The organism is Bradyrhizobium sp. Ai1a-2 (genome assembly GCF_000426245.1).
Lineage (GTDB): Bacteria > Pseudomonadota > Alphaproteobacteria > Rhizobiales > Xanthobacteraceae > Bradyrhizobium.
Genome location: NZ_AUEZ01000008.1, coordinates 1 through 55,855 on the forward strand (window position 1 = coordinate 1; position 55,855 = coordinate 55,855).

57 protein-coding genes (1 of these 57 cut by a window edge) are annotated in these 55,855 nt (G+C 63.8%); 16 read left to right on the forward strand and 41 right to left on the reverse strand.

The genetic code is table 11. The features are described 5' to 3' along the window. Both K288_RS54480 and K288_RS0107970 read left to right on the forward strand, forming a co-directional pair. Positions 1-181, forward strand: a 181-nt coding sequence (locus K288_RS54480) for a hypothetical protein (RefSeq protein WP_210164428.1), incomplete at its 5' end; no start/stop codon positions are given. Then, a complete protein-coding gene (locus K288_RS0107970; RefSeq protein ID WP_027579051.1) occupies positions 135-473 on the forward strand; it encodes a hypothetical protein in 339 nt (112 codons plus the stop codon). The genes K288_RS54480 and K288_RS0107970, both read left to right, overlap by 47 nt. Positions 474-476: 3 nt before the next feature. On the opposite strand, the gene K288_RS0107975 is transcribed toward K288_RS0107970, so the two are convergent. From K288_RS0107975 to K288_RS0107995, 5 genes are all read right to left on the reverse strand, one after another. Further along, complete coding sequence (locus K288_RS0107975; protein WP_027579052.1) at positions 477-764, reverse strand: HigA family addiction module antitoxin; 288 nt, start codon at positions 762-764, stop codon at positions 477-479. A gap of 5 nt (positions 765-769) precedes the next feature. Next, a complete protein-coding gene (locus tag K288_RS0107980; protein ID WP_027579053.1) occupies positions 770-1,057 on the reverse strand; it encodes a type II toxin-antitoxin system RelE/ParE family toxin in 288 nt (95 codons plus the stop codon). A 985-nt stretch (positions 1,058-2,042) separates the two neighbouring features. Continuing rightward, positions 2,043-2,912 (reverse strand): DUF296 domain-containing protein, encoded by an 870-nt coding sequence (locus K288_RS0107985; protein ID WP_027579054.1) that lies wholly within the window; start codon positions 2,910-2,912, stop codon positions 2,043-2,045. Positions 2,913-2,914: 2 nt separating this feature from the next. Then, positions 2,915-4,555 (reverse strand): acyl-CoA synthetase, encoded by a 1,641-nt coding sequence (locus K288_RS0107990; RefSeq protein WP_051334431.1) that lies wholly within the window; start codon positions 4,553-4,555, stop codon positions 2,915-2,917. A gap of 129 nt (positions 4,556-4,684) precedes the next feature. Further along, on the reverse strand, positions 4,685-5,089 hold the full coding sequence (locus K288_RS0107995) for an SPW repeat protein (RefSeq protein WP_027579056.1): 405 nt from the start codon (positions 5,087-5,089) through the stop codon (positions 4,685-4,687). Positions 5,090-5,282: 193 nt separating this feature from the next. On the opposite strand from K288_RS0107995, the gene K288_RS0108000 reads away from it, so the two are divergent. Continuing rightward, a complete protein-coding gene (locus tag K288_RS0108000) occupies positions 5,283-5,573 on the forward strand; it encodes a GNAT family N-acetyltransferase (protein WP_027579057.1) in 291 nt (96 codons plus the stop codon). Between the two features lie 29 nt (positions 5,574-5,602). Continuing rightward, a complete protein-coding gene (locus tag K288_RS0108005) occupies positions 5,603-5,875 on the forward strand; it encodes a GNAT family N-acetyltransferase (protein ID WP_027579058.1) in 273 nt (90 codons plus the stop codon). A gap of 14 nt (positions 5,876-5,889) precedes the next feature. Here K288_RS0108005 and K288_RS0108010 read toward each other — a convergent pair whose 3' ends face one another. Both K288_RS0108010 and K288_RS0108015 read right to left on the reverse strand, forming a co-directional pair. Further along, on the reverse strand, positions 5,890-6,681 hold the full coding sequence (locus tag K288_RS0108010) for a fumarylacetoacetate hydrolase family protein (RefSeq protein WP_027579059.1): 792 nt from the start codon (positions 6,679-6,681) through the stop codon (positions 5,890-5,892). Positions 6,682-6,773: 92 nt separating this feature from the next. Next, positions 6,774-7,184 carry a DUF3597 domain-containing protein gene (locus K288_RS0108015; protein ID WP_027579060.1) on the reverse strand — a complete coding sequence of 137 codons (411 nt, stop codon included), beginning with the start codon at positions 7,182-7,184 and terminating at the stop codon, positions 6,774-6,776. Between the two features lie 297 nt (positions 7,185-7,481). Between K288_RS0108015 and K288_RS0108020 the strand changes: the two genes are divergently transcribed. Continuing rightward, positions 7,482-8,390, forward strand: a complete 909-nt coding sequence (locus K288_RS0108020) for a DUF2189 domain-containing protein (RefSeq protein WP_027579061.1) — start codon at positions 7,482-7,484, stop codon at positions 8,388-8,390. A 216-nt stretch (positions 8,391-8,606) separates the two neighbouring features. Next, the gene (locus K288_RS0108025; RefSeq protein ID WP_027579062.1) at positions 8,607-9,419 is read left to right on the forward strand and encodes a lytic murein transglycosylase; all 813 of its coding nucleotides are present in this window, start codon (positions 8,607-8,609) and stop codon (positions 9,417-9,419) included. A 142-nt stretch (positions 9,420-9,561) separates the two neighbouring features. Here K288_RS0108025 and K288_RS54645 read toward each other — a convergent pair whose 3' ends face one another. Next, entirely contained in the window at positions 9,562-9,981 is a 420-nt protein-coding gene (locus tag K288_RS54645) for a hypothetical protein (protein WP_244443102.1), read from the reverse strand. A 690-nt stretch (positions 9,982-10,671) separates the two neighbouring features. On the opposite strand from K288_RS54645, the gene K288_RS50420 reads away from it, so the two are divergent. From K288_RS50420 to K288_RS0108060, 4 genes are all read left to right on the forward strand, one after another. Continuing rightward, complete coding sequence (locus tag K288_RS50420) at positions 10,672-10,824, forward strand: DUF1127 domain-containing protein (protein ID WP_080663824.1); 153 nt, start codon at positions 10,672-10,674, stop codon at positions 10,822-10,824. A gap of 125 nt (positions 10,825-10,949) precedes the next feature. After that, positions 10,950-12,383, forward strand: a complete 1,434-nt coding sequence (gene trmFO / locus K288_RS0108045; protein WP_043159503.1) for a methylenetetrahydrofolate--tRNA-(uracil(54)-C(5))-methyltransferase (FADH(2)-oxidizing) TrmFO — start codon at positions 10,950-10,952, stop codon at positions 12,381-12,383. Positions 12,384-12,386: 3 nt separating this feature from the next. Further along, the gene (locus K288_RS0108050) at positions 12,387-13,490 is read left to right on the forward strand and encodes a serine/threonine protein kinase (protein WP_027579065.1); all 1,104 of its coding nucleotides are present in this window, start codon (positions 12,387-12,389) and stop codon (positions 13,488-13,490) included. A gap of 173 nt (positions 13,491-13,663) precedes the next feature. Continuing rightward, entirely contained in the window at positions 13,664-13,939 is a 276-nt protein-coding gene (locus K288_RS0108060) for a DUF1488 family protein (protein ID WP_027579066.1), read from the forward strand. A 9-nt stretch (positions 13,940-13,948) separates the two neighbouring features. Here the strand turns inward: K288_RS0108060 and K288_RS0108065 are convergent, their stop codons facing one another. Genes K288_RS0108065 through yajC form a run of 5 tightly spaced genes read right to left on the reverse strand, consistent with a single transcriptional unit; the run spans position 13,949 to position 18,236 of the window. Further along, the gene (locus tag K288_RS0108065; RefSeq protein WP_027579067.1) at positions 13,949-14,809 is read right to left on the reverse strand and encodes a phytoene/squalene synthase family protein; all 861 of its coding nucleotides are present in this window, start codon (positions 14,807-14,809) and stop codon (positions 13,949-13,951) included. Beyond that, a complete protein-coding gene (locus tag K288_RS0108070; RefSeq protein ID WP_027579068.1) occupies positions 14,806-15,189 on the reverse strand; it encodes an Mth938-like domain-containing protein in 384 nt (127 codons plus the stop codon). The genes K288_RS0108065 and K288_RS0108070 overlap by 4 nt, the downstream gene beginning before the upstream one ends. 5 nt (positions 15,190-15,194) lie before the next feature. Continuing rightward, positions 15,195-16,220: a protein translocase subunit SecF gene (gene secF / locus K288_RS0108075; RefSeq protein WP_027579069.1), complete on the reverse strand. Its 1,026-nt coding sequence runs from the start codon at positions 16,218-16,220 to the stop codon at positions 15,195-15,197. Positions 16,221-16,230: 10 nt separating this feature from the next. Continuing rightward, positions 16,231-17,835: a protein translocase subunit SecD gene (gene secD / locus K288_RS0108080; RefSeq protein ID WP_027579070.1), complete on the reverse strand. Its 1,605-nt coding sequence runs from the start codon at positions 17,833-17,835 to the stop codon at positions 16,231-16,233. Positions 17,836-17,873: 38 nt separating this feature from the next. Further along, a complete protein-coding gene (gene yajC / locus K288_RS0108085; RefSeq protein ID WP_027579071.1) occupies positions 17,874-18,236 on the reverse strand; it encodes a preprotein translocase subunit YajC in 363 nt (120 codons plus the stop codon). Positions 18,237-18,420: 184 nt separating this feature from the next. Here yajC and K288_RS0108090 point away from each other — a divergent pair, with 184 nt between their 5' ends. Further along, on the forward strand, positions 18,421-19,392 hold the full coding sequence (locus K288_RS0108090; protein ID WP_027579072.1) for an ATP-binding protein: 972 nt from the start codon (positions 18,421-18,423) through the stop codon (positions 19,390-19,392). A 113-nt stretch (positions 19,393-19,505) separates the two neighbouring features. Here K288_RS0108090 and K288_RS0108095 read toward each other — a convergent pair whose 3' ends face one another. Further along, positions 19,506-20,870, reverse strand: a complete 1,365-nt coding sequence (locus K288_RS0108095) for a peptidoglycan DD-metalloendopeptidase family protein (protein ID WP_027579073.1) — start codon at positions 20,868-20,870, stop codon at positions 19,506-19,508. A gap of 110 nt (positions 20,871-20,980) precedes the next feature. Beyond that, positions 20,981-21,598: a protein-L-isoaspartate(D-aspartate) O-methyltransferase gene (locus K288_RS0108100; RefSeq protein WP_051334438.1), complete on the reverse strand. Its 618-nt coding sequence runs from the start codon at positions 21,596-21,598 to the stop codon at positions 20,981-20,983. Between the two features lie 321 nt (positions 21,599-21,919). Here K288_RS0108100 and K288_RS0108105 point away from each other — a divergent pair, with 321 nt between their 5' ends. Further along, the gene (locus K288_RS0108105) at positions 21,920-22,297 is read left to right on the forward strand and encodes a response regulator (RefSeq protein WP_027579075.1); all 378 of its coding nucleotides are present in this window, start codon (positions 21,920-21,922) and stop codon (positions 22,295-22,297) included. Between the two features lie 9 nt (positions 22,298-22,306). On the opposite strand, the gene surE is transcribed toward K288_RS0108105, so the two are convergent. The 12 genes from surE to K288_RS0108165 all read right to left on the reverse strand — a co-directional run bounded on the left by surE (position 22,307) and on the right by K288_RS0108165 (position 34,405). Continuing rightward, the gene (surE, locus tag K288_RS0108110) at positions 22,307-23,074 is read right to left on the reverse strand and encodes a 5'/3'-nucleotidase SurE (RefSeq protein ID WP_027579076.1); all 768 of its coding nucleotides are present in this window, start codon (positions 23,072-23,074) and stop codon (positions 22,307-22,309) included. A gap of 190 nt (positions 23,075-23,264) precedes the next feature. Further along, complete coding sequence (locus tag K288_RS0108115; RefSeq protein ID WP_027579077.1) at positions 23,265-23,654, reverse strand: hypothetical protein; 390 nt, start codon at positions 23,652-23,654, stop codon at positions 23,265-23,267. Between the two features lie 14 nt (positions 23,655-23,668). Continuing rightward, a complete protein-coding gene (gene serS / locus K288_RS0108120) occupies positions 23,669-25,012 on the reverse strand; it encodes a serine--tRNA ligase (protein ID WP_027579078.1) in 1,344 nt (447 codons plus the stop codon). Between the two features lie 204 nt (positions 25,013-25,216). Next, positions 25,217-26,026 carry a twin-arginine translocase subunit TatC gene (tatC, locus tag K288_RS0108125; protein WP_027579079.1) on the reverse strand — a complete coding sequence of 270 codons (810 nt, stop codon included), beginning with the start codon at positions 26,024-26,026 and terminating at the stop codon, positions 25,217-25,219. Continuing rightward, entirely contained in the window at positions 26,023-26,562 is a 540-nt protein-coding gene (gene tatB / locus K288_RS0108130) for a Sec-independent protein translocase protein TatB (RefSeq protein WP_027579080.1), read from the reverse strand. Before tatB ends, tatC begins: the two co-directional genes overlap by 4 nt. 142 nt (positions 26,563-26,704) lie before the next feature. After that, positions 26,705-26,941 (reverse strand): twin-arginine translocase TatA/TatE family subunit, encoded by a 237-nt coding sequence (locus K288_RS0108135; protein ID WP_027579081.1) that lies wholly within the window; start codon positions 26,939-26,941, stop codon positions 26,705-26,707. A 159-nt stretch (positions 26,942-27,100) separates the two neighbouring features. After that, positions 27,101-27,835 carry an SMC-Scp complex subunit ScpB gene (gene scpB, locus K288_RS0108140; protein ID WP_027579082.1) on the reverse strand — a complete coding sequence of 245 codons (735 nt, stop codon included), beginning with the start codon at positions 27,833-27,835 and terminating at the stop codon, positions 27,101-27,103. Positions 27,836-27,856: 21 nt separating this feature from the next. Then, entirely contained in the window at positions 27,857-28,687 is an 831-nt protein-coding gene (locus K288_RS0108145; RefSeq protein WP_027579083.1) for a ScpA family protein, read from the reverse strand. Further along, positions 28,684-29,706 carry a beta-N-acetylhexosaminidase gene (nagZ, locus tag K288_RS0108150; RefSeq protein ID WP_027579084.1) on the reverse strand — a complete coding sequence of 341 codons (1,023 nt, stop codon included), beginning with the start codon at positions 29,704-29,706 and terminating at the stop codon, positions 28,684-28,686. The genes K288_RS0108145 and nagZ overlap by 4 nt, the downstream gene beginning before the upstream one ends. A 46-nt stretch (positions 29,707-29,752) precedes the next feature. Continuing rightward, positions 29,753-31,267 carry an SPOR domain-containing protein gene (locus K288_RS0108155; RefSeq protein WP_027579085.1) on the reverse strand — a complete coding sequence of 505 codons (1,515 nt, stop codon included), beginning with the start codon at positions 31,265-31,267 and terminating at the stop codon, positions 29,753-29,755. 120 nt (positions 31,268-31,387) lie between these two features. Continuing rightward, the gene (gene argS, locus K288_RS0108160; RefSeq protein ID WP_027579086.1) at positions 31,388-33,184 is read right to left on the reverse strand and encodes an arginine--tRNA ligase; all 1,797 of its coding nucleotides are present in this window, start codon (positions 33,182-33,184) and stop codon (positions 31,388-31,390) included. 9 nt (positions 33,185-33,193) lie between these two features. Continuing rightward, positions 33,194-34,405: a deoxyguanosinetriphosphate triphosphohydrolase gene (locus K288_RS0108165; protein WP_027579087.1), complete on the reverse strand. Its 1,212-nt coding sequence runs from the start codon at positions 34,403-34,405 to the stop codon at positions 33,194-33,196. A 190-nt stretch (positions 34,406-34,595) separates the two neighbouring features. Between K288_RS0108165 and erpA the strand changes: the two genes are divergently transcribed. Further along, positions 34,596-34,925 carry an iron-sulfur cluster insertion protein ErpA gene (erpA, locus tag K288_RS0108170; protein WP_027579088.1) on the forward strand — a complete coding sequence of 110 codons (330 nt, stop codon included), beginning with the start codon at positions 34,596-34,598 and terminating at the stop codon, positions 34,923-34,925. Between the two features lie 113 nt (positions 34,926-35,038). Here the strand turns inward: erpA and K288_RS0108175 are convergent, their stop codons facing one another. Genes K288_RS0108175 through K288_RS0108185 form a run of 3 tightly spaced genes read right to left on the reverse strand, consistent with a single transcriptional unit; the run spans position 35,039 to position 40,146 of the window. Next, positions 35,039-35,881 (reverse strand): amidohydrolase family protein, encoded by an 843-nt coding sequence (locus K288_RS0108175; RefSeq protein WP_244443103.1) that lies wholly within the window; start codon positions 35,879-35,881, stop codon positions 35,039-35,041. Positions 35,882-35,883: 2 nt separating this feature from the next. Beyond that, on the reverse strand, positions 35,884-39,006 hold the full coding sequence (locus K288_RS0108180; protein ID WP_027579090.1) for an efflux RND transporter permease subunit: 3,123 nt from the start codon (positions 39,004-39,006) through the stop codon (positions 35,884-35,886). A 6-nt stretch (positions 39,007-39,012) separates the two neighbouring features. Further along, entirely contained in the window at positions 39,013-40,146 is a 1,134-nt protein-coding gene (locus tag K288_RS0108185; RefSeq protein WP_027579091.1) for an efflux RND transporter periplasmic adaptor subunit, read from the reverse strand. 167 nt (positions 40,147-40,313) lie between these two features. On the opposite strand from K288_RS0108185, the gene xth reads away from it, so the two are divergent. Beyond that, the gene (xth, locus tag K288_RS0108190) at positions 40,314-41,105 is read left to right on the forward strand and encodes an exodeoxyribonuclease III (RefSeq protein ID WP_027579092.1); all 792 of its coding nucleotides are present in this window, start codon (positions 40,314-40,316) and stop codon (positions 41,103-41,105) included. Between the two features lie 201 nt (positions 41,106-41,306). On the opposite strand, the gene K288_RS0108195 is transcribed toward xth, so the two are convergent. Together K288_RS0108195 and ilvD are read right to left on the reverse strand one after the other, a co-directional pair. Continuing rightward, a complete protein-coding gene (locus K288_RS0108195; RefSeq protein ID WP_027579093.1) occupies positions 41,307-42,149 on the reverse strand; it encodes a tetratricopeptide repeat protein in 843 nt (280 codons plus the stop codon). Continuing rightward, a complete protein-coding gene (gene ilvD / locus K288_RS0108200; protein ID WP_027579094.1) occupies positions 42,136-43,860 on the reverse strand; it encodes a dihydroxy-acid dehydratase in 1,725 nt (574 codons plus the stop codon). The genes K288_RS0108195 and ilvD overlap by 14 nt, the downstream gene beginning before the upstream one ends. Positions 43,861-44,953: 1,093 nt before the next feature. On the opposite strand from ilvD, the gene K288_RS0108205 reads away from it, so the two are divergent. After that, the gene (locus tag K288_RS0108205) at positions 44,954-47,146 is read left to right on the forward strand and encodes a lytic transglycosylase domain-containing protein (RefSeq protein ID WP_027579095.1); all 2,193 of its coding nucleotides are present in this window, start codon (positions 44,954-44,956) and stop codon (positions 47,144-47,146) included. Positions 47,147-47,206: 60 nt separating this feature from the next. On the opposite strand, the gene K288_RS0108210 is transcribed toward K288_RS0108205, so the two are convergent. The 9 genes from K288_RS0108210 to pdhA all read right to left on the reverse strand — a co-directional run bounded on the left by K288_RS0108210 (position 47,207) and on the right by pdhA (position 55,767). Next, complete coding sequence (locus tag K288_RS0108210; protein WP_027579096.1) at positions 47,207-48,175, reverse strand: tripartite tricarboxylate transporter substrate binding protein BugD; 969 nt, start codon at positions 48,173-48,175, stop codon at positions 47,207-47,209. Between the two features lie 27 nt (positions 48,176-48,202). Continuing rightward, positions 48,203-49,444 (reverse strand): threonine synthase, encoded by a 1,242-nt coding sequence (locus K288_RS0108215; protein ID WP_027579097.1) that lies wholly within the window; start codon positions 49,442-49,444, stop codon positions 48,203-48,205. An 18-nt stretch (positions 49,445-49,462) separates the two neighbouring features. Next, entirely contained in the window at positions 49,463-50,884 is a 1,422-nt protein-coding gene (lpdA, locus tag K288_RS0108220) for a dihydrolipoyl dehydrogenase (protein WP_027579098.1), read from the reverse strand. After that, a complete protein-coding gene (locus K288_RS0108225; protein ID WP_027579099.1) occupies positions 50,884-51,066 on the reverse strand; it encodes a hypothetical protein in 183 nt (60 codons plus the stop codon). Before K288_RS0108225 ends, lpdA begins: the two co-directional genes overlap by 1 nt. 3 nt (positions 51,067-51,069) lie before the next feature. Next, positions 51,070-52,446, reverse strand: coding sequence for a pyruvate dehydrogenase complex dihydrolipoamide acetyltransferase (locus tag K288_RS0108230; RefSeq protein WP_027579100.1), 1,377 nt, complete (start codon positions 52,444-52,446; stop codon positions 51,070-51,072). A 96-nt stretch (positions 52,447-52,542) separates the two neighbouring features. Beyond that, positions 52,543-52,995 (reverse strand): nucleoside deaminase, encoded by a 453-nt coding sequence (locus K288_RS0108235; protein ID WP_027579101.1) that lies wholly within the window; start codon positions 52,993-52,995, stop codon positions 52,543-52,545. Positions 52,996-52,997: 2 nt separating this feature from the next. Then, complete coding sequence (locus K288_RS0108240; RefSeq protein ID WP_027579102.1) at positions 52,998-53,303, reverse strand: DUF5076 domain-containing protein; 306 nt, start codon at positions 53,301-53,303, stop codon at positions 52,998-53,000. Between the two features lie 3 nt (positions 53,304-53,306). Further along, positions 53,307-54,707, reverse strand: coding sequence for a pyruvate dehydrogenase complex E1 component subunit beta (locus K288_RS0108245; RefSeq protein WP_027579103.1), 1,401 nt, complete (start codon positions 54,705-54,707; stop codon positions 53,307-53,309). 37 nt (positions 54,708-54,744) lie between these two features. Next, positions 54,745-55,767, reverse strand: coding sequence for a pyruvate dehydrogenase (acetyl-transferring) E1 component subunit alpha (gene pdhA, locus K288_RS0108250; protein ID WP_027579104.1), 1,023 nt, complete (start codon positions 55,765-55,767; stop codon positions 54,745-54,747). Between pdhA and K288_RS53555 the strand changes: the two genes are divergently transcribed. Continuing rightward, positions 55,766-55,855, forward strand: partial view of a hypothetical protein gene (locus tag K288_RS53555; protein ID WP_160168950.1) — the 5' portion only. 72 nt of this gene lie beyond the right edge of the window; 90 of the gene's 162 nt are visible here — the first part of the coding sequence; it begins with the start codon at positions 55,766-55,768; the stop codon falls past the right edge of the window. The two genes, pdhA and K288_RS53555, sit on opposite strands and share 2 nt — an antisense overlap.

The window sequence follows — 55,855 nt, forward strand, 5'->3', positions numbered from 1 at the left end:
GGCTGGAGCTTTTGTTGCACCAAATCCTGGTCAGGCTCATCCTCCGATTTCAGCTCGTCCCAAGCTGAAATCAGACTTCTTCACGGGCGACTATCTGGCACAGTTCTCGGAACATAACAAGAACAGTCCTGCCCATGAGCGTCCGCCCCGCGCCGAGCGCCACCTACGCTCTCTTTCGTAATGCCATTCTCGGAGAGCAGCAGGTCGTCTGCACCTACGAGGGCCGGCCGCGCGAGCTTTGCCCGCACATCATCGGCACCAACAAGGCAGGCGAAGAAGTCGTGCTGGCCTGGCAGTTCGCCGGCGAGAGTTCAGGCAGGCTTCCACAATGGCGCTGCCTGCGGCTCGCCAATGTGCGTGATGCCCGCCTGCGCAAGGGCCCCTGGCACGAAGGCGGCTCGCACCGCACCGAGCAGACCTGCGTCAGCAACATCGACCTCGACATCAACATCCACGTCCGCAAGCGGCGGTGAGGTTCAGGCGACGGCGGCAGGCCTGACGCGCCTGGCGATCTCCGCGCCCTTCTCCCTCTCCACCACGCCGATGTCGTATTGCCCCTGGAGGTCCAGCCAGAACTGGGCACTATTGCCGAAATATCGGCCAAGCCGCACCGCCGTATCGGCCGTAATCCCACGGCGACCGTTAAGGATATCGGTAATGCGGCCGGAAGGAACGCCGATATCGAGTGCCAGACGGTTCGCGCTGAGCTTGCGGGCGGCCAATTCCCGCCTCAGCAGACGTCCCGGATGTACGATCGGAGCCATTCTGGTCATCCCTTGTGATAGTCTACGATTTCAACTTCGTACGCGTCGCCCTTGCGAAATTCGAAACAGATGCGCCAGCGATCGTTGACGGTCATCGCCCATTGTCCTTTCCGATCACCCTTCAGCTTATGCAAGCCCACGCTCTTCAGCGGGCTGAGATCGCCAAGTGCTTTCGCGACATTCAAGGCCAACAGCAGATCGATGGCAGCTTCGAAATCCAGTCCCCGAAACTGGTTGGGCCGCTCACCGTCCCAAACCTTGCGGGTTGCGGAATTCCGCCACGATTTGATCATGGCATAAACATACTACAGAAAACGGTGAACGGCAATCGTCCCAAAATCTGCAGTGCTACTCCCTCATGGTGAGGAGCCGAGAAACGGCGTCTCGAACCATGCAGGCCCCGATCTCGCCCGCGCCCATCCTTCGAGACGCCTGCTTCGCAGGCTCCTCAAGATGAGGGTGGAGCTACTGGCCTTCGCGCACGCATCGGATGTCGCCTGAACGAAAATTCTACCGCAACATCAACGTGATTTGCCTCGTCCAGTCGGCGCGCGAAAAACATTCCGCTTCATCCTGACCGCAAATCACCTTAGAAACCGCGCCGTCCCGCCTCCATTTGGAGGGGCGTATCGCGATCGTCACGGACGTTGGAAGCGGGATGCGATGGACGTGGCTGTGTCAGGCGCCAAGCGCCGGACGAATGGCGTGGCTGCGTACGGCGAAGTCGTGTGGTCCTGGCGCCCCGACGCTGGCGCTAAGCTTTTCGCGCGAACAAGTTCGCGCTTGAGGTGACGGTGGCAAGAAAGCCCGGTCACCGGGGAGAGCACGAAGTAAGCCGTAAAGCCGTCGTGCAGGGAAAGCCGGTGTGATCCCGGTTGAACCTGTGGTCCTACCCCCGTGCTTTTTGTTGCACGGGACCCACGGGTGCAATCGGCACCCGGCTTTCCCTGCGCCCTCTCTACGGTGAGGGTGGAAAGTGACGCAGAGCTCGGGCGCAAAGCGCCGCGAGAATGCGTACGCACATCCTCTCACCAAACGCCATCGTCATGCCCCGCGAAGGCAGGGCATCCAGTAACCCGCGGCTTCTAAACTTAAGCTCAGGCGCCTCTGGAATACTGGATCGTCCGGTCAAGCCGGACGATGACAGCGGAGAGTTGTTTGAAATTTGAATCGGAATCGTAGGGTGGGTAGAGCGAAGCGAAACCCACCACCTGGCCGCTTGCTACGAAGTCGATGGGTTTCGCTTCGCTCTACCCATCCTACGGCCCCGGCAGAACACTACCCCTCCTCGTCCAGCACCTCGAGCACGAGCTCCATCGTCATCAGCACCGGGTTGTCGCCGCGCACCAATTTCCCCTCGGCGATGCCCCCGAGATAGTCGACCAGCGCGATCTCGAGCTCGGCTTCGAGCTGGCCATCGGCATCGGGAGCAATCGTGCCCGCTCGGACCGCGAGCTCGGTCGCGAACGGCACCATTGTGCGGCCATCGGTGAAGCAGGCGCCAATGGTCGAGCCGACGCCGCCATGCAGGCGCGCGTGCAGGATGCCATGCTGGCGACAAAACTTCTCCAACGCGCAGGCAAAATCCTGGTTCGGGCGCAACCGCAGCGCAAAGGCGCGGCTGGTGGTCTCCGCATCCGTCGCCTCGCGCGGCACCGGACCGAACAGTTTGAAATTGGTCTCGGCATCGCCCTCGGCGACAAACATCGCGCCGTCGAGACCGAAAGCCTGCACCTCGAAGGGCTCGGCGACCACGGTCTCCTCCGGCAGCATATGCCCGCCGTTGAAGCGGCCGTCAGCCTCGGTCCACAATCCGTGGCAGTGGAAGAACGGCGCACCATCGCGCTCGCCCAGCGTCATGGTGGCGAACTTGAGCCGGATGATGCCGTCGGGACGGAAGGCCTCGCTGTAGAATGCGGCGTTGGCGCCGGTCTTCGACAGTGCCGGCATCACGTAGGCGAACGGGCCGAGCGCTCCGCCTTTCACGCTCAAGACGCCGCCTGAAAATCCTTCCGCCGCAAAGCCCCGGCGCGCGGCTTCGAGCAATGGAATGCCGGCCTGCAGCGTGAAGGAAAATGCCCGTCCGCGCGCTTCCACCCATTGAATGCGCTCGCGCGCAATGGGACCCGGTTGGGCGATGCTACGCATCGTCAGGTCTGCTTGGTGGAGATGTCGAGCAGCCCGCGCGCTTCCAGCTCATCGCGGATCAGCCGCTTGGGTATCTTGCCGTAGCCCGACTTCGGCAGCGCATCCCAGAAGAAGAAGCGCTTCGGCATCTTGTACCGCGGCACCTTTGGCGCAAGGTACGCGGCAAGCTCCGCCTCGCCGACCGCGCTGGCGCCCTCGCGCGCGACGCAGACGGCGACGCCGACCTCGCCCCAGAAAGGATCGGGCACGCCAAGCACTGCGACCTCGCCGACGGCAGGATGCGTCAGGATCTTCTCCTCGATCTCGCGCGGATAGATGTTGGAGCCGCCGGAGATGTACATGTCGGACGCGCGGCCGGTGATGTAGATGAAGCCCTCTTCGTCCATGTGGCCGAGATCGCCGGTGCGAAACCAGCCGTCGCGAAACGCCTTCGCATTGGCTTCCGGATTGTCGTAATAGCCCGCGAACACCGCGGGACCGATCACGCAGATCTCCCCGGTCTCGAACGGTTTCAGCTCGCGCCCATGATCGTCCTGGATCGAAACCTGCATGCCGACGCGCTCGAAGCCGCAGGTGCCGATCCGCGCATGCGGGCCGTCCTCGGGATCATGCAGCGCCGGCGGCAGTACGGTGATGTTGCCGGTGACCTCGCCGAGGCCGAAATACTGGACCAGCACGGCGCCGAGCTTGTTCAGCGCCAGCTTCTGGTCCTCGCGGTACATTGGCGCCCCCGCATAGATCACGTAGCGCAGCGAGGAATGATCGAACTGGTCGGCGGCGGGATGCTCGACCATCATCTTCAGGATCGTCGGCACCGTGAACAGGTTGCTGACGCGGTGCTGCTCGATCAGCCGGAATGTTTCGGCGATGTCGAACTTCTCCGAAGGCAGCAGGATGGTCGGCACGCCGCGCGCGGCCTGCATGAGCTGGTGGATGCCGGCGCCATGCGACAGCGGGGCGACCACGATCGAGGCATCCCGCTCGCTCACGCCCGGCGTCAGGTCGGCAAGATGATTGGTCACCACGAAGGCCATCTGGCCATGGGTCAGCACGGCGGCCTTGGAGCGCCCTGTGGTGCCGGAGGTGAAGAAGAACCAGCAGGGATCGTCATGCTCGACCGCGACATTATCGACCTTCGCGTCGGCGTGCGCCGCGATCGCGTCAGTGACGGTCCGCTCGCCAAAGCTCCCGTCCTCGCCGATCCGCCAGGTGAACTGCAGCGCGGGATTGGCGGCAGCCGCGGCATGCTCGGGAAAGTCGCCGTGGCAGAGAAAGCCCTTGGCGCCGGAGGCTGCGGCCAGATAGGCGACCTCGTCCGGCATCAGGCGAAAATTGGTCGGCACCCAGACCGCGCCGAGGCGGAAGGCGGCGAACATCGACCAGAACATCTCGTCGCAGTTCTTGGAGTGGACGAGTATGCGGTCGCCCTTGCCGATGCCCTGCGCCGCCAGCGCGGCGGCGAGTGCGGAGACGAGGCCATCGATCTCGCGCCAGGACCAGCTTCGGTCCTGCCAAATGAAGCCCGCGCGATCGCCATGCCGGCGCGCATTCTGGGTCACGATATGCGCCAGGTTCATCACCCGCCGCGACATTCGCAACTGCCCACCGCGCGGCACCGCCACGCTACCTGTCTCTCCGCTCATTTCCGTCCCATCGGGAGTTTCATCATGCGGGGCTTCTGGCCGCCCCTCTGCGGTTTATCGTCTCCGCACGGGGTTCGGCAAGGGCCCGGCGCCTCCGGCCGCCCAGCCACGGCTCCGCGATGCGGCCCATCACTGCGGATGGTTGGCGAGTTCCTGGTCGCTCCTGCCCCAGTCCTGCCAGAGCTGCAGCGCCCCCAGCAAGACTACCAGCGCGCCGAGGATGCCGTGCCAGACCTGCAACAGCGTGTCGCCGGAATAGCCGAACAGGAATGGCGAAGCGATCAGCCAGCAGCCGAGCACTATCGCGGCGACCTCCTCCCAGCGCTGCAGGGCGACATATTCGAGCTGCGCCAGGCCGAACACCAGCATGCCGATCACGAAGGTGTTGAGGATCATGATACTGCGGTCGGCATCGACGACGTCGCGGCCGGCCTGCATCGGAAACCACGGCGAGACCACGATCAGCACGCCAAGGAGCATGCCGAACCAGTCCTCCCAAGGTCTATGGGTGCTAAAGAAACGCTTATCCGACATGGTAGACCTCCCAGGAAAAGAGGCATACGTCAGCAGCCAGCGACATTGCAGTACCAAACGACCATCTGGCCGCTTCGGGGCGTATGTCTTGAAAAAAACGTAGACCGGCCATGAACGGCTTGCAAGGCCGGCCGGTCGCCAACTTGCGGACAACCGTAGGCGATGCGGCGATGCAAACAACGGGAATAAGATGATGGATGGAAGCACGAACAAGGCCGTAGTCAACAACCCCGCGCGCAAGCGCTACGAGCTCGCGGTCGATGGACATATTGCCGCGGCCTATTACGAGAAAGCAGATGGTGTAGTGACCTTTGAACACACCGAAGTGCCGCCGGAGCTTGGCGGCAAGGGAATCGGCTCGAAGCTGGTCCGTGGCGCGCTGGACCAGGTGCGTGCGGAGGGGCTGAAGGTGATCGCGCAATGCCCGTTCGTGAAGGGCTTCATCGAGAAGCACGCGGATTACCAGGATCTGCTGAAGGCTTGACGAACCACATCCAACATCGAAGATCAGGCATGACCAACGTCCGTAACAACACGGCCCGAAATCGCTTTGAACTCGACGTCGAAGGCGGCGTCGCCTTCGCAAACTACCGCGCGACGCCGTCGGCCATCATCATCACCCACACCGAAACGCCGCGCGCGCTGCGCGGCCGCGGCATCGCTTCCGAACTCGTCAAGGGCGCACTGGAATTGATCCGCGCCGACGGCCACAAGGTGATCGCCGGCTGCGGTTTTGTCGTCGACTATCTCAGCAAGCATCCCGAACACCGGGATCTCGTGGCGTAACGATCGGCATTCGGCTACACGATCCGGATCGACATGTCCGGCAGGCCCTCGAGCTTGCACAGCAGCACATCGCCCTTGACCACCGGGCCGACATTTTCCGGGGTGCCGGAATAGATGATGTCGCCGGCCTTCAGCTCGAAGGCATCCGACAGTTTTGCGATCTGCTCGGCGACGCTCCAGATCATGTTCCGCAGGTCCGAGTTCTGCCTGACGGTGTCGTTGACCGCGAGCGAAATCGCGCCCTTGGTGAAGTGTCCGGTCTTGGTAGCCGGATGGATCGGGCCGATCACGGCGGCATGATCAAAGCTCTTGCCGATCTCCCACGGCTTCTTTTCCGCTGCCATGCCGTTCTGCAAGTCGCGGCGCGTCATGTCGAGACCGAGCGCATAGCCATAGACGTGGTCGAGCGCCTTGTCGGCTGGAATATTGGTACCGCCGGATTTCAGCGCGGCGACCAGTTCAACCTCGTGATGATAGTTTTTCGTCAGCGATGGATAGGGATGATCGGCGACCGCCCCGATCGCAACGTTCTGGATCGCATCGGTCGGCTTCTGGAAGAAGAACGGTGGCTCGCGCGTCGGATCGGAGCCGCGCTCGATCGCATGCGCGGCATAGTTGCGGCCGATGCAATAGATGCGGCGGACCTGAAATACCTCGGTCTCGCCGACAATCGGGATCGTCGTCGCCGCCACGGGAAACATTGCCTTCGGCCCGACTTGCGCGTCGGCGGACGTGGCCTGCGCGGCCGTTCCCGCCAGCGCGAGCGCGCCGGTGGCGAGCATGGTCCTGCGATCGATCGTGGTCATGGGCGTTCTCCTTCGTTGTTATTGTCTGTTGCGGTCGACAAAAAAGGCCCGCGACGATCGCGGGCCTTGGAATGCTTGGTACCAGTGTCGCCTTAATGCTTGATTTCCGGCGGCAGCTTGCCGCCATTGGCCGCGAGCTTGGCCATCACCTGCTTGTGCAGCCAGATATTCATGCTCGCAGAATCACTGGTGTCGCCGGTGTAGCCGAGTTCCTTGGCAAGCTCCTTGCGCGCCGACAGGCTCGAATCGATGTCGAGCGCCTTCATCAGGTCGACGATCGATGTGCGCCACTCCAGCTTCTCCTTCTTCGCGGCCACGGCGTTGTCCAAAATCGGGGCGACGTCGACGGTCTGCGCGGGCGCCGCGGCAGGCGTGGCCGCGGTGGCAGATGGCGAACTGCTGGCGGGCGCGCTGCCCGGAGCAGCACCGCCAGCAGGAGCCGCAGTCGCTGCGGTTGTCGTGCTGCCGAAGATCGAGCTCATGATTTTTCCGAAAATGCTCATCGTTCACTCCCGAAGGACTTGAGATGGTATGAGGGGTCTCTTGGCGCTCTTTTTTGGCCGGCAGCACCTCGCCGGGTCGCCAAATGATTTTACCCGGACCAACCGAGGTTGCCAATGCGACATTCACCGAAGCGTGAGTGCGTCAGTCCCGGTTTGGGAGTAGCCTGACCTTTCAGTTCGCGACATGGCCGGTTGGGTGTCTTCGCGTCTGGCCTGTTTGCGATCGCTTAGGAGACGGCACGTTGTGCCCCTCGCTGGCGGGCGCAGGAATGTGGCCGCCGGAGGGAGACGACGACCATGCCCACCTATCATGACAATGTCACATCACTGACGCAGACCGGACAGGAAGTCGCGGCTGCGCCCGAGATTCGCACCATCGGTCTCGGCGATCTGCACCGCGCCCTGCAACTCGGCTGGGAGGATTTCAAGGCCGTACCAAGCCACGCCATCGTCCTGTGCGTGGTCTATCCGGTGCTTGGCCTCGTGCTTGCCCGCGTCGTGCATGGTTACTCCGTGCTGCCGTTGTTGTTCCCGCTGGCCGCGGGCTTCGCCATCCTCGGGCCATTTGCGGCGATCGGCCTCTATGAACTCAGCCGCCGCCGCGAGAATGGCGAGGAGCCTTCGGCATGGGACGCGATCGAGATCGTCCGCTCGCCGTCATTCGGCGCCATGCTCGGATTGGGCACGCTGCTATTTGCGCTGTTCGTGACCTGGATCGCCACGGCGCAGGCCGTCTATGTGGAAGCGTTCGGTTATGCGACGGCCGCAGGAATCCCCGATTTCCTCACGCACGTGCTGACGACAGCGCAAGGTTGGTGGCTGATCCTGGTCGGCTGCGGCGTCGGCTTCCTCTTCGCCCTGCTCGCGCTTTGCATCAGCGTGGTGTCGTTCCCGATGATGCTCGACCGTCACGCCACGACGGGTGAGGCCATGGTTACGTCGCTTCGCGCAGTCGCGCGTAATCCGGTCCCGATGGCCGCCTGGGGCCTGATCGTCGCGGTTTTGCTGGTGCTGGGAACGCTGCCATTCTTCCTCGGCCTTGCCATTGTCATTCCCCTGCTCGGCCATGCCACCTGGCATCTCTACCGGCAGGTGATCGTTCCCGATCCCAATGTGCAGCCGCTCCCGCCGCGTCCGCGCGAGCGAAAGCCTGCTGCCGACTTCCCCGCCAACCTGTTCCCATGGCGGCGGAAGAACAGCGCGTAAGCCTTCGGCAAATCTGTCCTATCGTCTCCGGCCTGGTGCGCGAGCACCAGGCCGGAGACGCTTATGGTCCGGCTGCGGATGTGTCAGCGCTCGGCATGGTAAATTGACTTGCTCATGCAACGGCGACAAGCCTTGTTTTGGCCGCTCTTGCCGCAAACATTTGGTAGCGTTTCGAGATTAGTGTCGATGATGCGTCGACATGGAGTGAATGATTTCATGGGCTTTCACTTTTCCCTGCGGACTGCATTGGGAGCCCTGCTCCTGACCTTGACCACGCCTTCGTTCGCTGCGACCTGCGGCAGCGGCTCGTTTGACGCTTGGCTGGACGACTTCAAGAAGGAAGCGGCATCGAAGGGGATTTCGCAGTCCGCAATCCAGGTCGGCCTGAACGGCGTCACGCTCGACAAGACCGTGCTGACGCGCGACCAGTCGCAGAAGGTGTTCAGTCAGACCTTCGAGGAATTCTCCGGACGCATGGTCCCGCCTCGCCTCACCCGCGGCGCCAACATGATGAAGCAGTATGGCTCGGTGCTGTCCCGCATCGAGGAACAGTATGGCGTGCCAGGCGAGGTGCTGGTGGCGATCTGGGGACTGGAGACCGATTTCGGCGTCAACATCGGCAAATTCCCAACCATGCGGGCGCTGGCGACGCTCGCCTATGATTGCCGCCGCTCCGATATGTTCAAGGCCGAGCTGTTGGATGCGCTCCGCATCATCGAGCGCGGCGATGTCCCGCCGCAGGAACTGCGGGGTGCGTGGGCCGGCGAAATCGGCCAGACCCAGTTCATGCCGTCGAACTACATCAAATTCGCAGTCGATTTCGACGGCAACGGCCGCCGCGATCTCCTGCACAGCGCGCCCGATGTGCTGGCCTCGACCGCAAATTTCTTCGCCAACCACGGCTGGCAACGCGGCAAGGATTGGGAGCCAGGCAGTCCGAACTTCGCGGTGATCCAGCAATGGAACAAGAGCGAGGTCTATTCGCGGACCGTCGCGTATTTTGCCACCCAGCTCACCCGCGTACCGTAAAGCGTTTTCGAGCGAAGCATGCCCTCGGACTTGATCCGAGGGTGGACACCGGCTCGCGAAGAAAAGGCGTCAAAAAGAACCAAGCGCTCCCCGGTTTTAGGGAGCCGATCGCCGTGGGACGATCGGCGCCCTTGAGAGAGTCTTACTTCACCTCGCCGGCGTGCATCGCCTTGTTCAGATGCGCCGCGCACACGCCCATCTTGCCACCGAGCAGAGCGTCCTGCGCTTGCGCCATCTCCTTTTGCGCCACGATTTTGCCTGGACCGTCCGCCATCGTCTCGACTGCGGATTCGGTCTTGGCGAGATTGTCGCCGCTGCAGCCGACCGTGACCTTGGCGGCGTGGGCGGGAACGGCGGCGTAAGCAATGAAAGCCATCGCGGTCGCTGCAATCAGTTTGTTGCGCATAGTATTTTCCCCATTTTCTGTTTTATTTGAACGGAAGCCGACGTGATTGCCGGAATCCGTGACAACGATTGTTCGCTCATCATCGAAAAGTTCAGAATGAATTCCGCGCGATAGAGATGTGATCGACGCTGCGAGCAAGGCACGCATGCGTTGCATCGATTTTTCATTACAGCCCGGTAAGGAAACGAGGGCCGCGCGGGATCATTGCCGAGGTGTTCGGTCCCTCTGCTCATGATCCGCCTGTCAGTGGACGGGGAGTTGAACGTTCAGCATCGTCGGGAACCATCCTTCGGGATGGCGGACATCGGCGGTCAGGCTGAGGCTCCGTAGTCCGCCCGGTCGAACGATGCTGGCTTGGCTCAGGTCGGCATGCGACATCCGATCCCGGAGGACATCCCCCTTGAAGGAGAGGAATATTCTTCCAAATTACTCCCCACCAAGAACTGATATTTTGTTCATTTCTACGGTGGCGCGGCATGCGAATCACGCATGTGCAGCTGGCTAGACCGAGTCGCGGTCGGCACGAAGGCGATAGGTTCCGAAGCGGAACATTTGATTTCAGGTCCATCAGCAACCATCTGTGACGGGTGCGACGGCAGTAACGCGCATATAGCAAACCCGTGATGTTACGGACTTTTCTGATCAACACGCCGCCGCCATTGGTCCGTTGGCGCCTCGTCAGGCAGCTATGCTGAAGGGGTTAAGCGGACCTTACCAGCGTCATGCATTTTCCACTTAGCTGCACCGCAACATAGGAACTACCGCGCTGCATCAACTCAACCTATGTTCATTTCATCGACGATGAAGCTTTCGATAAGGCTGAATCGCAATTTCTAGGAGACTACCATGTTACTCTCGCTCATCCGCATGATCCGGGCTTTCCGTGATTATCAGCGTAATGTTGCCGAGCTGTCGCAGCTTAGCGATCGCGAGCTGGCGGACATCGGCCTCGATCGCTCTGATATTCCGCGCGTGGCCTCTGGGCACTACAACGGCTGACCCTTCGTCAGCCCATCAATGAACGGACAACGCCCGCTGCTTTTGCGGGCGTTCTCGTATTCTCTCCCCAGTTTCTCTGCCCGGTTTCAGATGCGCTCGCGGGAAAAACGCGCTAACGCTGCGCGATGAGCGTGACCAAGCCTTCTCCAGATCCTGTCCACATCATCGGCGCCGGCTTGGCCGGTTCTGAAGCCGCCTGGCAGGTGGCGAGCGCCGGCGGGCGCGTGGTGTTGCACGAGATGCGCCCACAGCGGATGACCGAAGCCCATCGCACCGATGGCCTTGCCGAGCTCGTCTGCTCCAACTCCTTCCGCTCCGATGACGCCGCCAACAATGCCGTCGGCCTGCTGCATGCCGAAATGCGGCGGCTCGGCTCCCTGATCATGCGCGCCGCCGACGCCAACCAGGTACCCGCCGGCGGGGCGCTCGCGGTCGATCGCGAGGGGTTTTCCGCCGCCGTCACCAAGGCTCTCAACGACCACCCCTTGATCGAGATTCGCCGCGAGGAGATCGCCGGGCTTCCGCCCGCCGATTGGCGCAACGTGATCGTTGCGACGGGCCCCCTCACCTCGGCGCCGCTGGCAGACGCCATCCGCGAGCTCACCGACGAAAGCGCGCTCGCGTTCTTCGATGCGATCGCGCCGATCGTGCACAAAGACTCCATCGACATGAGCGTGGCGTGGTTCCAGTCGCGCTACGACAAGGTCGGGCCGGGCGGCACCGGAGCCGACTACATCAATTGCCCGATGACGAAGGAGCAGTACGACGCGTTCGTCGATGCGCTTCTGGCCGGCGAGAAGGTGGACTTCAAGGACTGGGAGACCAACACGCCGTACTTCGACGGCTGCCTGCCTGTCGAGGTCATGGCCGAACGCGGCCGCGAGACCCTGCGGCACGGTCCGATGAAGCCGGTCGGCCTCACCAATCCACACGATCCCACAACCAAGCCCTACGCGATCGTGCAGCTTCGCCAGGACAACAAGCTCGGCACGCTCTACAACATGGTCGGCTTCCAGACCAAGCTGAAGCATGGCGCGCAGCAGCGCGTGTTCCGGACCATTCCGGGCCTTGAGCAGGCTGAATTCGCCAGGCTCGGCGGACTTCACCGCAACACCTTCCTTAACTCGCCCAAGCTTCTCGATTCACAACTTCGCCTGCGCGCCGAGCCGCGATTGCGCTTCGCCGGCCAGATGACCGGCTGCGAAGGCTATGTGGAGTCCGCCAGCATCGGCCTTCTCACCGGTCTCTGTGCCGCGGCAGACACTCGCGGGCATTCGCTGGCTCCCCCGCCGCCCACCACGGCGCTGGGCGCATTGCTCGGCCACATCACCGGCGGCCATATCGAGACCATCGACACGGGACCGCGCTCATTCCAGCCGATGAACATCAATTTCGGCCTGTTCCCGCCGCTGTCCAGCGTGCCAACGAAGAAACCTGACGGCACGCGGCTCCGCCGCAACGAGAAGACGGTCGCGAAGAAGCAGGCGATGTCCGCCCGCGCGCTCGCCGACCTCGACCGCTGGATATCGGACCATCTGCACGTCGCGGCGGCGGCCTGAGCCATGAGCTTGCCGAAAGACGACGCCGCCACCCTGTCGGCGCGATGGCGCGAAGGTGTCCTGCTCAAGCGCGACGTGTTCTCTACTGTCGAGCGCGGCCGTTTTCGCAGCGAGACCGGCGAAATCGATGCGGTGCTGCGCCGGCTCGACCAGGTGCCGTTCTGGTCGTTTCCACTGGCGCTGCACCTGTTTTCGCGCGAGCGACGGGCGCTGTCGCTGGCCCGCGACCTCGACGTCGGACCGAAACTGCTCTGGGCTGGACAACGCGCGCTGGCGCGCGGCTTCATCGACGGCGTGGCGCTGCACCTGGCCAAGCCGCATGGCGATGTCGCCTATTTCCGTTCGGCCAAGGATGCGCTGCGCCGACTGCATCGCGCCGGCATCTGCCACAACGATCTCGCCAAGGAGCAGAACTGGTTGGTCGGCCGCGACGGCCGCGCCTATCTCACCGATTTCCAGCTCGCCGCCTGCTTCAAGCGCCGCAGCCGCCTGTTCCGCATCGCAGCCTATGAAGATCTGCGGCATCTCCTGAAGCACAAGCGCAGCTATGCGCCGGATGCGTTGACCCCGAAGGAACGCAAGATCCTCGCACGCAAGTCAGTCGTCGCCAGCATCTGGCTCAAGACCGGCAAGAAGGTCTACCAGGCGATCACCCGCGGCCTCTTCAATTTCACCGATCGCGAGGGCGGCGGCCGGCGGCTGGTCAATGATGCGCCGGTCCTGGTCGATCTGATCCGGAAGAACCCGGAGGTCCGCGACACCGCGATCGTTGCCTTCGCCGACCGACGGGTCGGCGTCGGCCTCTATGCCTTCGTGGAAGCCGACGAGGTCGCGCTGGAGAAGAAGCTGCGCAACACGCTTGCCTCTGCCAAAGGCGTCAAGCCGCCCGAGCACATCCAGATCGTCCATGCGCTACCGCGCGATGCTGCGGGCAAGCCACGCACGGAGATATTGCAGCTCGTGGCGATGAACCAGATCGACCTGATCGAGCCAATGATGCGGAACGAGGCCGACCGCGCCTTCCTCAAGGACATCCTTGAGCAACGCAAGAACCTTCGCGACCGATTCAATTTCGAGGTCGCCGAGATGGACCGGCAGACGCGGTAGAGCTTCGGTTCTGATGGAATCAGAACCAAAGCTTTAGATTCTTGTTTGACGCGTTTGCTTGACGCGAACCGGTGTCCACTTCGCTCGAAAACGCGCTGATCATTCTGCAATCGCCACCTCAACGCCATCGTTGCAAAGCAATCTTGGAATCGAATCCAAGGAGAGTGTTTTCGATGCCGCTAGCGCGGGGCAAGATTGGCGGACATGATTCCGAGCGGCTGGCGTTCACGTTCACGATGCTTAGCGAAGGCGAAACCGTGGAGTGTCAGATCAGCGACGCCGCGATGGACGAGCTTGCGGGGACGCGCGGCACGCCGAGCATGGCGCGGCAGGGACAGTTTGTGTCGCTGCGTGACGAAATCGAGAAGATCGCATCCGACCTGTTCGAGGCCGGCCCGGTCGTGAAGGGCCGCACGATCAGGATCTTTACCAAACACATCGGCAAGTAGCGCGCGGCGTCAGCCGCCGAATTCCCGTCGCCGCGACGCCCGCCACGTGGTCCACAGCACGCGCAGGCGTGATGTGACCTGCGGAACGAACGGGTCGCTGTTAGCCCGCGACATCCGCGCGAGATCACGCTCGACCAGCGCCAATGGCAGGAAGATCGGCCGCACCGCCGGCGGAACCGTCGGCAGCAGTGAGAGCGCGGTCTTGAGATGGCTCCTCGCCTCGCCGACGAGTTGGTCGATCGCCGCGCGTAGCTGCGGCGTCTGCTTGCCGGAGAATACGTCTTCGATTCCGCCGCCGTGCTGCTCAAGGAATTGCAGCGGCAGGAACAATTGCCGCCGCGAAGCGTCGCGCGGCAGTGCGGCGATCACTTGCGCGATACCTTGCGCGAGTCCAGCATGCTGCGCGAGGTGACCGATCTCGTCTGACGGCCGCGCGATCACGCGCGCAGCAAGCGAGAACAGCGCCGAGGCGGTCTCGTTGAGATAGCCCTCGAGCGCGGCCATCGACGGCATCGGATCGTTGTAGAGATCGAACTGGTGCTCCTCGACCAGCCGCGACAGCGGCTCGACGGGCAGCCGGAAATTCCTGATCGCGAGCAACAGCTCCGCTGCGACTGGATTGCCCTCGACGCTGCCATGGCCGCTGCCCGCGAGCATGTCGGTCCACCATTGCAGGCGTATCTCGCCGGGCAGAGGCTGGCTGACCAGTTCATGAACCCGGGAAATTTCGGCGTTGAAGGCATAGATCGCGAGCAGCGCCCGGCGCTCGCGCGCCGGCACGAACAGCGTAGAGGCATAGCGCGCGAAATCATGCGTGCGCACGAGATCGGCGCAGAACGCCGCGGCGTCCGTGCCGCCGGGCTCTGTCATGGCACCGCAATCAGCGCCGCCGCCACCCGCCGCCGCTCGCCCATCATGATGTTGTAGGTGCGGATCGCAGGTCCCGTCTGCATCGTGTCCAGCACCACATGCACCGCGCGCAAGGCGTCGCGCAGCGCCTTCGGCGCTATCCATGTTTCCGTGCCGGTGCCGACGATCAGCGTGTCGATGATGTTGGCCTTCGCGAACACACGCTCGAGCGAGTATCGGTCGATCTGCTGCGGCGTCGTCACCGGCCAGGCCCAGATCCCATCGGGCAGGCAGAGCAGCGAGCCGCGATGCGACATATCGGCAAACGCAAATCCGCCCTTGCCGTAGGCCTCGATCGGCGCCGACCTCGGAAGATGCGGAGCGTCCGAGGATTGAGCCATGGTCGCTACTTCTTTGTTACTGCTTCCGGCTTCTTGGCCGGAGTATCCGGCGCGTCCCCACGTACGGTGCCCACGCCGAGATAGATCAGGATCGGCGCCGCGATGAAGATCGAGGTGTAGGTGCCGACCAGCACCACGCCGAACATCATCACCGCGGTGAAGCTGTGGATGGCGTTACCGCCAAACAGCAGCAGCGCCAGCAGCGCGAGCGTCACGGTGACGTGGGTGATGATCGAGCGCGACAGCGTCGAGTTGATCGACTCGTTGAGGAGCTGCGGCATCGGCATCTTCTTGTAGCGCCGCAGCATCTCGCGGATACGGTCGTAGATCACGACCGTATCATTGAGGGAGTAGCCGAGAATCGTCAGCAGCGCCGCGATGCTGGTGAGGTCGAAATCCACCTGCGAGATCGACATGAAGCCGATCGTCAGCACGATATCGTGGACGTTGGCGATCATGGCGCCGAGCGCGAACTGCCATTCGAAGCGGAACCAGAGATAGATCAGGATGCCGACGATCGCGACCATCAGGCCGAGCATGCCGTAGGCCAAAAGTTCGCCGGAGACGCGCGGGCCCACCACTTCGACGCGGCGATATTCGACGGAATCGCCGAGCGCGCCGCGGACCTTCTGCACGGCTTCCTGCTGCGCGCTGTCGCCGCCGGGCTGTTCGGCAACGCGGATCAAGACGTTGGCCGGACCGCCGAACTGCTGCAACTGGACCTCGCCGAGGTTCAGGCCGCTGAGCGTGGCGCGCATCGCGGCGATATCCGCGTTGCCGGATTTGGCCTGCACTTCCAACAGCGTGCCGCCCCGGAAGTCGATGCCGAAATTCAGGCCGTGGGTGAAGAACAGCGTGATCGCGATGATCGAGAGCACGGCCGAGATCGGGAAGCTGATGCGGCGGAAGCGCGTGAAATCGAAATGCGTATTATCCGGCACGATGCGCAGCGGCGGCAGGATGCCGAGCGCGGCGACGACGGTCAGCACGGCGATCAGGATGCCAAGGCCAATGAGAACGAAATGAGTCACAACAGGCCTCTCAGATCGGCACGGTCTTTTGCGGGCGCTTCCACCACACCCACCACGCGACGATCAGCCGGGTCAGCGTGAACGCGGTGAAGACCGTGGTAATGATGCCGATCCCGAGCGTGACAGCAAAGCCGCGGACCGGGCCGGTGCCGATATAGAACAGCACCGCAGCGGCGATGAAGGTGGTGATGTTAGAGTCGAGGATGGTCGCGAGCGCGCGCTTGAAGCCGGCATCGATCGCCGAGATCGCGTTGCGCCCGCCCCGCAATTCTTCGCGAATACGCTCATAGATCAGCACGTTGGAGTCGACCGCGATGCCGACGGTGAGCACGATGCCGGCGATGCCGGGCAGCGTGAGCGTGGCGTTCAGAAGCGACAACAGGCCAAAGATCATCGCGACGTTGATGGTCACGGCGATATTGGCGAACACGCCGAACAGCCGATAGGTCAGCAGCATGAACACGATGACTAGGATCGAGCCGACGTAGGCCGCCAGTTCGCCCTTCTCGATCGAATCCTGGCCGAGCCCCGGACCGACCGTACGCTCCTCGATCACGGTCAGCGGCGCCGGCAGCGCGCCGGCGCGCAACAGGATCGCAAGGTCGTTGGCGGACTGCACCGTGAAGCTTCCCGAAATCTGGCCCTGGCCGCCGGTGATCGGCTCGCGGATCACGGGGGCGGAGATCACCTCATTGTCGAGGATGATGGCGAAGGGCTGGCCAACATTCTCGGTCGTGGCCTGGGCGAATTTCCGCGCACCCGAAGTGTTGAAGCGGAAACTGACGATCGGCTCGCCGGTGCGCTGGTCGAATCCCGGCTGCGCGTCGGTCAGGTCGCCGCCGGAGACCAGCACCTGCTTCTTGACGACGTATGGGGTCTTCGGCGTCGACGCGCTCATCAGGAGTTCGGAATCAGGCGGAACCCTGCCCTGCTGGGCCTGGTCGGGCGACACCGAGGTGTCGACCATCCGGAATTCCATCTTCGCGGTCTTGCCGAGCAGTTCCTTCAGGCGTGTCGGGTCCTGCAGACCCGGCACCTGCACCAGGATGCGGTCGGTGCCCTGGCGCTGGATCACGGGCTCGACGGTACCAAGCTGGTTGACGCGGCGCTCGACGATCTGGATCGATTGCTCGATGGTCTGGCGGATGCGCTCGGTGATGGCGGCCTGCGGCACGGTCAGGCGGATCAGCCCACCGCCGGCATCGGATACCTCGAGGCTACGCTGGCCGCTGGAACCGAGCAGACCGCCGAGCGGCTGGGAGAGCTCACGCAACTTGGAGAGCGCGGTCGGCAGATCGGTATCGCGGCTGATCCTCACCTCCACGGCATCATTGCGCGAGTTGAGGCCGGTGTAGCCGATCTTGGCGTCGCGAAGCACGCGCCGCGCGTCGTCGCGGATCTGGTCGAGTTTCTCTTTCTTCACATAGTTGGAATCGACCTCGAGCAGCAGATAGGAGCCGCCCTGCAGGTCGAGGCCGAGCACCAGGCGCCGCTGCGCCCATCCCGGCCAGGTCTTGACCTGGGATTCCGGGAAGAAGTTCGGCACGGCGCAAAGGCACACTACGAGCGCCGTGAGGATGATCCCCAGCGCCTTCCACCGCGTGAAATACAACATCGAGTTGACCTGTCAGATCAGAAATTGCGGCGCGACAATCAGCTCGCTGATGTCTCGTCCTTGGCCTCGGCCTTTTCCTTTGCCGGCTCGCCCTTGGTGCGCACGCCCGAGATCATCTGCCGCATCTGCCGCACGCGGACGCCATCGGAGATTTCGAACTCGATCTGATCGTCGTCGACCACCTTGGTCACCTTGCCGACCAGGCCGCCCGAGGTCACGACGGTGTCGCCGCGGCGGATGTTTTTGACGAGCTCGGCGTGGTCGCGCACCTTCTTCTGCTGCGGGCGCAGAATCAGGAAGTACATGATCACGAAGATCAGGGCGAACGGCAAAAGCGACATCAACATGCTGTTGGCATCGCCGCCGGCTCCGGCCTGGGCAAACGCAGGAGTAATCAGCATTCGGACAATCCTCGTGAGACGGGAGAAGGACCGGCGACGCCTGGCGCGTCAAGCCCGGTCCAGGGCAAATTCGCGCGGACTATAGCGGCGGCCAGCCCAATTGCAACGTTAACAGCCCCTCATTTAGGCCGCTTGCGGGAGCCGCCAAGGCCCGTTAAAGGCTGGCCGTTCAGGAACTGCGCAAATGTCGAAAAAAGCCAAGAAATCAGCGCCTCGCGCCATGCCCAAACTGGCCTCCAAAGGCCCCCGCAAAACCGCGACAAAAGGTCCGGCAAGCGAGCTCAACGACCACACCGCGGAGCGGATCGCAAACGCCCTGGAGGCGATCGCGCATCACCTCTCCGCCGCCGCCCCGGACGCCGATGCAAGCGAGCAGCTTGCCGCGGCGGATGCTTTCGTCTGGCATCCGGACGGACGGCTCTCGAAGGTGCCGCGCGTCAGCCGCGTCGAAATCTTCCTGCTCAAGGGGATCGACCGGATGCGCGACATCCTGATCGAAAATACCGAGCGCTTCGCCAATGGGCTGCCCGCCAACAACGCGCTGCTCTGGGGTGCACGCGGCATGGGGAAATCCTCGCTGGTGAAGGCCGCGCATGCCAGCATCAATCTCGACCGCAAGCCTGCGGATCGGTTGAAGCTGATCGAAATCCATCGCGAGGATATCGAGAGTCTGCCGGCGCTGATGGAAGTGCTGCGCGCCTCCGATTTCCGGTTCATCGTGTTCTGCGACGACCTCTCCTTCGACGGCAACGACGCCTCCTACAAATCGCTGAAGGCGGTGCTAGAAGGCGGCATCGAGGGACGCCCCGAGAATGTCATCCTCTACGCCACCTCCAACCGGCGACATTTGCTCGCGCGCGAGATGATCGAGAACGAGCGTTCGACCGCGATCAATCCCGGCGAAGCGGTCGAGGAGAAGGTGTCATTGTCCGATCGCTTCGGCCTGTGGCTCGGCTTTCATCGCTGCAGCCAGGACGAATACCTCGCCATGGTCAGGGGCTATTGCGACCATTTCGGCATCAAGATCGGCGACGAGGAATTGGAGCGCGAGGCACTGGAATGGTCGACCACCCGCGGCTCCCGCTCCGGCCGCGTCGCCTGGCAGTTCACGCAGGAATTGGCCGGCCGGCTCGGCGTCAGGCTGACGGGCAAGTAAGCGGCAGTCCTGTAGCCCGGATGGAGCGCAGCGCAATCCGGGGCAGTGCATATGCGGAAAAACCGATCCCGGATTACGCTTCGCTCCATCCGGGCTACGGAGCAGCGATCGCCTCAGGCGCCGTTGAGGAATTGCAGCGGGTCGACAGGGGACGATCCCTTGCGGATCTCGAAGTGAAGCTGCGGCGAACTCACCTCTCCCGACTGGCCCGACTTGGCAATCACCTGGCCTCGCTTGATCGTATCGCCGCGCTTCACCAACAGCTCACTCGCATGGGCATATGCGGTGACGTAGCCGTTGGAGTGCCGCACCAGGATCAGATTGCCGTAACCCTTCAATTCGTTGCCGGAATAGGCGACCACGCCATCCTCGGCGGCCTTCACCGGCGTGCCCTCGGGCACCGCCAGGTTGATGCCGTCATTCGACTTGCCATTGGTCTTGGCGCCATAACCGGTGATCACCTTGCCGCGGGCGGGCCAGCGGAAGGTCGGCAACGAGCTCGTGGTCTCGCTCGGCTTGACCGCCGCCGGTTCTGGCGCCGGGGTCGGCTGTTCGACATTCACCGCGGGCTGGACCAGCCGGGCGGCTTGTGGCTGTGCAGTCGCGACCACCTTGGGTGCCGGAGCGGCCGGCGCAGCAGGGGCCGCTGCAACTGCTGGCGCAGCGGGCGCGGCCGCCGCGGTCTTGGTGCCCGGGATCGTCAGCTTCATGCCAAGGCTGAGCTTGGCCGACAGGTCGAGATGATTGGCCTTCGCAAGCTCGGCCGGCGGGATGTGGTGCTGGCGCGCGATGCTGTGCAGCGTGTCGCCCTTGTTGACGTAATGAACGCGCCCGGCGGTGGCCGCGACCGCGACGGGCTTGCTAGCCGGCGGCGCCACAGCGGGCGCCGGCGCTGCCGCAACGGCAGCCGGACGCGGGATGACCAGCTGTTGGCCCGGCGACAGGGTCCGCGGCCCCTTGTAGCCGTTGGCGCGCAAGATCTCGGCGGTCGAGACGTTGTAGCGCTTCGACAGCACCTCCAGCGTGTCGCTGGTGCCGACGATGATCGTGGTGCCGCCGTGACCCGCAGGCGCGCGCGCCACCGACTGCGGCACCGTGCCGGTCGTCTCAAGGCGCGGCTGCTGCGGCGGCGCGTAGGATGCCACGCCCCGCCCGCCCCCGGACACGCCTGAGCTCGAGACCGGATAGGACTGCGGTGCGGCAACCGGCGGCGGCAACGGCTGGGACTGATAGGGCTGCGACTGCGGATACGGCGATTGCGGCCGTGCATATTGCGGCAATTCACGCCGCTCAGCCGGCTGCTGCTGCACCGAGCCGGTCGCCTGGGGCTCGAAGGCGAACGGGTTGTTGGAATAGGAGTTTTGCGAGAAGCGCGACGACATGTCGGCGCTGCACCCGGCAAGACCGAACGACATCAGCGCCAGGACCGCCACCTGCGGCACACGGCGGGAGCGAAGCAACTCGACGAGAGCGGACATGGTTACTCACTCGTACGCAACAAAATACTGTTTTGAGTAAACACGTACCGAGTAAATAACCGCTTAACCTTCGGAATAAGGTATTGGCGCGAGGCAGCAATCCCCAAGCACTACAGTTCCCGCGCCACCCCGGGCAGGGCCGGCACGAAGCGCACGTCGACCAATTCCTTGCGCTCGAAGCCGGTCTCGGTCCTGACCACACGGACCAGCGTCTGGGTACCATGGTGTGGGCCGACCGGCGCGATCAGGATGCCCCCGACCTCGAGCCGCTGCAAAAGCTTCTCCGGAATCTGCTCCATCGCCGCGGTGACGATGATGCGGTCGAAAGCGCCGGCGCCGGCGGGCACGTCAAAGCCGTCGCCGAGCATGACCTCGATATTGTAGTAGCCGAGCTTCTCCAGCAGCTCACGGGCCGTATCGGCCAGGGTCCGGTAGCGCTCGATGGTCAGCACATGCTTGCAAAGCCGCGAGAGGACCGCGGCCTGGTAGCCGGAGCCGGTGCCGATCTCCAGCACCCGGTGATTCCGGTTGAGCTGGAGCTGTTCGGTCATGTAGGCGACCACGAAGGGCTGGCTGATGGTCTGCCCGCAGGCGATGCCAAGCGCGCTGTCGCGGTACGCATGGTCGCGGTCACTGACCGCGACGAAGCGCTCACGCGGCACCTCCTCCATCGCACGAAGCACCGACTGATCGCTGATCCCGCGCCGCCTCAGCGTGAGCTGAAACATCATTTTCTCGGTGGGGCCAGATGTGGTGGCCATAGCGGGTCTCGCAAGCTTGCTGCCGCGGCACGGTTGCCGCGCACGATCCTAGCCGATTAATGCCATCCCAATTCGAAATCCCACGTTAAGGAAAATTTCCCTCACGATCACGTTCCCACTCCGGAACCATAGGCATGGCCCGGCGTTGGCGGGCAAGTATTTGTACCCCATATGATCGGCAACAACGCATGATCGAGGCTCCGTGAGGCGAGCATGAATGCGAACGTTTACGTTGCGCCTGAGGGCGATATTTGCGAACGTGGCACCGGGACAGGCAAGGATTCCGTCATGACTGCCACACGGCCTGAGGGCTGTTCTGTGTTTCTCGTCGAGGACGAGGTCATGATCCGGATGATGGTCGCCGACATGCTGGAAGAACTGGGTCACAGCGTGGCGGCCGAGGCCGGGGAAATCTCAGAAGCGGTCAAGCTCGCGCAATCGACCGAGTTCGACCTCGCGATCCTCGACGTCAATGTCAACGGCAAGGTGATCACGCCCGTCGCCGAGCTGATCAACGCGCGCAACCGGCCGTTCATTTTTGCGACCGGCTATGGATCTTCGGGCCTGCCCGAGGAATATCGCGATCGCCCCGCGCTGCAGAAGCCATTCCAGCTCGAAACGCTGGCCCAACTGATCGACAGCACGCTGAAGAACGCGCCGGCGTAGCGTCGAAGCCTACTTCAGCGTCGACGTCAGCGTTTCCGAGAACGCTTCATCGGTGCGGTCGAGGCGCAGCGGCGTGACCGACACGTAGCGCGCCGCCAGCGCCGCGAGATCGGTGCCTTCCGCGGGCGTATCCATCATCGCCGTGCGCTCAAAACCGATCCAGAAATACGGATTGCCGCGGCCATCGCGGCGCTGATCGATCTTCAGGAAACCGAGATTGCGCTTGCCCTGCCGGGTGACGCGGATGCCCTTGACGTCATCAGGCACGCAGGCCGGAAAATTGACGTTGATCACCGTATTCCTGGGGATACCGGCCTCGATCACCTTGCGCACGATGTCGGGGCCGAATTGCAGCGCGGTCTCCCAGAGCGGCTTTTCACGGGTCTCAAGGCTGAATTCCTGCGACAGCGCGAATGACGGCAAGCCGAGGATGGTGCCCTCCATCGCGCCGGCGATGGTGCCGGAATAGACCACGTCTTCGGCGACGTTGCGTCCCTTGTTGACGCCCGACAGCACGAGATCAGGCAGTTTGGGACCCAGGATATGGCGCGCGCCCATGATCACGCAGTCCGTCGGCGTCCCCCTGACGGCGAAATGGCGCGGGCCGATCTCGCGGAGCCGCAAGGGATCGTTCAGCGACAGCGAATGCGATACGCCGGACTGGTCGAGCTCCGGCGCCACGATCCAGACATCGTCGGACAAAGCGCGCGCGATCTGCTCGACGACCTTCAACCCGGGCCCGTGGATGCCATCATCATTGGTGCAGAGAATTCGCATCCGTGAAAAATGCCCTGTTCGATCGCCTGTCTTGCCAAAGGTCTTAACCGGCAAACGCCGCAGAGGCAAACCCGGTGATGAGATCATGATCCGATTAGACGGAATCGGATCATGATCTCATCTCTTTGTTTGAGCATGATCTTTTCGGAAAACCGGTTTCCACTTTTCCGGATCATGCTCTTGCGGGTTCTTACCGCTTCATCCGGACACGCCAGGGTCGCAGGAATTTGGCGCTGCCCGCGGTCCGCAGCTGAAATCCAGCGGATTTCGGCGGTGGCGGCTCAACGGCTGCAGTGGTCGCAACCTCCACTTTCTCGACGACCGGCGCCTCGGGCGCCGAATCGACCTCAGTGGGTGCTGGCGGTCTCGTGTGGCGCTGCCGCGCGACCCAAAGCCCTTTGCCAAAATCGACCGGATCGAACCATTTCTGCGCGCTCAGATCGACCGCGAGCCCCTCGCCCCAGAGTTGCGCGATCTCGATGTCGAACTTTCCGCCGTGCCGTTGATCGATGAGCTGCATCCCGAAACCGGTGACGGCCCACTGCCGTCCGATCCAGTAGATGTCGCGATGCAGCGCCATCCTGCAGGTTCACTTCACTTGTCGTGCTCGATCACTTTCAAGCCGCCCATATAGGGCTGCAGCACATCGGGAACGGCAATCGAGCCGTCCTGCTGCTGATAGTTTTCCATCACGGCGATCAGCGCCCGGCCGACCGCGGTGCCAGAGCCGTTCAGCGTGTGCACGAAGCGCGGCTTGCCGTCGGGGCCGCGGGAGCGCGCATCCATCCGCCGAGCCTGGAAATCGCCGCAGACCGAACAGCTCGAGATTTCACGGTAGGCGCCGCCGGCGCCCTGACTTGAGAATTGCCCCGGCATCCACACTTCGATGTCGTAGGTCTTTTGCGCGGAAAAGCCCATGTCGCCGGCGCACAGCGTCATCACGCGATAATGCAGGTCGAGCTGGCGCAGCACTTCCTCGGCGCAGGCCAGCATGCGCTCATGTTCGTCGCGGCTGGTCTCCGGCGTCGTGATCGAGACCAGTTCGACCTTCGTAAACTGGTGCTGGCGGATCATGCCGCGCGTGTCGCGGCCGGCGGCGCCCGCTTCGGCGCGGAAGCACGGCGTGAGCGCGGTCAGCCGCATCGGCAGCTCTTTTTCGTCGACGATGGATTCGCGGACGAGGTTGGTCAGCGAGACCTCGGCGGTCGGGATCAATCCGAGGCGCTCGCTCTTCAGCCGCTCTTCACCCGCAGTGAGCAATTCGCCCTTGATGGCCCAGAACTGATCGTCCTCGAATTTCGGCAATTGCCCGGTGCCGAACATCACCTCGTTGCGTACCAGCAGCGGCGGATTGATTTCGGTGTATCCGTGCTCGTTGGTATGCAGGTCGAGCATGAATTGCCCGATTGCCCGCTCCAGTCGTGCCAATCCCTTTTTCAGCACGACGAACCGCGCGCCCGACAATTTCGCGGCCGCTTCGAAATCCATGTAGCCGAGACTGCCGCCGAGATCGTCATGCGGCTTCGGCGCAAAACCGTACTGGCGCGGGGCGCCGAACACGTGGTGCTGCACGTTGCCGTGCTCGTCGACGCCGTCGGGCACATCCTGCGCCGGCAGGTTCGGAAGCGCGGCGAGTTGCGTGTTCAGCTCCTCGTCGGCCACCTTCGCGGCGGCCTCGAGCTCCGGCAGTGAGGTCTTGAGCTCGGCGACTTCGGCCATCAGTTTCGCCGCGCGCGCCTCATCCTTGGCTTTCTTGGCCTCTCCGATCTCCTTGGATGCCGCATTGCGCCGCGCCTGCGCCTGCTCGGACGCCAGGATCGCCGCGCGGCGCTTCTCATCGATCGCAAGCAGCGACGGCGACAGGGGCGCAAACCCGCGCCGTTTCATTCCGGCGTCGAAAGCCTCGGGGTTGTCGCGGATCGCTCTGATGTCGTGCATGGCGCGGATTCCTGGAATTTGGCCGTGTAGAACGTCAACGGCTATGTTTTGCTGACTGTCAACGGCGCGTTTCCAGTACCACGACCCTCATCATCCGCGAAGGCGGACGATCCAGTATTCCAGAGCCCGCAGCGATTAATCGAGAGGCAACCGCTTACTGGATACACCGTCTACGCGGGGTATCAGCACGGGTGTGCCCGGACCCTACTCCGCCGGATTGGTGGCGCCGGGTGTGCCGCCGGTCGAGCTCCGGGCGGCCGCGGCCTTCCTTTCGACGATGCGCACGGCGATGATGGCGCCCTCGTAGAGGGCCAGCAGGGGGATCGCGAGCGAGGCCTGGCTCAAGACGTCCGGCGGGGTCAGGACCGCGGCAATGATGAAGGCGATGACGATGAAATAGCGCCGCTTCTCGCGCAGCATCTGCGAGGTCACGATGCCGATGCGGCCGAGCAGCGTCAGGATCACCGGAAGCTGGAACGCGATACCGAAAGCGAAGATCAGCGACATCATCAGCGACAGATACTCGCCGACCTTCGGCAAAAGCTGGATCTGCGCCGTCTCCTCGCCGCCCATCTGCTGCATGCCGAGCGAGAACCGCACCAGCATCGGCAACACCACGAAATAGACCAGCATCGCGCCGGCCACGAAGAACACCGGGGTTGCGATCAGATACGGCAGGAACGCGCTGCGCTCGTGCCGATAGAGTCCGGGCGCCACGAACTTGTAGATCTGGGTTGCGACGATCGGAAACGAGATGAAGCCGGCGCCGAACAGCGCAAGCTTGAGCTGGGTGATGAAATATTCCAGCAGCGCGGTGTAGATGAATTTCGAATTCTCGGGGCCGGCGACCCAGACGAACGGCCACACCAGCACGTTGTAGATCTGCTTGGCGAAGAAGAAGCAAAAGATGAAGGCCACGCCGAAGCCGAGCAGCGCCTTGATCAGCCGCGAGCGCAGCTCGATCAGGTGGTCCATCAACGGCGCCTTGCTGGCTTCGATGTCTTCGGCGCTCATGACGCTTTGGCGCTCTTTTGCACGTCGGGCACTTCAGGCGTGTCCTGCGGCGCTTCCGGCTGCGGCTCAGCCTCTTTGACGATCGCGAGCAGCTCGTTCGCCGCCGCGTGCGCTTCGGCTTCGATAAAGGTCTCCGGCGTAGGCGTAGCCGGCGTCGTTGGAATTACCGGCGTATCGCCCGCCGATGTCGGCGGCAGGAGAGCGGCCGGCTCATCGGCAGGCCTGGTCTCCGCAGGCTTTTCGATGTCGCCGATCTGCAGGGCGTCGTTGACGTCCTTCTGCAGCGACGTCATGACGTTGCCGCTGGCAATGCCCGTGGCGGCTTCCCTGACATCGTCGAAGCCCTTCTTGAGCTCGGCCATCTCGGCCTCGCGCATGGCCTCCTGGAACTGGCCCTGGAATTCGGCGGCCATCCGGCGCGCCTTGCCCATCCACTGGCCTACCATCCGCAGCACGCCAGGGAGTTCTTTCGGGCCGATGGCGATCAGCGCGACGACCGCGATGACGACCAGTTCACTCCACCCGATATCGAACATGAAAGATTCCGCTCACGCGCAAATAACCCCCGCTCTTGTAACAGGATTTGGGGGCGCGCGCGTTTTTTCTCAATGAACGTCCATCGCGTTTTCAAGCGAAATGGGCATCGGTTTCGCGCGAAGAAAACGCGTCAGACAAGTCCTAGACGGCCTTGCTGCCGACGTCCGACCGTGCCGTCGACGGCGCCGCATTGTGATCGATCGACTTCACCGGCTCGGCGGGCTTTTCCGCAGTCTTGTCATCGTCCTGCATGCCCTTCTTGAAGGCCTTGATGCCCTGCGCGACATCGCCCATCAGGTCAGAAATCTTGCCACGGCCGAACAGCAGCAGGACCACTGCGATCACGACGATCCAGTGCCAAATGCTAAGCGAACCCATCCTGCAAACCCTCCAAAGATGACCGGCGCACCGGCCTTAGCTTCGACCGGAACGTAGGCCCGCAGGGTCTCAAAAACAAGGACCTAGGCCGCGGCAAATCGCTGTCGCGGCTACGCAATATTGCTACCGGTTAACCTACGGCGTTCCGGCTGCCCCGCGTCAGGCTGACTCGTTGCCGCCGCCCTGCTCGGGCTCAGGCTCGGCGGCCGGCGCCAGCAACAGTTCCAGATTGTCGCCGGGCTCGAGCGGATCCTCATCCTCGCGAAGCGTCGGATCATCCGATGGGTTCGGAACATTGAAGCCGGACGGCAGGCGCGAATCCAGCAGACCAGTTCCCTTCAGTTCATCGAGACCCGGCAGGTCGCTAAGCGCCTCCAGGCTGAACTGCGAAAGGAACGCCTCCGTAGTGCCGAAGGTGAGCGGCCGTCCCGGCGTCTTGCGGCGGCCGCGCGGGCGGATCCAGCCGGTTTCCAGGAGCACGTCGAGCGTACCCTTGGAGGTGACCACGCCGCGGATCTCTTCGATCTCGGCGCGAGTCACCGGCTGGTGATAGGCGACGATCGCCAGCACCTCGATTGCCGCGCGCGACAGCTTTTTCGTTTCTGTCGTCTCGCGCGTCATCAGCCAGGCGAGATCGCCGGCGGTGCGGAATGTCCACTTGTTGGCGACGCGGACGAGATTCACCCCGCGCGGGGCATACTCCGCCTGCAGTTGCGCCAGCGCTGCCTTGACGTCGACGCCCTCAGGCATGCGCTTGGCCAGGGTGGCCTGGTCCATCGGCTCGGCGGAGGCGAACAGCAGGGCTTCGAGAAGCCGCAATTCCTCGGGCCGCGCCTGCGGATCGGTGACATGCTCCTCGGCATCTTCCATGCGCTTTTCCGCCAGGCTTGCCATGGCTCGGTCTCCTTCTTCCACTTACTCGGCCGTAAGGTCCGGCGCGGTGGCACCGGGTACTTGCGGCAAACGCTTTCGAAAATAGAGCGGCGCGAACGCTTGGCTCTGGTTCAGCTCCATCTCGCCTTCGCGCACCAATTCCAGCGCGGCGGCGAAACTCGACGCGAACACGGTTGCCCGCTGCGACGGTTCAACGACGTAGCTCGTGAGAAATTCGTCGAGGCAGCTCCAATGCTCGGCATCGGCAGCACCGACCAGTCGCTCGAGCGAGGCACGCGCCTCGGCGAGCGACCACACTGTGCGTTTGGCCAGATGCACGCTTGCGAGCACGCGCTGCTGGCGCTGCACGGCGTAGGCCGTGAGCAGGTCGTAGAGCGTCGCTGTGAACTTCGGATGCTTGATCTCGGCGATGGACTCCGGATTGCCACGCGGAAAGATATCGCGCTGGAACTGCGGCCGGTTCATCAGCCGGTTCGCCGCTTCCCGAATCGCCTCGAGCCGCCGCAGCCGGTTGGCGAGCGCGGTTGCCATCTCCTCAGCGGTCGGCCCTTCCGCCGCCGGCGGCTCCGGCAATAACAGCCGCGATTTCAGGAAGGCGAGCCACGCCGCCATCACCAGATAATCGGCGGCAAGCTCCAGCCGGATCTTCCGCGCCGCTTCGATGAATTGCAGGTACTGGTCGGCGAGCGCCAGGATCGAGATCTTGGACAGGTCGACCTTCTGCTGCCGCGCCAGCGTCAGCAGAAGGTCGAGCGGGCCCTCATAGCCGCCGACGTCGACCACCAGAGCCGGCTCGTCCTCGCCGATTTCAGCCGGCCGGCCGGTCTCAAATGACAGAATTTCCGCGGTCATGCCGTACCTACTTGTCCTATCAAGGCATCCAGTTCGGCCCGTGCCGCCAGCCGGTCGAACGGAAGTGGCGGTTTTCGCGCTGCCAGCGCGCGGTTGGCGCGCTCCAGCGCCTCGCCGGTCAGTTCCGGCGTCTCGCGCGCAACGTCGCGCATCTCGTCGAGCTTGCCGTTGCAGTGCAGGACCATGTCGCAGCCTGCGCTGAGGATCGCCCGCGTCCGCTCGGCGATCGATCCCGAGAGCGCGTTCATCGACACGTCATCACTCATCAACAAACCCTGGAACCCGATACTACCGCGAATCACCTGTTGGATGATTGTCGCAGAAGTCGTCGCCGGTTGGGCGGGGTCCAGCGCGCTAAACACAACATGTGCAGTCATCGCCATCGGCAGCTCCGCAAGCGGTCGGAACGCTGCAAAGTCAGTCCGGTCCAGCTCGGACCGCGCGCTATCAACGGTCGGCAGCCGGAAATGGGTGTCCGCAGTGGCCCGTCCATGACCCGGTATATGTTTCAGCACCGGTAAAATGCCACCCTGCTCCAATCCATCCGTGACGGCGCGGGCAATGGCGGCCACCTTGGCCGGATCGGTTCCATAGGCACGGTTGCCGATCACGGCGTCGGCGCCTTGGACCGGCACGTCGGCCAGCGGCAGGCAGTCGACGGTGATCCCGAGATCCGCCAGATCGGCGGCGATCAGCCGCGCGCTGAGCCGCGCCGCGGTCAGCCCAAGCTGCGAATCACGATCGTACAGCGCTCCAAACACTGCTCCGGCGGGATAGACGGGCCAGTGCGGCGGTCCAAGCCGCTGCACTCGGCCCCCCTCCTGGTCGATCAGGACCGGCGCCTCGGGTTGACCCACGACCGAACGACATTCACGAACAAGTGCAGAGACTTGATCAGGAGTGTCAACGTTGCGCTTGAATAGGATGAAGCCCCACGGCCGTTCCGCGCGAATGAACTCGCGCTCGGCATCGGTCAGCTCAAACCCGGATACGCCGGTGATGAATGCTCGGTTTACCATGCGGCCGATTAGGCCGCATGTATCCTGAGCGTCAAGGAAACCGCCGTTAATTCCTTTGGATGAGGCACTGTGGCCCACCGGCGGCCTTCAGGCTGCTGCAAACCTGCGTCGCCTGATCCAGGGAACTGAACGGACCGGCGAACGCGCGGTAGTACACCCCCTTCTCGCCGAGATCGACGCGCTTCACGAGCAACGACTGCGAGCCGAGCACATTCGGATACTTGCCCTGCAGCGACTTGTAGGAAGCCTGAGCGTCCGCCTCGTTCCGCTGCGAGGAGACCTGAACCACATAGCCGCCGCTGCTCACGCTCGCAGTGGGGTTGGTCGAAGCGACCCGGGTCGGCGCCGGATCGGGCTGGGGTGCTCCGGGCGTCAGCGATATCGGCGCGTTGGCGCTCGCATTGGCGGTGGCCGGATTGCCGTGTGGCGGGCTCACGGACGCCGTCCGCGTAGCAGGCGCTGGCTTGGCCTGCGGAGCCGGCGCGGACGCCGGCACCCCGGCATCAGCCGCATCGCCCTTGACCGAGAGCGTCCGGATCCGACGCGGCTCATTGTTCGGCAGCGTGCCGCTCGTGGTAAGCGGCGAACCTGCCGAGGGGGCTACACTCGCCACCGGCGGCGGATTGGCATTCTGGTTCAACGGCGGGAAGACCACGCGGGGACCGGTATTGGATGTGACGTCGACGGGCGTCTCCTCACGCGAGATGAGTTTTTCCGTGCCGTTACCGGACGCCATACGGTCTGGCGCCTTGCCACCACCATCCGGCTGCGCCGGCATGATCTTGGTCGGGCTGTTGTCGGCCTTGATGATCGGCGGTTCGCCGCTACGAGGCGACCCTACAAAGGTCCGGTAGGCAAAGGCTGCGCCGGTGCCCACCACCGCGAGCGCGAGCACCGCTCCCACCGTAATCAGTCCACTGGATCGCTTGCGCGGCGGAGGTTCCTCGTCCTCGTAAGCGGCGCTCTGATAGGCGTAGGGATCTTCGGGGTAAGCTGCTTCGCGCTCAAAATCCTGCTCGCCGGCTTCGATCTGGCCATAAAGCGCATCGTCATAGCGCGACGCATCGAGCTGCTGCGCCGGCTCCTCGAGCGGCAACTCCTCGCGATATTGCGGCTCCGGCGCACGATATTCCGGCATCGGCACTGGTGCCGCCGCGTGCTGCGTGGCGTAGCGCTGTAGCGGGTGCACGGCGCTCGGCTGAAGATCCGGTTCTTCGTATTCGTCCCGCGACGGCGCAGCATACTGCTGCGGTGGCGCGACCTCGTGGCGGGTGCGCTGCATCCACGGCGGAGGTCCGGCCGGCAGGTCCACCTCCTCGTCTTCAGGCTGCGGCTGATAGCTCTGCGGGCGGACATTGGCCCGCGACTGCAGAGGATGCCGCGCCGGCTGCGGTTTGGGTGGACTGGGTGGACTGGACGGAGTGGCGGCATACGGATCGGCCTGTCCGATCAGCCGCGCCAATTCGGCCAACGGGTCTCCTTCGGCCCGACCCGCGGCATTGACGCCGCGATCATAGTCGAGGTCAGGAGGAAGAGTTCGGTTTTGATATCGATCAGCCATCGTGATCTTGCATCCCCTTGGGGACAGCGCCAAGTCGCCTGCAACTTTCCTGGTACGAACGAGTTGGTCCCTGCCAATTACCCCCACGATCCCCGTCGCGAGAGGGCTTCGCCCTTGCTGCTACCGCATCTCGGTTGGGGCTTGGACGCCTAAAACAGCTAGGCCCGATGCCAGAACCGAGACGACGCCCTGGACCATTGCCAGTCGCGCCCTTGTGATCTCTGCATCATTATTGATAATGAAGCGTAAATAGGGCAGATCACTTCCTTTGTTCCACAGCGCGTGGAACTCGCTGGCCAAATCATACAGGTAAAAAGCGATTCGGTGCGGCTCGTGTGCGACGGCCGCAGCCTCGATCATGCGCGGATAGAGCGCTAACTGCTTGAGCAGGCTGAGCTCTGCGGGGTCGGACAGCCTTTCCAGCGCCGCCCCCGAAAGATAGTCCCGCCGTGCGCCGTCCTCGTCCGGCAGGTCGGGCAGCACTTCCTGGCGCGCATTACGGAAGACCGAATGGCCGCGCGCGTGTCCGTACTGGACGTAGAACACGGCATTATCTTTGGTCTGCTCGATCACTTTCGCGAGGTCGAAATCGAGCACCGCATCGTTCTTGCGGAACAGCATCATGAAGCGCACCGCGTCCGAGCCGACCTCGTCGACAACTTCGCGCAGCGTGACGAACTCGCCCGCGCGCTTCGACATCTTGACCGGTTCGCCGTCACGCAGCAGCCGGACGAGCTGCACGATCTTCACGTCGAGCTCCGCCCTGCCGGCGCTCACGGCTTTCACCGCCGCCTGCATGCGCTTGACGTAGCCGCCATGGTCGGCGCCGAACACATCGATCAGATTGTGAAAGCCGCGCTCGAACTTATTGCGATGGTTGGCGATATCGGACGCGAAATAGGTGTAGGAGCCGTCCGACTTGATCAGCGGCCGATCGACATCGTCGCCATAGGCGGTGGCGCGAAACAGCGTCTGCTCACGGTCTTCGTAGTCCTCGACCGGCTTGCCTTTCGGCGGCGGCAGGCGGCCCTCGTAGATGTCGCCCTTGTTGCGCAGGAAATCGATGGTCTCGGCAACCTTGTTGTTGCCGGTCTCGATCAGCGAGCGCTCCGAGAAGAATACGTCGTGCTTGATGTTGAGCGCCGCGAGATCGTCCTTGATCTCGGCCATCATCATCGCGATCGCCTTTTCGCGCACGATCGGCAGCCATGCGGACTCGCGCATCGAGAGCAGCTTGTCGCCGTAGTCCTTGGCAAGCGCCTGCCCCACCGGCTTCAAATAGTCGCCGGGATAAAGCCCTTCCGGGATCGCGCCGATGTCCTCGCCCAGCGCCTCGCGGTAGCGGAGATAGGCCGAGCGCGCGAGCACATCGACCTGGGCGCCGGCGTCGTTGATGTAGTATTCTCGCGTAACGTCGAAGCCCGCGAACTGCAGCAGGCTGCACAGCGCGTCGCCGAACACCGCGCCCCGGCAATGGCCGACATGCATCGGCCCGGTCGGGTTGGCCGAGACGTACTCGACATCGACCTTTTCATTCCCCCCGATCGTGCTGCGGCCATAGCCGGCACCCTCGCGCAGCATGTTGCGCAGCGCATCGGTCCAGACGTTTGGCTTGAGGGTCACGTTGATGAAGCCGGGGCCGGCGACCTCGACCGCGGCCACAAGCTCGTCCGCGCGCAATTTGGCTGCGATCTTCTCGGCAAGATCGCGCGGCTTGGCCTTGGCCTCCTTGGCGAGCACCATCGCGGCGTTGGTCGCCATGTCGCCATGGCTGGCCTCGCGCGGCGGCTCGACCACCACCCGCGAAAAGTCGATGCCATTAGGCCAATTGTCCTCGGCCGCGAGCGCGGCGCAGATCGCGTGCACGCGCGCGAGCACGTCGGCAAAAAGATGCGGAGAAGCTGGTTTGTCGGCCATGGGCGCCGCCTAACGCAAATCCGGGGTCGAGTCAAAAAGCCTGTTGTGCTCGATCAGGGCGTAGCGGTCGGTCATCCCGGCAATGAAATTACCGATCCGCCTGGCGCGTTCCGCCTCGGTCTCCGCCTCCCTGCCCTCCACCCACTCGGGCGGGAGGTCGCCCGGAAATTCCCGGTAGCGCGCGAACAGGTCGAACACGATCTGTTCGGCGTCGTCCATCACCCGCATCACCCGCTCGTGGCGGTACATCCGCTGCCAGAGGAAGGCCTTGATCTCCGCCTCCTCCTGGGCCACGGCGTCCGGAAACGCGATGAGCGGCCCGTTGTGACGGCGCACATCGTGGGCGGATTGCGGCTGCGCGGCGTCGAGCCGCCGGCTCGCCTCGGCGAACACCGCGCTGATGAAATGCGAGATCAATTCGCGCACCAGTTCCGCGCCACGCCGGACTTCATCCAGAGCCGGATAGTGCCGGTCGATTTCCGCGATGATTTCCGCGGTCAGCGGCATCACCTTGAGCTCGTCGACCTTGAACAGCCCCGCGCGCAAGCCGTCGTCGATATCATGGGCATCGTAGGCGATGTCGTCGGCGAAGGCCGCGACCTGGGCTTCGAGCGAGGCAAAGCTCCATAGCTCCAGATCGTAGCTCTTGTTGTACTCGGAAATACCGATGGGGATGCCGCCCGTCTCGCGGTAGCGTCCGGTCGGCGCGCCGCTACGCTGGGTCAGCGGACCGTTGTGCTTGACGATCCCCTCAAGCGATTCCCAGGTGAGATTGAGCCCGTCGAATTCCGGATAGCGGTGCTCCAGCGCGGTGACCACGCGCAGCGCCTGCGCGTTGTGATCGAAGCCGCCATGGGGATTCAGGCACTTGTCCAGCGCCCGCTCGCCGGCATGGCCGAACGGCGGGTGTCCGAGGTCATGCGCCAGCGCCAAGGTCTCCGTCAGGTCCTCGTCCAGCCCGAGCTGGCGGGCCAGCGCACGGGCGATTTGCGCGACCTCCAGCGAATGGGTCAGCCGCGTGCGGTAGTGGTCACCCTCGTGGAACACGAAGACCTGGGTCTTGTGCTTGAGCCGCCGGAACGCGGTGGAATGGATTACACGGTCGCAATCCCGGCGAAAGGCGCTGCGGGTCCTGCTCGGGGCCTCCGCGAACAGCCGCCCGCGGCTGCGATCGGGGTCGCAGGCATAGGGCGCGCGGGGAGCAGCCATTCCGACCGACACGGTATTTTAGTCCTTATCCATTTGATTCCGCTTCCTTCTGCACTTAACTATGGTGAGCGCGGGATACCAAATGAATTGGGTATGACGCTGCGGGTATGATCCGGAGAAGTGGGTACCGGTTTTCCCACGCGATAAACGCAGAGCGTCTGCGCGGAGATCATGCTCAAATAATAAGGCTTCGGAGCTTGCCATGACTGATTCTGTCACCATCACCGAGCGGGCCGCCCGCCGGATCGGTCAAATCCTCAAGAGCGAGGGTGACGGTGCGATGCTGCGTATTTCGGTCGAAGGCGGCGGCTGCTCCGGCTTCCAGTATAAATTCGACGTCGACCGCGCCAAGGCGGAAGACGATCTCGTGATCTCCCGTGAAGAGGCGGTGGTGCTGGTCGATCCGGCCTCTGCGCCGTTCCTGGCGGGGTCCGAGGTCGATTTTGTCGACGACTTGATCGGCGCGTCGTTCCGCGTCGTCAACCCCAATGCGACCGCCTCCTGCGGCTGCGGCACCAGCTTCTCGATCTGATATCCGCTATCTCAGAGCGTTTTCGAGCGAAGTGGATACCGGTTCGCGTGAAGAAAACGCGTCAAAACTAGAACGCTAGAGTTCTCGGTTCTGATTCATCAGAACCGAGAACTCTAGCGGCTGGCGAACAACGCCCGCGCATTGCCGTGCGCGATCTTCGCGGCGATGTCCGGCGGTAGCTGTTCAAGCCAGGCGCGATAGCCGGCCATGATCTCGCCGTAGCTCGTCCAGCGCTCCGGCACCCAGGTGTCGGAGCCGAGCAGGAAGCGGTCGGGATAGCGCTCGAACAGCGTCCGCCATTCCGCCGTCAGCTTCCCTGCGCCGTCGACGATGCCGCCACGGTACGACAGCTCGCCCCACAGGTTCGGATATTTGCCGAGCATGGCGGCGACGCGATCAGTCGGCAGGCCGAAACCGGTATGCGCCCAGATGATCCTGGCGCGCGGATTGTGCCGCATCAGGATCTCGACGGCTTCCTGATCGGCGTGCGCGTGCAAATAGAGATCGTGGTCGACGGCGAAATCGACGGTCTTCTTTACCCACTCGGTATCAGCGGCTTTGCCCGACAAATGAAATTCGCCGACGCCGCGGTAGTAGCCGCGCTTGAACTCCTCCTGCACGAGGCCGAAGATAGCGGGATCGCCAAACCAGGTCTGGATGTCGGCACGCACACGGTAGGGGCGGAGGAACGGCACTACCTCGAGGCCGTCAGCCTTGGCATCGACCAGCGCATGGGTCCCGGTATTGGGACGGCTGGTGGCGATGATGCCGGTGATGCGGTGCTTCCTGAACAGCGCCAGCACTTCATCGAGCTTGTAGGTGGGCGTCGGCTCCCAATTGTAGTGCAGATGCGCATCGAAGATCTCGATCGGCTCCGCCGCGCGAGCGGGCGCGCTGATCGTTGCCAGCCACGCGACGGCGGCAAATGCCGCCGCCCACATTGCACGAGGGAGCATCATCACTCCGCCGCCACCACGTGCGGCCGATCCTCGCCACCCTCCTCCTGCGGCTCGAGCTTGCGGCGCAGCCGACGGTCGATGCGGTCGAGATAGATGTAGATCACCGGCGTGATGAACAGCGTCAGCAGTTGCGAGACGCAGAGTCCCCCGACCACGGCGACGCCGAGCGGCTGGCGCAGTTCGGCGCCGGCACCCGCGCCGAGTGCGATCGGCAGCGTGCCGAAGATCGCGGCAAACGTCGTCATCATGATCGGGCGGAAGCGCAGCAGCGCGGCTTCACGGATGGCGTGTTCGGCGCTCAAGCCGACGCGCCGGCGCTCGAGCGCGAAGTCGACCATCATGATCGCGTTCTTCTTGACGATGCCGACCAGCATCACGATGCCGATCATCGCGATGACCGACAGCTCCATGTTGAACAGCATCAAGGTGAGGATCGCGCCGATGCCGGCCGACGGCAGGCCGGAGATGATCGTGATCGGGTGGATGAAGCTCTCGTAGAGAATGCCGAGGATCACGAAAGCCGCGAACACCGCGGCGAGGATCAGCACGCCCTGCCCGCGCAGCGAATCCTGGAACACCTGCGCGGTGCCGGAGAATCCGGTCGCGATCGTCGCCGGCAGGTTCGAGCTTTGCTCCAGCGCCGTGATCTGGTCGACCGCATAGCCCAGCGAAGTGCCGGGCGCGAGATTGAACGAGATCGTCACTGCCGGCTGCTGGCCCTGGTGGTTGATCTGCAGCGGTCCGACCGACGGCACCAGCCTTGCGACCGCATCCAGCGGAATGGTCTGGCCGCTCCCGGTCTTCATGTAGAGCTTGGACAGGTTGGACGGATCGACCCGGAACTCCGGCTGCACCTCCAGGATGATCTGGTAGTCGTTGGAGGGCATGTAGATGGTGCCGACCTGGCGTGAGCCATAGGCGTTGTAGAGCTGGTTGCGCACCTGATCGACGGTGACGCCATAGACCGCAGCCTTCTCGCGGTCGATGTCGACCGTCATCTGCGGGTTCTTGATGTAGAGATCGGTGGTGACGTCGAGCAGGCCCGGGATCTTCTCGATCTTGTCGCGCATGTCAGGCGCGATCCGGTACAGCGACTCGGTGTCGCCGCTCTGCAGCACATATTGATACTGGCTCTTGGAGACGCGGCCGCCGATGTTGAGGTTCTGCACGCTTTGGAAGAACGCCTGCATGCCCGGGATGGCGCGGGCCTTCTGGCGCAGGCGCCCGATCACGACGGCGGCGTTGTCACGCTCTTTCTGCGGCTTCAGCGCGATGAACAGACGGCCGTAATTCGCGGTCGGGTTTGGCCCGCCGGAACCGACGGTCGAGTTGACGTAGTCGATCGCAGGGTCCGTGCGAAGCACGTCGACCAGCGCCTGCTGGCGCACCTTCATCGCTTCGAACGAGGTATCGGTCGCAGCCTCGGTCACGCCGATCAGGAAGCCAGTGTCCTCCTGCGGGAAGAAGCCCTTGGGCACGATCATGTAGAGATAGAAGGTGCCTGCGAGCGTCGCCAGGGTGACGGCAAGCATCAGCGCCTTTTTCGCCAAGACCCAGTCGAGCGCCCATTCATAGACCCGCAGCAAGGCGTCGAACATTGCCTCGAACGCCCGCAGCACGACATTCGGACGCTTGGTCTCGTCATGGGCGCGCAGCACCCGCGCGCACAGCATCGGCGTCAAGGTCAGCGACACGAACCCGGACACGATGATCGCGACCGAGATCGTCACCGCGAATTCGCGGAATACGCGGCCGACGATGCCGCCCATCAGGAGCACGGGGATGAACACGGCGATCAGCGAAAAGGTGATCGAGATGATGGTGAAGCCGATCTCGCGCGCGCCTTTCAGAGCCGCCTCGAACGGCCGCATGCCGCGTTCGATGTGGCGCACGATGTTCTCCAGCATGACGATGGCGTCGTCGACCACGAAGCCGACCGACAATGTCAGCGCCAGCAGCGTCATGTTGTTGACGGAGTACTCCAGCGCATACATCGCCGCGAAGGTGCCGAGCAGCGAGATCGGAACCGCGAGCGCCGGAATCATCGTGGCCCACAGCGATCGCAGGAACAGGAAGATCACCAGGATGACCAACCCGATCGCGATTAGCAGGGTTTCCTCGACGTCGCTGACCGCCTGCCGGATCGAGACCGAGCGGTCCATCATCACCTGCATGGTCACCGAGGGCGGGATCGAGGCGCGCAGTGATGGCAGCTTCGCCAGCACGGAATCGACCACCGCGACCGTGTTGGCGTCGGGCTGCTTCTGGATCGCGAGCACGATCGCGCGCTCGTCGTTCAGCCAGGTCGCAACCTTGTCGTTCTCGACGCTGTCATAGACTTTTGCGATCTCGTCGAGCCTGACCGGAGAACCGTTACGCCAGGCGACATAGATCTGCCGGTAGTCGGCCGCCTTGTCCATCTGGCCGGAGGCCTGCAGCGCGACGTCCTGCTTCGGCCCGTTGAGCGTTCCAACCGGAGTCGAGGAATTGGCGCGCGACACCGCGGCCCTGATGTCCTCGAGCGACACCCCGCGCGCCGCCGCAGCGACGGGGTCGGCCTGGACCCGGATCGCGAATTTCTGCGCACCGTAGATCAGGACCTGGGCAACGCCGGGCAGCTGCGACAGCGCCTGGCCGATGGTGATGTCGCCATACTCGTTGACGGTCGAGAGCGGCAATGTCGCCGAATTTAGCGAAATGAACAGAACCGGGAAGTCCGCCGGGTTCACCTTGCGGAAGCTCGGCGGTGTCGTCATCTCGATCGGCAGCCGGCGCTGGGCGATCGTCAGCGCGGTCTGCACGTCGAGCGCCGCGGCGTCGATGTTGCGGTTGAGGTCAAATTGGATGGTGATGACGCTCGTGCCCTGCGAGGAGTTCGAGGACATCGAGGAGATGCCGGCGATCGTCGAGAGCTGCCGCTCGATGATGCCGGCGACCGAGGCCGCCATGGTGTCGGCGCTCGCGCCCGGCAGTGTCGCAGTCACGGCAATGGTCGGGAAATCGACTTTCGGCAGTGCCGATACCGGCAACAGGCGGAAGCCGAAGATGCCGAAGGCGATGATCGCCGCGGTGATCAGCGTCGTCATCACCGGCCGTCGGATACAAAGTTCGGGCAGGGACATCGCCGTCTAAGCCCCGGCCTTGCGTGCGCGCGGCTCGGCCCGCGTGCCGTCCGACAACAGCAACTGGCCGTCGACCACGACGTCCTCACCGCCGGAGAGCCCCTCAGCGATCACCGAGAAGCCGCCGAAGGTGCGGTCCACCTTGACCGGGATGACCTTGGCCACGCCGTCCTTCACGGCGAAAACATAGTTGCCGTTCTGGCTACGCTGGACCGCGACCGTCGGCACCACCACGGCATCCTCGTTACGGATGATCAGCTTGGTCTGCACCAAGATGCCCGGCCACAGGGTCTCGTTTCCATTGTCCATGATGCCGCGGACGGTCACCATGCCGGTGGTCGAATCCACGGTGTTCTCGACCATCGCCACCTTGCCCTCTTCCGAGCGCTTGTGCCCGGGGACGGTCGCGATCACCCTGGAATCGCCCTTCGCCATCGCATCGCGCAGGTCGACCAGCACGCGCTGCGGGATCGCGAAGGTGACGTAGACCGGCGCCATCTGGTTGATGGTGGCCAGCGGCTGGGTGTCGGCGGGACGCACGAAATTGCCGACCTTCACATTGGCGGCGCTGATGCGGCCTGCGAACGGCGAGCGGATGACGGTGTAGCTTTTCTGGACACGGAGATTGTCGAGCGCCGACTGGTCGGCCTTGATGGTGCCGATCAGGATGTCCGACTGGGTCTTGGCGTTGTCGACATTGACCTGGGTGGTCGCGCCCTTGGCGACGAGATCGTTGTAGCGGCGGAGGTCGCGCTGCGCGCCCTCGAGTTGCGCCTGGTCCTTGGCCAGCACGCCCTCGGCCTGCTCGATCTGGGCGTCGATTTGCCGCGCGTCGAGCGTGAACAGGAGGTCGCCCTCGTTGACCCTGGCGCCGTCCTCGAAATGCACGCCGATGATCGTGGTCTCCAGCCGCGACTTCAGCGCCACGCTGGCAATCGGCGTCACGGTTCCGATGGCATCGACATCGACCGGGACCGATCGCCTCTCCGCCTTGGCAAGGTCGACCGAAACCGCGCGCGACCGTTGCGGCGCCTGCGCGGTCGCACCACCACCGGCCAGCCACGACGAGCGGGTGGTGTAGGCGGCTACGGCGGCGATGCCGATGACGCCTGCAACGAGGATTAAATTTCTTTTCTTCATGCTTTTTGCTCGCCCGCCGGCCCACAATGACCGGGACGACCCAATCCTGCCCCTTGCCTGCCCCTCGACGGCGCGTTTTGCGCCATTAATCCTTAAATGGTTATCACAGCCGTGCGGCACATGGTATGCCAACGGCCGAAATTGTGGCTACGACTTAGGTCCCCTTCATGCGCATCGCGACTTGGAACGTCAATTCGATCCGGCAGCGGCTCGAGCCCCTCCTCGCCTGGCTGAAGGAGTGCTCCCCTGACATCGTCTGCCTGCAGGAAATCAAATGCACCGACGAAGCCTTTCCGCGGCTGGAGATTGAATCGCTCGGCTACAATGTCGTGACCCACGGCCAGAAGACCTTCAACGGCGTCGCCCTGCTCTCCAAGCTGCCGTTCGACGAGACCAGGTCGGGCCTCGCCGGCGATGATGAAGATGCCCACGCGCGCTTCCTCGAGGGCGTCGTCACCCACAAGCACGGCGTACTCAGGGTCGCCTGCCTTTATCTGCCCAATGGCAACCCGGCGAACAGCGACAAATATCCGTACAAGCTCAAATGGATGTCGCGGCTTCTTGAGTATTCGAGGGAGCGACTTAAAGCGGAAGAGCCGCTGATCCTTGCCGGCGACTTCAACGTGATCCCGGCGGCCTCAGACGTCTACAACCCGCCGGCCTGGGTGGAAGACGCGCTGTTCCGTCCGACCACCCGCGAAGCGTTCCAGTCCCTGCTCGGCCTCGGCTTGACCGACGCGCTCCGCGCCGTCACCGACGCGCCCGGCCAGTACACGTTCTGGGACTACCAGGCTGGCGCCTGGCAGAAGAACTGGGGCCTGCGGATCGACCACCTCTTGATGTCGCCTCAGGCCAGCGACCGCCTGACCCACGTCGGGGTCGACAGTTACGTCCGCGCCTGGGAAAAACCGTCCGACCACGTGCCGGTCTGGGCCGAACTCGACTTCGAGGCTGCGTAAGATCCACAATCGGTTGCGACTTCGGCTCACCTCCCCTTGAAAAGGGAAGGTCGGTTTGCGCGTACGCGCAAACCGGGCGGGGATCCACTCTCTCCACAAATGCCTGCGCCCGCGGCAGACCCCCATCCCAACCTTCCCCCTTTCAGGGGGAAGGAGCACAGCATCCATTGCGGATACATCTCAGGGGTTCGGTCTCTCAGCCTAGTCCTTGCGGCCCTGCACCCAGTGCTCGAGCATCTGCAGCGCCATCGCGCGGTCGTCGTCGGAGGCCTTGGCGAACGCGCGGTTGTAGCTTTCCTTGATCCACATCTCGTCGGGAGCGGCGCTGTCGCGGGCGAGCGTCAGCCACATCAGGCCGCGCGCCCGCTGCGGCGGCAGGCGGTCGCCGTTGAACAGCATCTGGCCGAGCAGCGCCTGGGCCTGATGCTGCCCCTTCTGGGCCGCAAGCCCGAGCCAGCGCGCGCCATAGCGGAAGTCTTCCCGCGAGGCGTCCGGCGTCTTCAGATAGAGCCGGGCGAGATCATACTGGGCGTCGGCATTCCCAAAATAGGACGCCGCATAGGAGAACATCTCCCGCGCCCGGTCGGTATCAACCTTGATCTTCGAGTTCGGGATGCCGTTGAGGTAGTAGCGTCCCAGCGCCACGAACGCCTGGGCCACGATCGTCGCCTGCGGCGCTGATGGGCTATCCTCGGCATGCGCATTGGCGATGCGGCTGAAATATTCGAACGCGCGCAGGTCATCCTGGGCGACACCGTCGCCCTCGGCATACATCCGCCCCAGCTTCCACTGGGCGACGGGATGGCCGCCCTCTGCGGCAAATTGCAGCGACGAGAAGGAGGACGTCGAGGAGTTGGCGGCGTTCGCCGTGGGTGCCGGAACCGCCACCCGCTTCAGTCCGCCCCCGGCGCTGGGCTGGGGAGAGACCATCGGGATCGTGGCGTCCTGCGGATTGACCGGGGCGCCGTCGAACGCGAATCCAGGACCCGCCACCGGAATGGCCCCTAAAATCAACGCAATAATCGTACGCTCAAATGTCCGCATAACACTGTTTCTCGTGCGCGCCACCTGGATGGGTGACGGCGCCAACCACCGCAGGCCCGACCTGCTGGGCGTATTTCCACAGCGCACCAGATGTTTGGTTAGTCGCGCGAGGGGCCCATTTGGTCTTGCGTTCCGCGAGCTCGGCGTCGCTCAATTTTACGTTAAGAGTGCCGGCCACCGCGTCGATCTCGATGATGTCGCCGTCCTGCAGCAATGCGATCGGTCCACCGATGGCGGCTTCCGGTCCGACATGGCCGATGCAGAAGCCCCTCGTGGCGCCCGAGAACCGGCCGTCGGTGATCAGCGCGATCTTGCCGCCCATCCCCTGCCCGGTCAGCGCCGCCGTCGTTGCCAACATTTCCCGCATGCCGGGACCGCCCTTCGGCCCCTCGTAGCGGATGACGATGACCTCGCCTTCCTTGTAGGTCCGCTTCTGGACCGCCTCGAAGGCGTCCTCCTCGCGGTCGAAGCAGCGGGCAGGACCCGTAAACTTCAAATTCGACATGCCCGCGACCTTCACGATCGCTCCTTCCGGCGCAAGATTACCCTTCAAGCCGACGACACCGCCGGTAACGGTGATCGGCTTGTCCGCAGGACGGACCACGTCCTGGTGCGGATTCCACTTCACGCTTTTGAGGTTTTCGGCGATCGTGCGGCCCGTCACCGTGAGGCAATCGCCGTGGAGGTGGCCGTTATCGAGCAGCGTCTTCATCAGCAGCGGAATGCCGCCAGCTTCAAACATGTCTTTGGCAACATAACGGCCGCCCGGCTTCAAATCCGCGACGTACGGAGTCTTTTTGAAGATTTCCGCCACGTCGAACAGATCGAACTTGATGCCGCATTCGTTGGCAATCGCCGGCAGGTGCAGGCCCGCATTGGTCGAGCCACCGGAGGCTGCGACCACGGCCGCAGCGTTCTCCAGGGATTTACGGGTGATGATGTCGCGCGGCCGGATGTTCTTGGCGATCAGCTCCATGATCTTCTCGCCGGCGGCGGCGCAGAACGCGTCGCGGATCTCGTAAGGCGCCGGAGCCCCGGCAGAATACGGGAGTGCGAGCCCGATCGCTTCCGACACGGTCGCCATGGTGTTGGCGGTGAATTGCGCGCCGCAGGCGCCGGCCGAGGGACAGGCCACGCGCTCGATCTCGTCGAGATCGGCATCCGACATGGCGCCCACCGAGTGCTTGCCGACGGCTTCGAACATGTCCTGGACGGTGACCTGCTGGCCGCGGAAATTGCCGGGCAGGATCGAGCCGCCATAGATGAAGATCGAGGGCACGTTGAGCCGGACCATCGCCATCATCATGCCCGGCAGCGACTTGTCGCAACCGGCAAGCCCGACCAGGGCGTCATAGGCATGGCCGCGCACGGTCAGTTCAACCGAATCGGCGATGCATTCCCGCGACGGCAGCGACGAGCGCATGCCGTCATGGCCCATGGCAATGCCGTCGGTCACGGTGATGGTGCAGAATTCGCGCGGGGTGCCGCCGGCGGAGGCGACGCCCTTCTTCACCGCCTGGGCCTGGCGCATCAGCGAGATGTTGCAGGGCGCGGCTTCGTTCCAGCAGGAAGCCACGCCGACGAACGGCTGGTGGATCTGCTCGGTGGTGAGTCCCATGGCATAGAGGTACGAGCGGTGCGGGGCGCGCTCGGGGCCCTCCGTCACGTGGCGGCTCGGCAGTCTGCTCTTGAGATTGGTCTTGGCGTCCATCGCGAACCCAGTTGTCCCAGCCATCTCTGCCTTGACCCGGGAAATGGTGATCTTCCCTTCGCTTCGCGAGTGCCGTAGCTCTAGCCTTACGAAGCATCATTTCATGCAGGGGTGTGGCCAAAAAGCGGCGCGTGCAAGAAGTGCCGGATTAAACGGATAAATCTTAGACAACTGTTGCCTCATCGCAACAATCGTTGCGCCCCAGCAACCATTTGGACGGGTTCCAGGCGCTTAGCGGGCATTTTTCGGGCGCGTAAACCATCGCGCGGGAACCGTTTTGGCGAAGATTGTGGCTTTGGCTTCACTCGAATCGGCGTGCGATTCTCGCTGCGCGGTCCCTTACGAAAGCAGGCACACATAACCACCGGAGGTTGACGTCACGCGAGCGAACGGTCGCGGCTTCGCGCATCACCAGCGCCTGCAGTGATGGGTCGCGTTCACACAGAGCGATGCGCCTGAGGTTGCGTCTCGCTTCATTTTTCTTCCGCCAGGATTCGCCGCTGTGTTGCTGGCTTGACGCTTCGTCGCGCGCTGACACAACGGAGAGTTTTGAGCCAGGACGGTGGCGCCACTCACTACCGAGAAAATTTCCGCGCGCACGCGTTGATGATCGCGTGAATGGCGCGATCGTTGCGCTATTGCGGCAGCAATTGGGCACACGTGTTGGCGATACGGCGCGTGTATTGCGGATTCATCGTGTTCAGGAAATCCAGTGATCCCGCTTCTGCATGCGAAGCGGAACCAAGCAGCGAACCGACGCCATTGCGACGGCGCGCATCACAACGCGAGGGCTTTCATCTCCGTAAGTCTCTTCTCTGGCTGTACCGCCCAGCCGTGCGAGGACGGTGATCGTGTCACTCGCGCTTGCTCGTGCGAAGCATCACGCAAGACAAACGTGATCACCGGAAGATGCGAAGTTCCTTCTAGACACTCCGTAATTTCACCACGTTAAGGTTCCATTCACTTCAGCGTTTTTCTCGCGCTGTGTCTTCAGCGCGACAGTCGTGAATCGATGCTGTGATAACCTTAGTCCCTTCAAGCCGCACGGTTTGCGACTTGGTTTGTGTCTAATGGTTCGCAGGGGGACCATGGAATGAACCAGTGCTTACGTTCGCTGTCTTGTCTCCTCACGGTGGCTGTGCTCGCGCTTTTCTCGACGGATGCGACGGCACGCTCGAGCCACAAGCAAGCGCACATCAAGAAGTCGAACGACGCGAAGGCGACGAAGGCGCGCAATCAGCGTGAAGCCGCAGGCGGCAAACGCAGGCACGGCAAACAGGCCGACGCGCGCCGCAAGTCGAAGGATGCATCCGCGAAGGAAGCGCCTCCGCCGAAACCGGAACTGTCGGGCGATCTCGCTCTGGTGGAGGACGGGATCGATCTGGCGCGCAAGGCGAAGACGGAAGATGCGACCGCCGCCAGAGACAAGATCGCCGACCCAGCGGGCCAGAAGCTGGTCGAATGGTACATCCTGCGCCACTCGGAGACGACGGCGAGTTTCAACCGCTATGCGGCGTTCATTGCCTCCAATCCGGATTGGCCGAGCATGGCGCTATTGCGCCGCAAGGCCGAGGGACGGCTATGGCAGGAGCGCAGCGATGCGGTCACGGTTCATCGCTTCACCCGCGATCGCCCCACCAGCGCCAAGGGCAAGTTTGCGCTGGCGCGCGTGCTCCTGATCGAAGGCGACCGCGACAGTGCTGCGCGTCTGGTCGGCGACGCCTGGCGCTCGGACGAATTGTCGGAGCGGCTCGAAGGCGATGCGTATGAGCTGTTCGGTGATCTCTTGACCCGCGAGGATCACCGCGCGCGCATGGACAAGCGTATCGGTGCCAAGGATCTCGCCGGCGCCAAGCGCGCGGCACAACGGCTTGGCGGCGATGAGCTTGCGATCGTAAAGGCGTGCGGCGCGGTGGCTGCGAAATCGAGCAAGGCGCTCGACCAGCTCAACGATGTCGCGACTGAGGCCCGCAAGGATCTTGGCTATACGCTGTGCCGCCTGCAATGGCTGCTCGCCCAGAACAACATCGACGATGCGGCCAGCCTGGCGATATCAGCGCCGCCTGAGACGATGGCGCTGCAGGACACCGATCAATGGTGGCGCGAGCGGCGCCTGCTGGCCCGCAAGCTGCTCGATCAGGGCAAGTTCCAGACCGCGTACGACGTGGTTGCCGCCGCCGCGCTGCCGGCCAACGAATATTACCGTGCCGATTTCCACTCCATGTGCGGCTGGATCGCCCTGCGCTATCTCAATGATCCCGTGACGGCGGCGACGCATTTCGCGCGCATCGACGAAGGCGCGACCAATCCGATCGTGCTGGCGCGCGCGAACTACTGGCGCGGCCGCGCCGCCGAGGCGCTCGGAGAAAAGGACGCGATGCGCGCCAGCTATGAGGCCTCCGCGCGCTATCCGACTGCCTATTACGGACAGCTCGCGCGCGCCAAGCTGGGCCTTGATGCGATCGAGCTGCGGGCGCCCTCGCCCGCTGCTGCCGATGATGCGGCGGCCGCGGACGAGCGCGTGCGCGCCGCCGATATGCTCTACCAGATCGGCGAACGCGACGTGGTGCTGTATTTCGCCGCCGATCTCGGCGAGCAGAGTACGGATGTCCCCGTGCTCAACGCGCTCGGCGAACTCACCGCCCGCCGCAACGACGCGGCCACCATGATGCAGCTCGGCAAGCTGGCGCTCGGGCGCGGCCTTGCGCTCGAGCGCTACGCCTTCCCCACCATCGGGATTCCCAAACATACCCAGGTCGCGCCCGAGATCGAGCGCAGCATGATCTATTCGGTGGCGCGCACCGAGAGCGCATTCGACCAGCGCGACAAATCGCCGGCCAATGCCGTCGGCCTGATGCAGGTGACGCCGGAGGCCGGCCGCGATACCGCCAAGCGCTTCGGCGTCAGCTATGACTGGGACCGGATGGTTTCCGATCCCGTCTACAACACCCAGATGGGCGCGGCCGAACTCAGCGGGCTGCTCGCCGATTACAGGGGCTGTCACATCATGATATTCGCCGGCTACAACGCCGGCCGCGGCCGCGTCCGCGACTGGGTGAAGGCGTATGGCGACCCGCGCGATCCGAACGTGGATCCGGTCGATTGGGTCGAGCGCATTCCGATCTCCGAGACGCGCAACTATGTGCAGCGCGTGATGGAGAATTTGCTGGTCTACCGCGCACGCTTTGAGAGCAGCACGACGGTGGCGACGAAGGCGGATCAGCGCGCGGTCACGCAGGAGGTCAACGCAGCCGCGCCGACGACCGCAGCCGCAGACGCGCAGTGAACAACTTGGAGGGCGGGTTAGCAAAGCGTAACCCGCCGCCTTCACCCAAGCGAACGGCTCTCAATCCACCTTCACGTCGGCGGCTTTGATCATCGGCCACCACTTTGCGATCTCGGCCTTCTGCCAGGCGCCCAGGGCTTCGGGCGTGAGCTGATCCTTCGGCGGCATGCGCAGGCCGAGGTTTTCGAGCTGCTTTACAACAGCGGGATCGTTCAGCGCCTCGACGGCCGCGGCGTTCAGCTTGGCAACGACCTCCTTCGGCGTTCCCTTGGGCACCCAGAGGCCGGACCACAGCGTCATGTGGAAGCCCGGCAGGCCGGCTTCGTCGGTGGTGGGGACCTCGGCCGCCGAGCCGACGCGCTTGTCGTCGGTCACGGCATAGGCACGGATGTTGCCGCCGCGGACCTGGTTGATCGAGTTGGAGGTCTGATCGATCATGATGTCGATCTGGCCCGCCACGAGATCGTTCAGCGCCGGCGCGGTGCCGCGATAGGGCACATATTGCAGCTTAATGCCGGAGACGTTCTCGAAATAAAGCCCGGCGATGTGGCTGCCGGAACCGGCGCCTGCGGTGCCGGCGGTCGGCGGCGACGGTCGCGACTTCAGCCAGGCCAACAATTCGCCCAGCGATTTCGCGGGGATCGCGTTCTTGCTGACGATGATCATCGGGTTGCTCGGCAGCAGCACCACGGGATCGAGATCGGCGACGAGGTCATAGCCGAGCTTGTAGACGGCGCCGTTGGCGACATGCGTGCCGAGATGACCGAACGAGATGGTGTAGCCGTCCGCCGCCGAGCGCACCGCGCGGCCGACGCCAATCGAGCCGCCCGCGCCCGTGACGTTCTCGATCAGGAGGGTTTCTCCGAGCGAGACCTTCATCCGCTCGGCGAGGATACGCGCCATCGCATCCGACGGCCCGCCGGCCGAGAACGGCACGATGATGGTGATCGGATGCGAGGGATAGTTTTGCGCGACGGCGGCGCCGCACCACGTCAACACCGCAAGGAACGTCAAGACTATCTTTCGCATCGCCTACTCCATTCGAAAATGTCCGGCTTAGAATTGCGCGAAGTCGATCGGCTTGAAACGATCGAGCGTGCGCGTGACCGGCGGCAGCGGATATTTAAGGCCTGTAGCGCAATTGAACAGCATCACGCGATCGTTTTTCGTGACGCGTCCGTCAGCGAGGCTTTGCTTGTAGGCAGCATAAGTGGCCGCGCCCTCGGGGCACAGTAGCAGCCCCTCCTCGCGCGCGACTTCGCTCAGCGCAGCAGAAATCTTCTCGTCATCGACCGCAATGGCGAAGCCTTTGCTCTCGCGGACCGCGCGCAGGATCAGAAAATCTCCGATCGCCTGCGGCACGCGGATGCCGGAGGCGATGGTGTGCGCGTCTTCCCAGCGCGTCGCATGCTCGGTGCCTGCTTCGAAAGCACGCACCATCGGGGCGCAACCGGACGCCTGCACTGCGACCATGCGCGGGCGCTTCGCACCGATGAAGCCGATCGCCTCCAGCTCGGCAAAGGCCTTCCACATGCCGATCAGGCCGGTGCCGCCGCCGGTCGGATAGAAGATCACGTCGGGCACCTCCCAGCCGAGTTGTTCGGCGAGTTCGAGCCCCATCGTCTTCTTGCCCTCGATCCGGTATGGCTCTTTCAAGGTCGACGTGTCGAACCAGCCGACCTTTGCCTTGCCCTCGCCGACGATCTTGCCGCAATCGTCGATCAGGCCGTTGACGCGATAGACCGTCGCGCCCTGCAGCTCGATCTCGCTGACATTCACTTCCGGCGTATCGGCCGGGCAGAAGATCGTGGTCTTGATGCCGCAGGAGGTGGCGTAAGCGGCCAGCGCCGCACCCGCATTGCCGTTGGTCGGCATCGCCATATGCTTGATGCCGAGCGCTTTCCCCATCGACACCGCCATGACGAGGCCGCGCGCCTTGAACGAGCCGGTCGGCAGCCGCCCCTCGTCCTTCACAATGATCTCGCCGCCGCCAAGCCTGGCGCCGAGTTTCGGCAGCCGGATCAGCGGCGTCGTCACCTCGCCGAGGCTGACGATGTCCTTGCACTGGCGCACCGGCAACAATTCGCGATAGCGCCACAGGTCGGCCGGACGCTGCTTCAGCGCATCCTTGCTCAGCGCCTTCTTCACGCTCGCAAGGTCGTAGCGCACGAGCAGCGGCTTGCCGGCCTTGGAGAGATTGTGCACCTGGTCGGCGGGATAGTGATCGCCGTCCATCGCGCATTCGAGATGGGTGACGAAGGTCGGACGTTCGATGGTCAGGTTGTCGTTGTCTTTCACGGTTCGCCGTCCCTTCCGTTACATGTTGAGGACGCGCCCATAGGCGTCCAGCACCGCTTCCTTCATCATCTCCGACAGCGTCGGATGCGGGAAGATGGTGTGCATCAGCTCTTCCTCTGTGGTCTCGAGGTTCATGGCGATCACATAGCCCTGGATCAGCTCGGTAACCTCGGCGCCGACCATGTGGGCGCCGAGGAGCTGGCCGGTCTTCTTGTCGAAGATCACCTTCACCATGCCCTGGTCCTCGCCGAGCGCGATCGCCTTGCCGTTGCCGACGAAGGGGAAGCGGCCGACACGGATGTCGCGTCCGGCTTCCTTGGCCTTTGCCTCGGTCATGCCCACGGACGCTACCTGCGGATAGCAATAGGTGCAGCCCGGGATCATGTTCCTGTCCATCGGGTGCGGATGCAGGCCCTTGATCGCCTCGACGCAGATGATGCCCTCATGCTCGGCCTTGTGCGCGAGCATCGGGGGACCGGCGACATCGCCGATAGCGTAGATGCCGGGAACATTGGTGCGGCAGTAGCCGTCGATGGCGATGATGCCCCGCTCGGCCTTTACGCCGAGCTTCTCCAGCCCGATGCCTTCGACATTGCCGACCACGCCGACCGCGGAGATCACGCGGTCGAACTCGATGGTCTGCGGCTTGCCCTTGCCGTCGTCGATGGTCGCAACCACGCTGTCGCTCTTCTTGTCGAGCTTCGTCACCTTGGTATTGGCCAGGATCTTGATGCCCTGCTTCTCGAATGCCTTGTGCGCGAATTTCGCGATCTCGGCGTCCTCGACCGGGAGGATCTGCGGCAGGACTTCGACGACCGTCACCTCCGCGCCGAGCGTGCGATAGAACGAGGCGAACTCGATGCCGATCGCGCCGGAGCCGATCACCAGCAGCGATTTCGGCATCTTGTCCGGCACCATCGCCTCGAAATAGGTCCAGACCAGTTTCTTGTCGGGCTCAAGTCCCGGCAGCACGCGCGGCCGCGCGCCGGTCGCGATGATGATGTGCTTGGCCTGATAGGTGCCCTCGCCCAGCGCGCCCTTCGGCGCTTCGACGGAAGACTTCTTGACCGTGAGCTTGCCCGGCGCATCGATCGTTGCCTCGCCCCAGATCGTCGTGACCTTGTTCTTGCGGAACAGGAAGCCGACGCCATCGTTCAGCCGCTTCACCACGTTGCGCGAGCGCTGCACCACCGCCTTCGGATCGAATGCGATGTTCTCCGCCGACAGGCCGTAATCCTTGGCGTGCTGCATCAGGTGATAGACTTCCGCCGAGCGCAGCAGCGCCTTGGTCGGGATGCAGCCCCAATTGTTGCAGATGCCGCCGAGATAGGCCTTTTCCACCACCGCGGTCTTGAAGCCGAGCTGCGCCGCGCGGATCGCGGTGACGTAGCCGCCGGGGCCGGCGCCGATGATGATAACGTCGAAGGAAGTGTCAGCCATCACAAATCCGATCTAGCCAGAGCAACCAGGAATCCGGTCCATCCAAGCGCAAGCAGCCCGGCGCCGCCCAGCATGATCCGGAACTGGGTGGTCGATGCCAGGTCACGCGCGCGGACGATCAGCGCGGCAATCGCCAGCGCTATTGCGAGAACATAGGGACCATAGAGCAATGCGTTGGACACGCATCACACCATCATCATGACGGGGTTTTCGATCAGCTGCTTGAATGCGCCGATCAGCTCGGCGCCGAGCGCGCCGTCGATGGCGCGATGGTCGCAGGAGAGCGTCACGCTCATGATGCTGGCAATCTCGATCTTGCCGCCCCGCACCACCGGCCGCTCCTCGCTGGTGCCGACGGCGAGGATCGTCGCGTGCGGCGGGTTGATCACGGCCGTGAAGTGGTTGATGCCGTACATGCCGAGGTTGGAGACGGCGGTGGTGCCGCCCTGATACTCTTCCGGCTTCAGCTTGCGCGCCCGGGCGCGAGCGGCAAAATCCTTCATCTCGCCTGATATCGCCGACAGCGTCTTGGTTTCCGCTTTGCGGATGATCGGCGTGATCAGGCCGCCCGGCATCGCCACCGCCACGCCGATATCGGAATGCTTGTGCTTGACCATGCCGCCTTCGGTCCAGCTCACATTGCAGTTCGGGATCTTCTGCAGCGCGACCGCCATCGCCTTGATGACGAAGTCGTTGACCGAGAGCTTGTAGAGCGGCTTCTTGTCGGCGTCCTTCGGGGCCGCGGCGTTGATCTCCTCGCGCGCGGCGAGCAGCTTTCCGATGTCGCAGTCGATCGTCAGATAGAAATGCGGGATCTGCTGGATCGATGCGGTCAGGCGCTGCGCGATGGTGCGGCGCATGCCGTCATGCGGCACGATCTCATACGAACCCGGCTCGAACAGTGCCAGGATCTGCTGGTCCGACATCGAGGGCGCGATCGACGGCGTCGTGCTGGGCGCAGCCGGCGGCGCCTTGAGGCCCTTGCCGGACTTCGCCTCCTCGACGTCGCGGGCGATGATGCGGCCGTGCGGACCGGTGCCGTTGATGCGCCCAAGCTCGATGCCGGCGTCCTTGGCGAGGCGCCGCGCCAGCGGCGAGGAGAAGATGCGCGCATGGCCGTTGCCCCGCTGCGCCGATGCCGCGGCTTGCGGCGCGGGTGCCGGGGCTGCGGCCGGCGCCGCGGCTTTCGGTGCCGGCGCCTGGGCGGGTGCGGGAGCCGGCGCAGGCGGCGGTGCGGCGGCGGCGGGTTTGGCGGCAGGCGCCTCAGCGGCCTTCGGCGGCGCAGCGCCTGCGCCGCTCGCGGCCGCCTTCACGTCCTCGCCGTCACCGGCCAGCACCGCGATCACGTCGTTGACCGGGACGTCCTGCGTGCCCTCAGGCACCAGGATCTTGGCAATGGTGCCCTCGTCGACCGCCTCGACTTCCATCGTCGCCTTGTCGGTCTCGATCTCCGCGATCACGTCGCCGGACTTGACCTTGTCGCCCTCTTTCTTGAGCCATTTGGCCAGATTGCCCTTCTCCATGGTAGGCGACAGCGCGGGCATCAGGATGTTGATGGGCATGGTGACCTCACAAAGCTAACTTTTGCATGGCGGCGTCCGTCGCGTGAGGAAGCCAGCCGGAATCATCTGGGCGGATCGGTGTGGGCAGAAGACGCCTCAATTGCCGATATCGCCCTGCCAGGTGCGCTCGTTGGCGGGATCCGAGCGCCAGTTCTTCATCATGTCGATCGACCTGACGTCGGCGAGATCGATGAAGGGGATGCCGAACTGCGTCAGGATGTCCTTGCTGCCCGGAAACGTCACGGACTCCCCGATGACCAGGAGCTTCAGCTTGAACAATCCGACCGCGCCGGCGCACATCGAGCACGGCGACAGCGTCGTGTACATGACCGTATCGTGGAACGACATCAGGCCGGCGTCGCGCAGGCACGACATCTCGCCGTGCAGGATGACGTTCTTCTCCTGCATCCGCCGGTTATGGCCGCGTGCGATGATCTTGTTGTCCCGCGTCAGCACCGCGCCGATCGGCAAACCGCCCTCGGCGATGCCGACCTCCGCCTCGCGGATCGCTTCCGCCATGAAGTCGTAGTGGTATTGCTCGATCGTCACGATCAATGCCCCTGTTTCGATCGCGGCGTGGTGCTGCCCGGATCGGTCGGCCGCGCGACCTCAGCTTCGAACATGTCGACGATGCGCGCGAGCGCCTCTTCTTCGGTGTACTCGCTCTCGCGCGCATAGGCGCGCGCGGCATGGCGGGCGATGTCGACCAGCATCAGGCCCCACATGTCCGGCTCCTCGAAGGCACGCTGGAAGGCGATGGAAAGCCCGCCGTCGACGACAAAGGCGCGCAGCACCTCGATCGCGTCGTCGCGACCCATCACGTCAGGCGGTAACGGCTGTTCCTGCGGGCCCGCCATGTGTCACCGGTAACAAACGGCTTTGGCGGCTTCCACCACCTCGGCGACTGAAGGCAACGCCATCTTCTCCAGATTGGCTGCGTAGGGCATCGGCACGTCCTTGCCGGATACGCGCGCGACCGGCGCGTCCAGGTAATCGAAAGCATGCTCCATGATGCGGGCCGCGACCTCGGCGCCAACACCGCTCTGCTGCCAGCCCTCCTCGACCGTCACCGCGCGGCCGGTCTTCTGGATCGACGCCACGATGGTCTCGGTGTCCATCGGGCGCAGCGTGCGCAGGTCGATCACCTCGGCCTCGATGCCTTCCTTGGCGAGTTCGTCGGCCGCCTTCAGCGAATAGGTCATGCCGTTGGACCAGGAGATGATCGTCACGTGCTGGCCCTTGCGCGCGACACGCGCCTTGCCGATCGGCACGATGTAGTCGTCGAGCTTCGGCACCTCGCCGAAATGGCCGTACAGCACCTCGTTCTCGAGGAAGATCACCGGATTGGGATCGCGGATGGCGGCCTTCAGCAGGCCCTTGTAGTCGGCAGCCGAGAACGGCGCGATCACCTTCAGGCCTGGGATGTGCGAGTACCAGGACGAATAGTCCTGGCTGTGCTGGGCGGCGACGCGGGCCGCGGCGCCGTTCGGCCCACGGAACACGATCGAGCAGCCCATCTGGCCGCCCGACATATAGAGCGTCTTGGCGGCGGAGTTGATCAGTTGGTCCATCGCCTGCATGGCGAAGTTGAAGGTCATGAACTCGACGATCGGCTTGAGGCCTGCCATCGCGGCGCCGATGCCGATGCCGGCAAAGCCGTGCTCGGTGATCGGTGTGTCGATCACGCGCCTGGCGCCAAACTCCTGCAACAGCCCCTGGCTCACCTTGTACGCGCCCTGATATTCGGCGACTTCCTCGCCCATCAGGAAGACATCCGGATCGCGCCGCATCTCTTCGGCCATGGCGTCGCGCAAGGCTTCGCGGATGGTCTGCGTGATCATCTCGGTGCCGGCGGGCACCTCCGGCTCGGGCTCGCTGACGGCCGTCGGCGCGGCCGGCACTTTCTCCTCTGCCTTCGGCGCAGGCGCTTCGGCCTTGGCCTGTGCGGGAGGCGCGGACTCGGCGGCTTTCTCCTGCTTGGCCGGGCTTATGACCTTGGCAAGATCGGCGGCGCTTTCGCCATCGGCCAGGATAGTTGCGATCGGCGTGTTAACGGCGACGTCGGCGGTGCCTTCCGGGATCAGGATCTTGCCGAGCGTGCCCTCATCGGTCGCCTCGACCTCCATGGTGGCTTTGTCGGTCTCGATCTCGGCGATGACGTCGCCCGACTTGATCGGTTCGCCTTCCTTCTTCAGCCATTTGGCGAGGTTGCCCTTCTCCATCGTGGGAGACAGCGCAGGCATGAGGACTTGAATGGGCATATCGGCTCCCGGATACTCTTTCGTATTCAGTCTGCGCTTAGCGGTAGACGTCGGTGTAGAGCTCGGACGGATCGGGCTCGGGATCGTGCTGGGCAAAATCGGCGGCGGCATTGACGATATCGCGCACCGCAGCATCGATCGACTTCAAATCCTGCTCGCTGACGTCGGCGGCAAGCAGGCGGTTGCGGACCTGTTCGATCGGGTCATGCTCGTGGCGGACCTTCTCCACCTCCTCACGGGTCCGGTACTTGGCCGGATCGGACATCGAGTGGCCTCGATAGCGGTAGGTCTGCATCTCCAGGATATAGGGGCCCTTGCCGGCGCGGCACCAGGCGACGGCCTCGTCGCCCGCAGCCTTCACCGCGCGCACGTCCATGCCGTCGACCTGCCGGCCCGGGATGTTGAAGGAAACGCCGCGCTTGGAGAAATCGGTCTGCGCCGAGGAGCGCGTCACCGAAGTGCCCATGGCGTAGCGGTTGTTCTCGATGACATAGACCACCGGCAGCTTCCACAGCTCGGCCATGTTGAAGCTTTCATAGACCTGGCCCTGGTTAGCGGCGCCGTCGCCGAAATAGGCCAGGCTCACGAAATCGTTTTCGCGGTAGCGGTTGGCGAAGGCGAGACCGGTGCCGAGCGAGACCTGCGCGCCGACGATGCCGTGGCCGCCGTAGAAATGCTCAGCCACGCTGAACATGTGCATGGAGCCGCCCTTGCCCTTGGAATAGCCGCCGCGGCGTCCGGTCAGCTCGGCCATCACACCCTTGGCATCCATGCCGCAGGCGAGCATGTGCCCATGGTCCCGGTAGCCGGTGATGACCTGGTCACCCTTCTTCAGGGTCATCTGCATGCCGACGACGACGGCCTCCTGGCCGATATAGAGATGGCAGAAGCCGCCGATCGCGCCCATGCCGTAGAGCTGGCCGGCCTTCTCCTCGAAGCGCCGAATCAGCAGCATGTCGCGCAGTGCCTTGAGTTCCTGCTCCTTGGTGAATTCCGGCGGGGAGCCGTCCCCCTTCTCCTGCCCTGCTTCCTTTGTGACGCTTTTCTTGGGTGCGGCCATGGCATTTCCGGATGAGAGGGATGATTTGGCCCTCTCTATCCCAACTCAAACGGCCGGGGAAGGATTGCGTGCGCTGGATGGAATATTG

Bases quoted from the DNA above. Each gene is read 5' to 3' on its own strand.
- K288_RS0108245 (WP_027579103.1), bottom strand. From the start codon at position 54,707: ATGCCCATTCAAGTCCTCATGCCTGCGCTGTCTCCCACGATGGAGAAG.
- K288_RS0108050 (WP_027579065.1), top strand. From the start codon at position 12,387: ATGAGCTTGCCGAAAGACGACGCCGCCACCCTGTCGGCGCGATGGCGC.
- serS (WP_027579078.1), bottom strand. From the start codon at position 25,012: ATGCACGACATCAGAGCGATCCGCGACAACCCCGAGGCTTTCGACGCC.
- K288_RS0108065 (WP_027579067.1), bottom strand. From the start codon at position 14,809: ATGACAGAGCCCGGCGGCACGGACGCCGCGGCGTTCTGCGCCGATCTC.
- K288_RS0108205 (WP_027579095.1), top strand. From the start codon at position 44,954: ATGAACCAGTGCTTACGTTCGCTGTCTTGTCTCCTCACGGTGGCTGTG.
- K288_RS0108180 (WP_027579090.1), bottom strand. From the start codon at position 39,006: ATGTCCCTGCCCGAACTTTGTATCCGACGGCCGGTGATGACGACGCTG.
- K288_RS0108005 (WP_027579058.1), top strand. From the start codon at position 5,603: ATGACCAACGTCCGTAACAACACGGCCCGAAATCGCTTTGAACTCGAC.
- K288_RS0108095 (WP_027579073.1), bottom strand. From the start codon at position 20,870: ATGTCCGCTCTCGTCGAGTTGCTTCGCTCCCGCCGTGTGCCGCAGGTG.
- K288_RS0107985 (WP_027579054.1), bottom strand. From the start codon at position 2,912: ATGCGTAGCATCGCCCAACCGGGTCCCATTGCGCGCGAGCGCATTCAA.
- nagZ (WP_027579084.1), bottom strand. From the start codon at position 29,706: ATGGTAAACCGAGCATTCATCACCGGCGTATCCGGGTTTGAGCTGACC.
- ilvD (WP_027579094.1), bottom strand. From the start codon at position 43,860: ATGGACGCCAAGACCAATCTCAAGAGCAGACTGCCGAGCCGCCACGTG.
- K288_RS0108015 (WP_027579060.1), bottom strand. From the start codon at position 7,184: ATGAGCATTTTCGGAAAAATCATGAGCTCGATCTTCGGCAGCACGACA.
- erpA (WP_027579088.1), top strand. From the start codon at position 34,596: ATGACTGATTCTGTCACCATCACCGAGCGGGCCGCCCGCCGGATCGGT.
- K288_RS0108020 (WP_027579061.1), top strand. From the start codon at position 7,482: ATGCCCACCTATCATGACAATGTCACATCACTGACGCAGACCGGACAG.
- K288_RS0108010 (WP_027579059.1), bottom strand. From the start codon at position 6,681: ATGACCACGATCGATCGCAGGACCATGCTCGCCACCGGCGCGCTCGCG.
- K288_RS0108240 (WP_027579102.1), bottom strand. From the start codon at position 53,303: ATGGCGGGCCCGCAGGAACAGCCGTTACCGCCTGACGTGATGGGTCGC.
- K288_RS0108100 (WP_051334438.1), bottom strand. From the start codon at position 21,598: ATGTTTCAGCTCACGCTGAGGCGGCGCGGGATCAGCGATCAGTCGGTG.
- K288_RS0108060 (WP_027579066.1), top strand. From the start codon at position 13,664: ATGCCGCTAGCGCGGGGCAAGATTGGCGGACATGATTCCGAGCGGCTG.
- K288_RS0108175 (WP_244443103.1), bottom strand. From the start codon at position 35,881: ATGCTCCCTCGTGCAATGTGGGCGGCGGCATTTGCCGCCGTCGCGTGG.
- lpdA (WP_027579098.1), bottom strand. From the start codon at position 50,884: ATGGCTGACACTTCCTTCGACGTTATCATCATCGGCGCCGGCCCCGGC.
- surE (WP_027579076.1), bottom strand. From the start codon at position 23,074: ATGCGAATTCTCTGCACCAATGATGATGGCATCCACGGGCCCGGGTTG.
- K288_RS0108000 (WP_027579057.1), top strand. From the start codon at position 5,283: ATGGATGGAAGCACGAACAAGGCCGTAGTCAACAACCCCGCGCGCAAG.
- scpB (WP_027579082.1), bottom strand. From the start codon at position 27,835: ATGGCAAGCCTGGCGGAAAAGCGCATGGAAGATGCCGAGGAGCATGTC.
- K288_RS0107970 (WP_027579051.1), top strand. From the start codon at position 135: ATGAGCGTCCGCCCCGCGCCGAGCGCCACCTACGCTCTCTTTCGTAAT.
- argS (WP_027579086.1), bottom strand. From the start codon at position 33,184: ATGGCCGACAAACCAGCTTCTCCGCATCTTTTTGCCGACGTGCTCGCG.
- K288_RS0108105 (WP_027579075.1), top strand. From the start codon at position 21,920: ATGACTGCCACACGGCCTGAGGGCTGTTCTGTGTTTCTCGTCGAGGAC.
- K288_RS0108115 (WP_027579077.1), bottom strand. From the start codon at position 23,654: ATGGCGCTGCATCGCGACATCTACTGGATCGGACGGCAGTGGGCCGTC.
- K288_RS0108195 (WP_027579093.1), bottom strand. From the start codon at position 42,149: ATGCGGACATTTGAGCGTACGATTATTGCGTTGATTTTAGGGGCCATT.
- K288_RS50420 (WP_080663824.1), top strand. From the start codon at position 10,672: ATGTTACTCTCGCTCATCCGCATGATCCGGGCTTTCCGTGATTATCAG.
- K288_RS0108185 (WP_027579091.1), bottom strand. From the start codon at position 40,146: ATGAAGAAAAGAAATTTAATCCTCGTTGCAGGCGTCATCGGCATCGCC.
- tatB (WP_027579080.1), bottom strand. From the start codon at position 26,562: ATGTTCGATATCGGGTGGAGTGAACTGGTCGTCATCGCGGTCGTCGCG.
- K288_RS0108090 (WP_027579072.1), top strand. From the start codon at position 18,421: ATGTCGAAAAAAGCCAAGAAATCAGCGCCTCGCGCCATGCCCAAACTG.
- K288_RS0108025 (WP_027579062.1), top strand. From the start codon at position 8,607: ATGGGCTTTCACTTTTCCCTGCGGACTGCATTGGGAGCCCTGCTCCTG.
- secD (WP_027579070.1), bottom strand. From the start codon at position 17,835: ATGTTGTATTTCACGCGGTGGAAGGCGCTGGGGATCATCCTCACGGCG.
- K288_RS0108135 (WP_027579081.1), bottom strand. From the start codon at position 26,941: ATGGGTTCGCTTAGCATTTGGCACTGGATCGTCGTGATCGCAGTGGTC.
- trmFO (WP_043159503.1), top strand. From the start codon at position 10,950: ATGAGCGTGACCAAGCCTTCTCCAGATCCTGTCCACATCATCGGCGCC.
- tatC (WP_027579079.1), bottom strand. From the start codon at position 26,026: ATGAGCGCCGAAGACATCGAAGCCAGCAAGGCGCCGTTGATGGACCAC.
- xth (WP_027579092.1), top strand. From the start codon at position 40,314: ATGCGCATCGCGACTTGGAACGTCAATTCGATCCGGCAGCGGCTCGAG.
- K288_RS0108145 (WP_027579083.1), bottom strand. From the start codon at position 28,687: ATGACCGCGGAAATTCTGTCATTTGAGACCGGCCGGCCGGCTGAAATC.
- yajC (WP_027579071.1), bottom strand. From the start codon at position 18,236: ATGCTGATTACTCCTGCGTTTGCCCAGGCCGGAGCCGGCGGCGATGCC.
- K288_RS0108070 (WP_027579068.1), bottom strand. From the start codon at position 15,189: ATGGCTCAATCCTCGGACGCTCCGCATCTTCCGAGGTCGGCGCCGATC.
- K288_RS0108230 (WP_027579100.1), bottom strand. From the start codon at position 52,446: ATGCCCATCAACATCCTGATGCCCGCGCTGTCGCCTACCATGGAGAAG.
- K288_RS0107995 (WP_027579056.1), bottom strand. From the start codon at position 5,089: ATGTCGGATAAGCGTTTCTTTAGCACCCATAGACCTTGGGAGGACTGG.
- K288_RS0108155 (WP_027579085.1), bottom strand. From the start codon at position 31,267: ATGGCTGATCGATATCAAAACCGAACTCTTCCTCCTGACCTCGACTAT.
- K288_RS0107975 (WP_027579052.1), bottom strand. From the start codon at position 764: ATGGCTCCGATCGTACATCCGGGACGTCTGCTGAGGCGGGAATTGGCC.
- K288_RS0107980 (WP_027579053.1), bottom strand. From the start codon at position 1,057: ATGATCAAATCGTGGCGGAATTCCGCAACCCGCAAGGTTTGGGACGGT.
- K288_RS54645 (WP_244443102.1), bottom strand. From the start codon at position 9,981: ATGCAACGCATGCGTGCCTTGCTCGCAGCGTCGATCACATCTCTATCG.
- K288_RS0108210 (WP_027579096.1), bottom strand. From the start codon at position 48,175: ATGCGAAAGATAGTCTTGACGTTCCTTGCGGTGTTGACGTGGTGCGGC.
- K288_RS0107990 (WP_051334431.1), bottom strand. From the start codon at position 4,555: ATGAGCGGAGAGACAGGTAGCGTGGCGGTGCCGCGCGGTGGGCAGTTG.
- pdhA (WP_027579104.1), bottom strand. From the start codon at position 55,767: ATGGCCGCACCCAAGAAAAGCGTCACAAAGGAAGCAGGGCAGGAGAAG.